Source organism: Pedobacter sp. 22163 (genome assembly GCF_052045595.1).
Classification (GTDB): domain Bacteria; phylum Bacteroidota; class Bacteroidia; order Sphingobacteriales; family Sphingobacteriaceae; genus Pedobacter.
This window is the reverse complement of record NZ_JBQEPM010000009.1, coordinates 1-57,671: the sequence shown is the minus strand read 5'-3', so window position 1 is coordinate 57,671 and position 57,671 is coordinate 1. Positions and strand designations below refer to the sequence as shown.

The 57,671-nt window shown below is 39.2% G+C and carries 49 protein-coding genes (1 of these 49 running past the window's edge); 25 read left to right on the top strand and 24 right to left on the bottom strand.

Annotated elements, in window-relative coordinates:
• Positions 1-320, top strand: partial view of a DUF47 domain-containing protein gene (locus ACTJKN_RS21335; RefSeq protein ID WP_029274248.1) — the final stretch only. It extends 322 nt beyond the left edge of the window; the window shows 320 of its 642 coding nt (coding positions 323-642); its start codon lies beyond the left edge, outside the window; the stop codon is at positions 318-320.
• A gap of 12 nt (positions 321-332) precedes the next feature.
• The gene (locus tag ACTJKN_RS21330) at positions 333-1,343 is read left to right on the top strand and encodes an anion permease (protein WP_440827754.1); all 1,011 of its coding nucleotides are present in this window, start codon (positions 333-335) and stop codon (positions 1,341-1,343) included.
• Between the two features lie 659 nt (positions 1,344-2,002).
• On the opposite strand, the gene ACTJKN_RS21325 is transcribed toward ACTJKN_RS21330, so the two are convergent.
• Both ACTJKN_RS21325 and ACTJKN_RS21320 read right to left on the bottom strand, forming a co-directional pair.
• Positions 2,003-3,316, bottom strand: a complete 1,314-nt coding sequence (locus ACTJKN_RS21325) for a carboxypeptidase-like regulatory domain-containing protein (RefSeq protein WP_440827753.1) — start codon at positions 3,314-3,316, stop codon at positions 2,003-2,005.
• Positions 3,309-3,887 (bottom strand): RNA polymerase sigma factor, encoded by a 579-nt coding sequence (locus ACTJKN_RS21320; protein WP_440827752.1) that lies wholly within the window; start codon positions 3,885-3,887, stop codon positions 3,309-3,311. The genes ACTJKN_RS21325 and ACTJKN_RS21320 overlap by 8 nt, the downstream gene beginning before the upstream one ends.
• A gap of 216 nt (positions 3,888-4,103) precedes the next feature.
• Here ACTJKN_RS21320 and ACTJKN_RS21315 point away from each other — a divergent pair, with 216 nt between their 5' ends.
• The 11 genes from ACTJKN_RS21315 (at position 4,104) to ACTJKN_RS21265 (ending at position 12,209) form a co-directional block, all read left to right on the top strand.
• Entirely contained in the window at positions 4,104-4,865 is a 762-nt protein-coding gene (locus ACTJKN_RS21315; RefSeq protein WP_440827751.1) for a DUF4197 domain-containing protein, read from the top strand.
• A 243-nt stretch (positions 4,866-5,108) separates the two neighbouring features.
• Positions 5,109-6,044, top strand: coding sequence for a hypothetical protein (locus tag ACTJKN_RS21310; protein ID WP_440827750.1), 936 nt, complete (start codon positions 5,109-5,111; stop codon positions 6,042-6,044).
• A gap of 10 nt (positions 6,045-6,054) precedes the next feature.
• Positions 6,055-6,990, top strand: a complete 936-nt coding sequence (locus ACTJKN_RS21305; RefSeq protein ID WP_440827749.1) for a ketopantoate reductase family protein — start codon at positions 6,055-6,057, stop codon at positions 6,988-6,990.
• Between the two features lie 112 nt (positions 6,991-7,102).
• Positions 7,103-7,654: an RNA polymerase sigma factor gene (locus ACTJKN_RS21300; protein ID WP_057933206.1), complete on the top strand. Its 552-nt coding sequence runs from the start codon at positions 7,103-7,105 to the stop codon at positions 7,652-7,654.
• 10 nt (positions 7,655-7,664) lie between these two features.
• Entirely contained in the window at positions 7,665-8,018 is a 354-nt protein-coding gene (locus tag ACTJKN_RS21295; protein WP_440827748.1) for a hypothetical protein, read from the top strand.
• 398 nt (positions 8,019-8,416) lie between these two features.
• On the top strand, positions 8,417-8,683 hold the full coding sequence (locus ACTJKN_RS21290) for a hypothetical protein (RefSeq protein ID WP_440827747.1): 267 nt from the start codon (positions 8,417-8,419) through the stop codon (positions 8,681-8,683).
• A 5-nt stretch (positions 8,684-8,688) separates the two neighbouring features.
• Complete coding sequence (locus ACTJKN_RS21285; protein WP_440827746.1) at positions 8,689-8,922, top strand: hypothetical protein; 234 nt, start codon at positions 8,689-8,691, stop codon at positions 8,920-8,922.
• 4 nt (positions 8,923-8,926) lie between these two features.
• Positions 8,927-9,319 (top strand): hypothetical protein, encoded by a 393-nt coding sequence (locus ACTJKN_RS21280; RefSeq protein ID WP_057933209.1) that lies wholly within the window; start codon positions 8,927-8,929, stop codon positions 9,317-9,319.
• A gap of 52 nt (positions 9,320-9,371) precedes the next feature.
• On the top strand, positions 9,372-9,824 hold the full coding sequence (locus tag ACTJKN_RS21275) for an Hsp20/alpha crystallin family protein (RefSeq protein ID WP_440827745.1): 453 nt from the start codon (positions 9,372-9,374) through the stop codon (positions 9,822-9,824).
• A 183-nt stretch (positions 9,825-10,007) separates the two neighbouring features.
• Entirely contained in the window at positions 10,008-11,228 is a 1,221-nt protein-coding gene (locus ACTJKN_RS21270; protein ID WP_440827744.1) for a DEAD/DEAH box helicase, read from the top strand.
• 69 nt (positions 11,229-11,297) lie between these two features.
• Entirely contained in the window at positions 11,298-12,209 is a 912-nt protein-coding gene (locus ACTJKN_RS21265) for an AEC family transporter (RefSeq protein WP_440827743.1), read from the top strand.
• 270 nt (positions 12,210-12,479) lie between these two features.
• On the opposite strand, the gene ACTJKN_RS21260 is transcribed toward ACTJKN_RS21265, so the two are convergent.
• A complete protein-coding gene (locus ACTJKN_RS21260) occupies positions 12,480-13,673 on the bottom strand; it encodes an aminopeptidase C (protein ID WP_440827742.1) in 1,194 nt (397 codons plus the stop codon).
• A gap of 112 nt (positions 13,674-13,785) precedes the next feature.
• Positions 13,786-15,213, bottom strand: a complete 1,428-nt coding sequence (locus ACTJKN_RS21255) for an L-serine ammonia-lyase (RefSeq protein ID WP_440827741.1) — start codon at positions 15,211-15,213, stop codon at positions 13,786-13,788.
• Between the two features lie 110 nt (positions 15,214-15,323).
• Between ACTJKN_RS21255 and ACTJKN_RS21250 the strand changes: the two genes are divergently transcribed.
• On the top strand, positions 15,324-15,815 hold the full coding sequence (locus ACTJKN_RS21250) for an RDD family protein (protein ID WP_440827740.1): 492 nt from the start codon (positions 15,324-15,326) through the stop codon (positions 15,813-15,815).
• On the opposite strand, the gene ACTJKN_RS21245 is transcribed toward ACTJKN_RS21250, so the two are convergent.
• The 12 genes from ACTJKN_RS21245 to ACTJKN_RS21190 all read right to left on the bottom strand — a co-directional run bounded on the left by ACTJKN_RS21245 (position 15,796) and on the right by ACTJKN_RS21190 (position 31,902).
• The gene (locus ACTJKN_RS21245) at positions 15,796-16,455 is read right to left on the bottom strand and encodes an MgtC/SapB family protein (protein WP_440827739.1); all 660 of its coding nucleotides are present in this window, start codon (positions 16,453-16,455) and stop codon (positions 15,796-15,798) included. The genes ACTJKN_RS21250 and ACTJKN_RS21245 overlap by 20 nt on opposite strands.
• A gap of 23 nt (positions 16,456-16,478) precedes the next feature.
• Positions 16,479-17,498, bottom strand: a complete 1,020-nt coding sequence (locus tag ACTJKN_RS21240) for a PorP/SprF family type IX secretion system membrane protein (RefSeq protein ID WP_440827914.1) — start codon at positions 17,496-17,498, stop codon at positions 16,479-16,481.
• Positions 17,498-23,428 (bottom strand): PKD domain-containing protein, encoded by a 5,931-nt coding sequence (locus ACTJKN_RS21235; RefSeq protein ID WP_440827738.1) that lies wholly within the window; start codon positions 23,426-23,428, stop codon positions 17,498-17,500. The genes ACTJKN_RS21240 and ACTJKN_RS21235 overlap by 1 nt, the downstream gene beginning before the upstream one ends.
• A 296-nt stretch (positions 23,429-23,724) precedes the next feature.
• Positions 23,725-25,359, bottom strand: a complete 1,635-nt coding sequence (gene groL, locus ACTJKN_RS21230) for a chaperonin GroEL (RefSeq protein ID WP_057933220.1) — start codon at positions 25,357-25,359, stop codon at positions 23,725-23,727.
• A 135-nt stretch (positions 25,360-25,494) separates the two neighbouring features.
• Positions 25,495-25,785, bottom strand: a complete 291-nt coding sequence (locus ACTJKN_RS21225) for a co-chaperone GroES (protein ID WP_010599229.1) — start codon at positions 25,783-25,785, stop codon at positions 25,495-25,497.
• 239 nt (positions 25,786-26,024) lie between these two features.
• On the bottom strand, positions 26,025-26,789 hold the full coding sequence (locus ACTJKN_RS21220; RefSeq protein ID WP_440827737.1) for a TIGR03915 family putative DNA repair protein: 765 nt from the start codon (positions 26,787-26,789) through the stop codon (positions 26,025-26,027).
• A 98-nt stretch (positions 26,790-26,887) separates the two neighbouring features.
• On the bottom strand, positions 26,888-28,144 hold the full coding sequence (locus ACTJKN_RS21215; RefSeq protein ID WP_440827736.1) for a putative DNA modification/repair radical SAM protein: 1,257 nt from the start codon (positions 28,142-28,144) through the stop codon (positions 26,888-26,890).
• A 93-nt stretch (positions 28,145-28,237) separates the two neighbouring features.
• Positions 28,238-28,765 (bottom strand): hypothetical protein, encoded by a 528-nt coding sequence (locus ACTJKN_RS21210; RefSeq protein ID WP_440827735.1) that lies wholly within the window; start codon positions 28,763-28,765, stop codon positions 28,238-28,240.
• A gap of 83 nt (positions 28,766-28,848) precedes the next feature.
• Positions 28,849-29,493, bottom strand: a complete 645-nt coding sequence (locus ACTJKN_RS21205) for an HD domain-containing protein (RefSeq protein ID WP_440827734.1) — start codon at positions 29,491-29,493, stop codon at positions 28,849-28,851.
• Positions 29,494-29,567: 74 nt separating this feature from the next.
• Entirely contained in the window at positions 29,568-29,849 is a 282-nt protein-coding gene (locus ACTJKN_RS21200) for a helix-turn-helix domain-containing protein (protein WP_029274217.1), read from the bottom strand.
• Between the two features lie 312 nt (positions 29,850-30,161).
• Entirely contained in the window at positions 30,162-30,656 is a 495-nt protein-coding gene (locus tag ACTJKN_RS21195; RefSeq protein WP_057933225.1) for a hypothetical protein, read from the bottom strand.
• 67 nt (positions 30,657-30,723) lie between these two features.
• Entirely contained in the window at positions 30,724-31,902 is a 1,179-nt protein-coding gene (locus ACTJKN_RS21190) for a THUMP domain-containing class I SAM-dependent RNA methyltransferase (protein WP_440827913.1), read from the bottom strand.
• A gap of 71 nt (positions 31,903-31,973) precedes the next feature.
• On the opposite strand from ACTJKN_RS21190, the gene ACTJKN_RS21185 reads away from it, so the two are divergent.
• The 3 genes from ACTJKN_RS21185 (at position 31,974) to ACTJKN_RS21175 (ending at position 35,307) form a co-directional block, all read left to right on the top strand.
• Entirely contained in the window at positions 31,974-32,339 is a 366-nt protein-coding gene (locus ACTJKN_RS21185) for a DUF3127 domain-containing protein (protein WP_029274214.1), read from the top strand.
• A 275-nt stretch (positions 32,340-32,614) separates the two neighbouring features.
• Positions 32,615-34,435 (top strand): sensor histidine kinase, encoded by a 1,821-nt coding sequence (locus ACTJKN_RS21180; protein ID WP_440827733.1) that lies wholly within the window; start codon positions 32,615-32,617, stop codon positions 34,433-34,435.
• A gap of 176 nt (positions 34,436-34,611) precedes the next feature.
• Entirely contained in the window at positions 34,612-35,307 is a 696-nt protein-coding gene (locus ACTJKN_RS21175) for a response regulator transcription factor (RefSeq protein WP_440827912.1), read from the top strand.
• A gap of 157 nt (positions 35,308-35,464) precedes the next feature.
• On the opposite strand, the gene ACTJKN_RS21170 is transcribed toward ACTJKN_RS21175, so the two are convergent.
• Both ACTJKN_RS21170 and mqnB read right to left on the bottom strand, forming a co-directional pair.
• On the bottom strand, positions 35,465-36,313 hold the full coding sequence (locus tag ACTJKN_RS21170; RefSeq protein WP_440827732.1) for a menaquinone biosynthesis family protein: 849 nt from the start codon (positions 36,311-36,313) through the stop codon (positions 35,465-35,467).
• A 118-nt stretch (positions 36,314-36,431) separates the two neighbouring features.
• Positions 36,432-37,055, bottom strand: a complete 624-nt coding sequence (gene mqnB, locus ACTJKN_RS21165) for a futalosine hydrolase (RefSeq protein WP_440827731.1) — start codon at positions 37,053-37,055, stop codon at positions 36,432-36,434.
• A 104-nt stretch (positions 37,056-37,159) separates the two neighbouring features.
• On the opposite strand from mqnB, the gene ACTJKN_RS21160 reads away from it, so the two are divergent.
• The 4 genes from ACTJKN_RS21160 to ACTJKN_RS21145 all read left to right on the top strand — a co-directional run bounded on the left by ACTJKN_RS21160 (position 37,160) and on the right by ACTJKN_RS21145 (position 43,009).
• Positions 37,160-37,570, top strand: coding sequence for a 6-pyruvoyl trahydropterin synthase family protein (locus ACTJKN_RS21160; RefSeq protein ID WP_029274209.1), 411 nt, complete (start codon positions 37,160-37,162; stop codon positions 37,568-37,570).
• A gap of 12 nt (positions 37,571-37,582) precedes the next feature.
• The gene (gene folE, locus ACTJKN_RS21155) at positions 37,583-38,218 is read left to right on the top strand and encodes a GTP cyclohydrolase I FolE (protein WP_426326990.1); all 636 of its coding nucleotides are present in this window, start codon (positions 37,583-37,585) and stop codon (positions 38,216-38,218) included.
• Positions 38,219-38,305: 87 nt separating this feature from the next.
• Positions 38,306-39,187, top strand: coding sequence for an ACP S-malonyltransferase (fabD, locus tag ACTJKN_RS21150; protein WP_440827730.1), 882 nt, complete (start codon positions 38,306-38,308; stop codon positions 39,185-39,187).
• A 90-nt stretch (positions 39,188-39,277) separates the two neighbouring features.
• The gene (locus tag ACTJKN_RS21145) at positions 39,278-43,009 is read left to right on the top strand and encodes an ATP-binding protein (RefSeq protein WP_440827729.1); all 3,732 of its coding nucleotides are present in this window, start codon (positions 39,278-39,280) and stop codon (positions 43,007-43,009) included.
• A 44-nt stretch (positions 43,010-43,053) separates the two neighbouring features.
• Here ACTJKN_RS21145 and ACTJKN_RS21140 read toward each other — a convergent pair whose 3' ends face one another.
• Positions 43,054-43,956 carry a hypothetical protein gene (locus tag ACTJKN_RS21140; RefSeq protein WP_440827728.1) on the bottom strand — a complete coding sequence of 301 codons (903 nt, stop codon included), beginning with the start codon at positions 43,954-43,956 and terminating at the stop codon, positions 43,054-43,056.
• Between the two features lie 206 nt (positions 43,957-44,162).
• Here ACTJKN_RS21140 and ACTJKN_RS21135 point away from each other — a divergent pair, with 206 nt between their 5' ends.
• The gene (locus tag ACTJKN_RS21135; RefSeq protein ID WP_440827727.1) at positions 44,163-45,707 is read left to right on the top strand and encodes a glycoside hydrolase family 10 protein; all 1,545 of its coding nucleotides are present in this window, start codon (positions 44,163-44,165) and stop codon (positions 45,705-45,707) included.
• Positions 45,708-45,713: 6 nt separating this feature from the next.
• On the opposite strand, the gene ACTJKN_RS21130 is transcribed toward ACTJKN_RS21135, so the two are convergent.
• The 4 genes from ACTJKN_RS21130 to nagB all read right to left on the bottom strand — a co-directional run bounded on the left by ACTJKN_RS21130 (position 45,714) and on the right by nagB (position 50,767).
• Positions 45,714-46,757: a LacI family DNA-binding transcriptional regulator gene (locus ACTJKN_RS21130; protein WP_440827726.1), complete on the bottom strand. Its 1,044-nt coding sequence runs from the start codon at positions 46,755-46,757 to the stop codon at positions 45,714-45,716.
• A gap of 16 nt (positions 46,758-46,773) precedes the next feature.
• The gene (locus ACTJKN_RS21125) at positions 46,774-47,934 is read right to left on the bottom strand and encodes an acyltransferase family protein (protein ID WP_440827725.1); all 1,161 of its coding nucleotides are present in this window, start codon (positions 47,932-47,934) and stop codon (positions 46,774-46,776) included.
• A gap of 188 nt (positions 47,935-48,122) precedes the next feature.
• Positions 48,123-48,638: a transposase gene (locus tag ACTJKN_RS21120; RefSeq protein WP_440827724.1), complete on the bottom strand. Its 516-nt coding sequence runs from the start codon at positions 48,636-48,638 to the stop codon at positions 48,123-48,125.
• Positions 48,639-48,841: 203 nt separating this feature from the next.
• Positions 48,842-50,767: a glucosamine-6-phosphate deaminase gene (gene nagB / locus ACTJKN_RS21115; protein WP_440827723.1), complete on the bottom strand. Its 1,926-nt coding sequence runs from the start codon at positions 50,765-50,767 to the stop codon at positions 48,842-48,844.
• A gap of 153 nt (positions 50,768-50,920) precedes the next feature.
• Between nagB and ACTJKN_RS21110 the strand changes: the two genes are divergently transcribed.
• From ACTJKN_RS21110 to ACTJKN_RS21100, 3 genes are all read left to right on the top strand, one after another.
• Positions 50,921-52,117 carry an anhydro-N-acetylmuramic acid kinase gene (locus tag ACTJKN_RS21110; protein ID WP_440827722.1) on the top strand — a complete coding sequence of 399 codons (1,197 nt, stop codon included), beginning with the start codon at positions 50,921-50,923 and terminating at the stop codon, positions 52,115-52,117.
• Positions 52,118-52,223: 106 nt separating this feature from the next.
• Positions 52,224-55,325, top strand: coding sequence for a SusC/RagA family TonB-linked outer membrane protein (locus ACTJKN_RS21105; protein ID WP_440827721.1), 3,102 nt, complete (start codon positions 52,224-52,226; stop codon positions 55,323-55,325).
• A gap of 28 nt (positions 55,326-55,353) precedes the next feature.
• Positions 55,354-56,664, top strand: coding sequence for a RagB/SusD family nutrient uptake outer membrane protein (locus tag ACTJKN_RS21100; RefSeq protein WP_440827720.1), 1,311 nt, complete (start codon positions 55,354-55,356; stop codon positions 56,662-56,664).
• Between the two features lie 203 nt (positions 56,665-56,867).
• On the opposite strand, the gene ACTJKN_RS21095 is transcribed toward ACTJKN_RS21100, so the two are convergent.
• The coding region (locus tag ACTJKN_RS21095; RefSeq protein ID WP_440827719.1) for a transposase at positions 56,868-57,671 on the bottom strand (804 nt) is incomplete at its 5' end.

Sequence of the window (57,671 nt, the reverse complement as noted above, 5' to 3'; positions counted from 1 at the left end):
ACATGAATACCATTAACGAGCCGATCGTTAAAATTGCCGAGCTTTTGGTAGAAATGTGTACTGATATTGATAAGGCAATTAAAGAATTACGCAGTTTCAAAAACATCCGTGTAATTGCCGATGCTTGTATCCGTATTAACAGTGGCGAAAACCAGGCTGATTATGTATTTACATTAGCGGTGGCCCGTTTATTCGAATACGAAACCAATGCGATTGAATTAATTAAACAAAAAGAGGTTTTACAAACGATAGAAAAAGCGACAGATAAGTGTGAGGATGTGGCGAATGTGCTTGAAACTATCTTGGTTAAAAACGCTTAATAAAAAACAAACATGGTAACTACCTTATTGGTTGTTGTTGTAATTCTGGCTATTGCTTTCGATTACATTAACGGCTTTCACGATGCCGCTAACTCGATTGCAACGGTTGTTTCTACAAAAGTTCTTACGCCTTTTCAGGCGGTTTTGTGGGCTGCGTTGTTCAATTTCGCTGCCTACTTTTATTTTACCGACCACAAAGTAGCCAATACAGTTGCTAAAACGGTAATCGAAAATTATATCACTTTAGAAGTTATCCTTGCAGGTTTAGTTGCTGCAATTATCTGGAACCTTTTAACCTGGTGGTATGGCATCCCTTCAAGTTCATCACACACTTTAATTGGCGGTTTTGCTGGTGCGGGTATGACACATGCTTTACTTACAGGCGCTAGTCCGCTTGATGCGGTAAATATGTCATATGTGATTAAAATTGTATCATTTATTGTGCTTGCACCTGTTATTGGTATGGTAATTTCTGTTGTAATCACATTAATTATTATCAATATATGCCGCTATGCAAAACCTGCAACAGCAGAGAAGTGGTTTAAACGCTTACAGTTGTTATCATCTGCAGCATTAAGTTTCTTTCACGGTGGTAACGATGCGCAAAAAGTTATGGGGATCATTGCAACAGCTTTAATCGCCTCTAAAGTTATTCCAAATTTCGAGGCGCTACCAGCTTGGGTACCTATTGCCTGTTATTCGGCCATATCATTAGGTACAATGAGTGGCGGTTGGAAAATTGTTAAAACCATGGGTTCTAAAATTACTAAAGTAACTGCACTTGAGGGGGTTGCTGCTGAAACGGCTGGTGCGGTAACATTAGGTATAACTGAGCATTTCGCAATTCCGGTTTCTACAACACATACCATCACAGGATCAATTGTTGGGGTGGGTTTGGTAAAAAGTGTTTCTGCAGTACGTTGGGGTGTAACCATTAACTTAATCTGGGCCTGGATTTTAACCATTCCGGTTTCGGCAACGTTGGCCGCTATTATTTATGCCGCTATTTATTACTTAAAATAAAAAACAAAATCCTTTAATATACTCAAGAGACCAAAGCTAATTGCCTTTGGTCTTTTTTGTTGGTGTTTGTTTTTTACCATAGATAGCATTTAGGCTTATGGTGTTTACCACAGAGGCCGCGGAGTTTTACACGGAGTAAACACCGAGCTTCTGGGCCTAATTTCATGTCTGCTGTGCTTTTTCTCAGTGGTTTTCTTCGACTACGCTACAATTGACGCTATTTTGCAGTTGCTTACTATAAGATATTTGCGGCACTACACATTTCCACCCCGCTAGGCCACAGCACCGTATCCCCGTTCCACTTAAATCCGGCCTAACAAATTTTTCGGATTCTGCTGCCCCAGCCACACCACTGACCTCTAAAGAAAAATTTTCAGCCGGCATTTTTTGTTTTTTCATATGCCTTTATGTTTTCAATGGCATTCAAGCTAGCTTTGCTGATCTTTTTGATGCCAAAAGGGAAGAGCCTTTCGGAGGCGGTGAGTCGAGGCAAGAATGAGCTCTGGGCGAAAAGGATATGCGTCATTCATATTGATTTTTATACAATGAATTATACCTCAGACTGACATGCGGCGGAATTTTTTAAAAAAATAGAAATTTATTAGGGAAATATTGGGTGCCTGAAACCTTTCGCCGAGCCTATAATAAATAGCTGAAGCTTAAAACTTAATGCTTATTTCGACTAAATCAGTTCCATTTTTAGGCAATACCCAATCCGGGCCTTCCTGAATCAGCCGTTTGGCTTCCGCATCGGCTTTTTTGTTCAGTGATTTAATAACGCTGATATTGGTTGGTCGTCCGTTACTTTTAACTTTGAAACTTAAAATCACAAATTGTTCGGGGCCTTTAGGGTTATAAAGTTTGTTGTTATTCTCTAAGTATTGACTATAGTTAATGGTAGAAACCGGAATAGGCTTCGTAATATCATCGGCCGATTTTCCATCCAGATTTTGTTCTGCATGCAGTGTAATTTTTGGTGCCGCAATATTTTCTTTCTTATGTCCGTTCGAACCTGTAATTAGGGCGATTTCGTTTAGCGATTTATTCCCACTTAAGGCATTTTTTATCGCGTTAGGATCTTGCAGGCCAGCTACAGGCAATTCTTTAAAGCCAATAGCATTAATCAATAAGTCCTTATCTTTTGCATTGCTATCGGCAGGTAAATAGAAATAACCTTTAGCATCAGTTGCGGTTACATTTTTAGAACCCGCTAACTTTACCACAGCACCCTGAACAGGTTGGCCATTGCTTTGGTCTACAACGTTGCCGCTAAACGCAATTTTACTTGAGCCTAATGCCGGAACAGGTGCTGCTGGCACTACAGATTCATTTTGTATACTTTGTTCTGCCTTTGCTTTATAAGCGGAGGCGCCGAAGCGCTCTGCTTTTGCGGCGCTAGCCCGATTATAATCTGAGGCAGCTTTTACCTCGGCCATTTGTTGCGCTGCCCGCTCTAATGCAGGTTTTGCTTTAGTGTTTTTCGCTAAATCACCTGTTTTTGCGGCTGTAATTGCCTTATCTACCAAAGTTGCCCTTGTTGAGTTTTGCGTAACCGTATCTTCTTTAGGTTTGGGTTGAACTGAAGCAATACTTGTTGTACTATCTAACTGAACCATCACACCACCCTGTTTATGTGCAGCAAGTTCTGCATTCCTGCGGTTAGTTTCACGCATAAAGAATAAAATGCTTACTGCAATAAATGCTACGGTTGCTGTTGCTGCAATACTTAACCTTTGTGTGGTAATGCCCCAAAGCTTGCGTTTTATAGGTTTTTCAGAAACACGGTCGTACAGTTGTTTTTGTAAAATAGAAAGTGTTTGCTTGCGTTTGGGCGATTGTTTCAGTCCCTCCAATGCTTCGGCAACAAAAGGATCTTCCAAAGCCTGTCTTTCTACGAAGTGCATAGCCTTAGCATCAAGTTTACCATCCAGGTAATCTTCCAGAACATCAATATCTAACCAATCGTTATTCACTACTGTTTTTCTCTATACAAATCTTCAAATTCCGCTTACCATTTTGGATATAACTCTTAACTTTAAGCATGTCGTAGCCCGTAATATCGGCTACTTCTTTGTAGCATTTTTCTTGTAAATAAAATAAATCTACGCTTTTTCGCTGTTCTTCCGGCAAAGTTTCCATACACTTTTCCATAATGGTAAGCTGCGTTTCTTTTGTGTTGTCTATATCTAGATGCACAAATTCGCTATTTTCCACAAAAGTATCGTCTAATGAGACATTATTTTGCTTGGCCGATTTACGTAGTGCCATTAAACAATGGTTCCGTGTTAAAACATGAAGCCAGCTTTTAAAATTCTGTACCTCATGTATTTTCAGTTTCGTTACCAGTTCTTCAAAAATCTGCATTACCGCATCCTTGCTTTGCTCTTCATCTTTGAAGTAGTTTAAGCAAACCCCGAACACCAAATGCATATATTTATTGTAAAGCGTACCCAACGCGTCTAAATCGCCTGTATTTTTATACTGGGCAATGAGTTTGGCGTCGTCTTGCTGGGCGTTCCCAGATGTGTTTTTTATAAACCTCAAAAAAATGGCAGCTATTTCGAATTATCTTTCAAGTATAAAAAATATTTCTGAGTGATGGCACATAAACTAATTTTTTAGGAAGGGAAGGGCCTAAATATTTTACGTTGTTCCTTATCTTTTTAAGTGGTTTAACATTGTTGCATGTGCAAAGGCTTATCTTTGAGGGTAAATAAGAATTATGGCAGTTGTTTTGCTAAACATGATTAAACACACAAAATGAAAAAGATCAATATTTTATCGGCATCACTGGCCATGCTGGTATTTGCAAGCCTAAATGTTAGTGCACAGATTAAACTGAGCGATATATTTAAAAAAGTAACCGAAAAACAGGGCACTACCACAACTGCTACCGGAACGCCGTCTACTTTTGAAATAGGACAGGGGATTAAGGAAGCGCTACAAATTGGTGTTTCTGCAGGTGCCGACAGACTTTCGCTTAAAGATGGCTTTTTAGGCAATTTAGCCGTTAAAATTTTGATGCCTCCTGAAGCACAAAAGGTTGAAAAAACATTACGTGGCATAGGCTTGAACAAACTTTGCGATAATGTGATTGTAAGCCTAAACCGTGCCGCAGAAGATGCTGCTACCGAAGCAAAGCCGATTTTTATCTCAGCCATTAAACAAATGACATTAACCGATGCGACTAATATTCTATTGGGTAACAAAGACGCAGCTACCGAATACTTTAAAAAGGTAACTACTTCTCAGCTGATGCAAAAATTTAGCCCAATTGTAACCACAAGTTTAAATAAGGTAAATGCCACCAAATATTATAGCGACTTAACTACACAATACAATCGCCTGCCTTTGGTTAAGCCTGTAAATACTAACTTAACCGAATACGTTACACAAAAAGCGATAGATGGTTTATTTGTTGAAGTCGCGAAGGAAGAGCTCAAAATTAGGGGAAACTTAAGCTCAAGAAGTACAACCCTGTTGCAAAAAGTATTCGGTTACGCGGATAAGAAAAAGATTTAATCTGTTTGATTGTGGTTCGTGAGACACGAACCACGGCAGAAAGAAATCAATTGCCTCGGCCTTCTTCCTTGGTCTGTGTCCTCACAGACTGAATTAGATTTAAGTATAGGTATTGATTTTGGCTCGTGGAGACAGGAACCAGAGCGAAGGATAAAATCGATCAACAAAGTTTGTATTAAGTAAAATATAGCTTCTGCTTCCCTTCAAAAACCGCAGACACAAAAACTATTTGTAAAATTGTACATGACGAAAATCAGCACCACATTAGTTTCTATTTTAATTCCCTGCGTTGCATTGATTATATCCTGCAATAGCAATAAATCCGAGGCAGAAAATGCGAAAGCCGTTTTAGATACGGTTTCTTTAAGCAGTAAAAATTTCGCGTTAGCCTATCAGGATGGAGATAAAATTGTAGCCACGAGTATCGACACCATGAAACAGATTTCGTTCGGCGGTGCTACCGATCCGGCTATTTCTCCTGATGGAAATAAACTGGCCTATACCCTGAGCGATTCGGTCGGGAACAGATCCATTTGGATTGCCGACATGGAAAACAAAAGCCAGGGTAAATTACAGGTAAATAGCAATAATTATTATCAGGCCATATGGTCGCCTGATGGAGGTACAATCGCTTTCAATATTTTTAACAGTAAGAATTTATGGAAGATAGGTGTAATTAAAACTGATAACTCGGGATATGTGATGCTTGATAGTGCATCTAAAATAAATGTTTATTCGCCAACCTGGAAAAATGAAAAGGAAATCATCGGACAGGATCTTACCAAACTTTACACCTTTGACCGTACCGGAAAGTTAATCGATACTAAATTGATAGCCGATTTGATTGGGAAAGAATTTTCCACTGCGAGTAGCAACCGTTTCTTTTATACAAAAGACGGGGCAAAACTGATTTTTAATGCAGGAAATTCAGATATTTTAGATGGATTAACTGGACCAAGCGAAGCAGTTTATGTTTTAGATCTGGCCAGTAAAAAAGTGACACGTATTTCGCCAAAAGGTATAAATGTTCCTTATGTTTTTCTTACAGCCGATGATCGGATTTTTTATAGCGGAGCTGAAAAACCCTTTACGCAGAGCAAAATATATGTTTCTGATTTAGATGGGAATATTAAAACGGTAGTGGATAAAGGAAACAACCCAACAGGTGCATTGAAATAATCTGTTTATTATGCCAAATAAAACAAGAATCGTTATTGTAGGAATTGGTGGGGTGGGTGGATATTTCGGGGGCTTACTGTCTAAGAAATACACCAGGGGAAATGATGTAGAAGTTGTTTTTGTTGCCCGTGGCGAACATTTAAAGGAGATCCAAAACAACGGTTTAACCGTAATAAAAGGGGGCGAAAATTTTATAACCAGGCCATATCTGGCTACTGATGATTACAATAAAATTGGTGTGGCCGATTATATCATAATCTGCACGAAAAGCTATGATTTAAAACAAACCATCGAAAAGTTGAAGCCCTTAATCAACCATAGCACGATATTATTGCCACTTTTAAATAGCGTTAGCGCAAGTGATGAAATTTTAGAAATTCTGCCCCATGCAAATGTTTTAAAAGGCTGTGCATTTATCGTTTCCAAAATTAAATCGCCAGGTATAATCGAAAATTCCGGAAATATTCAAAAGCTATCTTTTGGTATGGATGGACCAATAGGCGAAGCGGTTTTATATTTGAAAGATTTAATGCTTGATGCAGGAATCGATGTAACGGTTTCGGATAAAATCTCTACCGCCATCTGGGAAAAATTTATATTTATTTCTCCCACAGCTACTTCCACATCCTATTTCGACAGCACCATTGGAAAGGTACTGGAAGAAAATCCTGAAACTGTTCTGAAATTAATTGAAGAAGTGAAAAACCTTGCCCTGGCTAAAGGCGTAACCATTAGTGATGACATTTCGGGCAAAACATTAAATACGATGAAATCGATGCCCTACGAGGTTACCTCATCCATGCACCGCGATTATCTCAATCAGAAACCACAAACAGAAGTGGAGTCGTTAACAGGCTACATTGTACGCGAAGCTGAAAAACTTGGCATTGCTGCACCAACTTATCAAAAACTGTACGAAGGATTACTTAAAAAAGGGTCACTATAAGTCGCTAAAAATCAAGGTATTTTGATTTAAAATGGCGATTTTCTGAAAAAAATAAAGAAAATTTAAAGTAATATTGAGTTTCATCCGTTTACTGGGTTATTAGCAAAATTTAGTGCCAACAAACGAACCTCAAAATATCATCTCAACGGTTGCCAATTATGGTAAGCGCTTATTCAGTTTCATCCGTGGAAGGGTGAATACAGATGAGGATGCGGAAGATATTTTACAGGATGTTTGGTTTCAGCTCAGCAATCAACCCGAGGCAGGCGCCATCGAACAGATTAGTGGCTGGTTATATCGCGTGGCAAGAAATAAGATCACCGATAAATACCGTAAACAAAAAGAAGAATCGTTAGAAGATTTCACTTTCGAAGGTGAAGATGGCGAAATCAATTTTAAAGAAATTTTACTTGCCGAAGCTTACTCCCCAGAAGAAGAAAGTTTAAAGAAACTATTCTGGGATCAACTGTTTTTGGCCTTGGAAGAACTGCCGGAGAATCAGCGTTACGTGTTTGTTCAGAACGAATTGGAAGAGCGCACTTTTCAGGAACTGGCCGATGAAAGCGGAGAGAATATCAAAACATTAATATCAAGAAAGGGTTATGCTGTAAAACACCTGCGTAACCGTTTACAAAATTTATATCAGGAATTTATTAACTATTAAATTTGCAGACATGATGAATAGAAATTTTAATCGGCGCAAGAAATTTATTTTCTTTTTACCCGTAGCGGTGCTTATTGCAGCGGTATTGGGTTATGTGGTTATGTTTTTATGGAATTGGATTTTACCAGAGGTGGCACATGCAGGCAAACTTAATTATTGGCAAGCCCTCGGTTTACTTGTGCTGTGCAGGTTGCTTTTTGGGAACTTTAATAAAGGTGGCCATGCGGGGCATAATGGCTTCCGTGAACGTGCCCGGGGAATGCGTGCCAAATGGGATTCGATGAACGAAGAGGAGCGGGCAAAATTTAAGGAAGAATACAAACGGAGATGTGGCGGATGGCGCCACCATCGTAACAAGGAATGATTGGAAGCCTCGATTAAAATCGGGGCTTTTTTGTTTGATCTATTTCCCCGTTATTCTGAACATCTTGAAAGCCTCTCCGCAAATCATCATCTCCGTAGCAACACGGAGTGGAGAGATCTATCAAGACAGATTTCTCCATTTCGCTGCGGTCGAAATGACGATCTATTAGAAGATCCTTCGACTCCGCTCAGGATGACATAACAAAAGGATGATTAATCACTTAGAAAGATCCTTCACTGCGTTCAGGATGACAAAATCCATTAGAAATAAAAAAAAATTAAAATAATTTAAAGTAAAAATAAAGTTGCTCCGTCTTCCTATATAAATAACATAAAACAAAGATGTGTTAGTCAATTTGTTTAGGATGAATTGGTTACCGTAAAAAAAAAATATAGAGAATGAAAAAGATATTAAAAACCATAGGATTCGGGATTGTACTTGGTGCAGTCGCTTTCTTCATACCATTTGTGTTCAAATTTATATTGGCCATCATGCTGATTGGTTTTATGTTCAGGATTTTTACCGGTAGGCGTCGCCATTATTTCCATAGCCGCTTTAGCGGTTTCGAAAACATTTACAACCCAATTGTGCCGATTGATAACCAATGGTACAGGCCAACCGTACAAGGCAATGGAACAGTTAACAACATTAACGTAAATTATTAACCGCCATGAGAGCATTTAGAATATTATTGGCATTGGCTGTTGCTGCTGGAACTTTTTACAGCTTAAATGTACTGGCCGTTCAAAATGGATACCGAGATCGGTTAGATTTTAAAAACAGGTATTATCATGATGATTGCCAGCAAGAACATCATAGAAACCATAGTTACAGTCACCATAGCAGAAAAATGGATGATACCGTGATTAGTCTTGTTGATAGTGTAAACAAAGTAAATAGATAACGTTATGTCACAGGTACTTTTTTTAAGCGATCCATCTCAGGCAGATGTTAGTCCGATTTTGGGTATGGCAAACGAGCTGATTACCCGAGGGGAGAAGGTAACTTTCTTTAGCTCGGACGAATTTAAAGTTCCTATTGAACAAATCGGCGCTGACTTTAAAGCCTATAATCAAGAGCTGAATATTTTTCAAGGGAAAAAGGCGATTGATGAAGAAGAGAAACCTAAATCGGGATTGATCAGCGCGCTGCTTGAGCCAATGAAATTTATCGATGATATTTTGGTTCAGATAAGGGGGTTAAAATTTGATTACGCCGTTTTCTCGCCTTCATATCCCTATGCAAATATCATTACACAGCTATTGGGTATCCCTAAAACAGAGCAGGCGGCTTACAACTAATTGGCTTAAGCCGATAAATTAACAGCATAAATAACAATTAAAATTAAACAAAATGTACAACGAACATAGATGCCATTCGGGCAAGATGCATAGTCGCTTTGGCGCAGGAGAGGGAAGATTTGGAAGGCACTTTGGTGGTCCTTTCGGTCACCACAAACATGCCATGTTTAACCAGGGCTTTAGAAAGGTACCAGCTAATATAGAAGAAACAGAAACCAGCTTTATTATTGAGCTTTTTGCACCAGCTTTGGTTAAAGAAAATTTAAAGGTGGTTACCAAAGATGATGTATTAACCATTTCTTACCAAGCTAAAGAAGAAGCCGATTCGGCTAAAAAGTATAGCCGCAGAGAATATAGCAACGGCACTTTCGAAAGGGCTTTTGGCCTAAACGGAAAAGTTTTAGTGGAAAATATTTCAGCCAGTTACGCTGATGGAATTTTGAAGGTTACCCTACCTAAAAACCCTGAAACGAATACACCAGAAAAAGATATTCTGGTAGACTAAGTTTCGTCTATTATAATTTCCAAGCCCTGGTTGTTTATAGCAATCGGGGCTTTTTTGTTTTTATAGCTCCTAAGGCGTTACCGTATATGCCCTTTAAAATCATTTAATATATCGATATTAAAATGCGGTTTGTTATTAGCGGTATTTTAAGGTACTTTTGCTAAAAGACATAAACACAATAGATTGAATTTTAACGATTTTAATTTTAACCCCGATTTATACGAAGGCTTAATGGCCATGGGGTATAAAAGCGCTACTCCAATACAAGAACAAGCCATCCCGGTAATTTTAGATAATCATGATCTGATTGCCTGCGCTCAAACCGGTACAGGAAAAACGGCCAGCTACCTTTTACCTGTAATGGATAAAATTAGTAAAGCTGCCGATAGGCACAACAATACCTTGATATTGGCTCCAACACGCGAGCTCGCGCAACAGATTGATTTACAGGTTGAAGCATTAGCTTATTTTACCAATATCAGTTCCTTAGCTGTTTACGGCGGGGGAGATGGTATCGCTTACGAACAGCAAAAACGTTCTATGCGCAATGGTGTAGACATTATTATTGCCACTCCGGGCAGACTAATGGCACATTTATCTTCTGGTGTGTTAAAGCTCGAACATTTGCAGCATTTAATTTTAGATGAAGCAGATAGAATGTTGGATATGGGCTTTTACGACGACATTATCCGCATTATCAGCTACTTGCCAAAGAAAAGGCAAACACTTTTATTCTCGGCTACAATGGCGCCGAAAATAAGAACCATGGCGGGTAAGATCTTGCACGAACCGAAGCAGATTACCATTTCAATAGCTAAACCTGCTGAGGGGATCGATCAACAAGCTTATAACATTCACGACCAACAGAAACAGGCCTTATTAACCGATATTTTTAAAAGTGGGCAATACAAAAGCAGTATTATTTTCGTTTCAACCAAGGAAAAAGTAAAAGCTTTATATAAAACTTTTAAAGGATTGGGCATTAAAGCTGAAGCTTTTCACTCCGATTTAGGACAGAAAGAACGCGAAGATATTTTACTGGCTTTCAAAAATAGAAGATTGCCAATTTTAATCGGAACAGATGTGTTATCCCGCGGAATCGACGTAGAAGGAATCGACCTGGTAATCAATTATGATGTTCCTGGCGATCCGGCTGATTACGTACACCGTATTGGCCGTACGGCAAGAGCTGCAACCAAAGGAACGGCCATTACATTGGTTAACGGTAGAGATAAACGCAAGTTCGATAACATCGAAAAATTAATCGAGAAGGAAGTTCCCCGCATGCCACTGCCAGAAAGCATAGCTGCAATGGAAATTACGCATGTGGAGGAAAAACGGCCTCAACATAAGGGTAAGGAAAAGGTTTGGAACAAAAAGAAAAAACCAAAACCTTCGGTATAAATTATTTAAAACGCCATAAGTACATTTCTTATTGGCGTTTTTCTTTTATAAATTATCTTTACGCTAACAATGGCAAACTTCATTATTATAGGTTTATGCATTTTAGCCGGGATTCTTTTTAGAAAAAGCAAATCGCTTCCCAAAGATGCACACAAAGGCATTAATGCCTGGATTATCTATATCGCACTACCAGCAGTTTCTTTTAAATATCTGCCACACATTACCTGGACTAAAGATCTGTTCTTTCCTGTACTGGCACCAATTTGTGTCTGGCTATTCGGTTGGTTATTTATTACGCTGTATAGTTGCATCCGGAGTATTAGCAAATCCACCACTGGCGGGTTAAAACTAACCAGTTCTTTAAGTAATACTTCATTTATAGGGTTTCCTTTAATTGTGGCTTATTTTAGTGAAAAAGAACTGGCTGTCGCCATTATATGCGATCAGGTTACCTTTATGCTTTTATCTACCATTGGCATTATTGTAGCCATCCGCTCCTCGCAGAATCAAAAGTTAAGCCCGAAATTGGTGTTGAAGAAAGTCATGACCTTTCCGCCGCTTATAGGTTGTGTTTTGGCGCTGACTCTCCCACATTTTATTAACCTTTCTTCACTAGATCCATTATTCGAGAAACTAGCGGGTACAGTTGGTCCATTGGCATTGTTTTCAATAGGTTTACAACTAAAATTTGGGGGTTGGTTTAGCGAATTGAAACACATCAGCTTTGCTTTATTGTATAAACTGATTTTAGCGCCGTTGATAGTTTTGGTTACAGCACTTGTTTTAGGTATGGGTGGAATGATTACCAAAATAACGATTTTCGAAATGGCCATGCCAACACTGGTAACCGCTGGTGTGGTAGCCGATCAGTATAACCTTAATCCGAAGCTTTCTAATCTGGTGGTTGGAATCGGAATTTTATTGTGTTTTATCACCACGGGTTTATGGTGGTTGGTGTTAACTTATTCAGGGCTGGTTTAATGTTTACTTTTTTACCACAGAGCGTACACAGAGAGAAGGCACGGAGATCACAGAGGCTTGTATGTTTTAACCACAGATAAAAAGGATGGGCACAGATAGAACTTCAATTTAATTATGAGATGTCACCTTAGTGGAGTCAAAGGTCTACTTCACAAGTTGACTTTTATCTTCCATCACTTTGTGTCCCTCTGTGTAAAACTCAGTGAACTCCGTGGTTAACAAAAAAAGCCGCAAAATTTCTTCTGCGGCTCTTTGAATGATTAGGTTTAATTACAAAGCTAATTTTTTAGAAATTGCAGATGGAATACCTGCTTTGTTCAATAAAACTGCTGTTGTTTTATATTTTACGTAGTTTTTGGTTACGTATAAATATCCTTTATAATCGTTACTTGCTCCCCAAGAGTTTTTAACGATATAATATTCTTTACCTGTTTGATCTTTGGCTAAACCAACAATGTGCATACCGTGATCATCAGTAGTTTGGTAGTTGTCGAAAGCAAGCTGACGGTTCTCCTGCGTAATTTCCATCTCTGGCTGCGGACCGTTAAACATATCTGCTTTCTGTTTCATGGTCATATCAGCGAAAGGTGTTTGTGGGACGAAAGCAACACCGTTTTTCCAGCTGAAGTTTTTTTCGCTTACATCTGTAGCCCATGCAACAGTATAACCACCTTTTAAAGCGTTATCGATAATGTCAGTTAACTCGTTTACTTTAACGTTATAAACCTGATCGAAAGACCAGTTATCAGGTACCAATAAAGTAAATTTGCTATAGAAAGGATGGTCGTTGAACGATGAAAGTTCTACGTAGTTGTCGGCATTTAAACCCACCACTTCCTGAGCGAAAGTTTTTGGTGTGTATTTTTTGCCATTATAGGTAAAGTTTTCTGGTACTGTACCTAAATAAGCATCAATTACACCAGTATAAGCTTTTAACCAGTTAGGGGTTAACTCTCCATTTGCATTCTTTACAACAGCTTCTAAAATACCTTTTTCGATATCGCCAAGCTCTGCAGTTTTATTAATTTTAGTGCCATAATTTAATCCGGTATATACCTCTTGCGGAACTGCACCGTATTTTCTGTACATGTTGATTACATCGTGCAAAGCACCGCCATCGCCTAATGAAACTGCACCATGCATACGCACGTAATTTTTGCCTTTTTCTACATACGCGTTACGGGCTGAAAAAAGCTGAGATAACGTTACAGGCTGTTTACCAGCTTTAATCATTTCTGATTCTAAAAATGAGTTGGTAGAATAGCTCCAGCAAGTACCTGAAGATCCTTGATTCTGAACTGGCGTATTGGCCAGGTTAATCACTTCAGTAAATTTAAAAGAAGAAGCACTGTTTTCGCTTTGGTTGTTTTTTAAAGAATTAACGAGATTGTCTTGCGCATAAGTCGTCGATATAGATAACGACAAAGCCAAACCAATCACACTGATTTTTGTGTAGTTGATCATTTTTTTATGAATAATTAATAAAGTCAGCGAATGTAAAAATACTTGTTGATTTGGCGCCAGAAAATTTGTAATAAATCGATAACGTCGGTCATTTTATTGCAACAATGTTGAATTAACATTCTGGCAAACTGATTGGAATATTGGTTGCTAATCCTCCGTCAGATGTTTCTTTGTACTTGGCATTCATATCGAGGGCGGTTTCCCACATGGTATTTACTACTGCATCCAAACTAACTTTTGCCTTATCAGGATTGCTTTGTAAGGCTAACTGGCTGGCTGTAATGGCTTTAATGGCGCCCATCGTGTTTCTCTCGATACAAGGGATCTGTACCAAACCGCCAATCGGATCGCAGGTTAAACCCAAATGGTGTTCCATGGCAATTTCTGCTGCCATTAAAACCTGTCTTTGCGAGCCGCCTAAACACTCGGTTAGCGCTGCTGCAGCCATGGCCGAGGAAACGCCAATTTCGGCCTGACATCCGCCCATAGCGGCTGATATTGTTGCCCCTTTTTTGAAAATACTGCCTATTTCTGAAGCACAGGCAATAAACTGGATGATTTTTTCTTCGCTGTAACCATCGCAAAAGGTAATTAAATATTGTAACACAGCTGGAATTACACCTGCGGCACCATTGGTCGGGGCGGTTACCACACGACCAAAAGATGCGTTTTCTTCATTAACAGCCAGCGCGAAACAGCTTACCCAGTCTAAAGTATAATTAAAGCCATTTCCACCTTTTCTAATGGCTGCTACCCAGCTATTATAATCCGAATATTCACTTTTATCAATTAATCGTTTATTTAGCGGAAATGCCCTTCGCGCCACATTTAAACCGCCTGGCAAAAAACCTGTGGTATGACAGCCGCGATAAATACAATCGCGCATAACCGCAAAATGCTGCAGGATGCCTTTTTTGGTCTCTGCTTCAGTGCGCCAGGCCAGTTCGTTCTCCATTACGATTTCGCTAACCTTTAAACCGGTAGATAAGCACCAGTGTAAAAGATCTTTTGCTTTTTCTACAGGAAAGGGAAGGTCTACCTGTGGTTTTTTACTATTGTCTTCGCCTTCTTTAACTACAAAACCGCCACCAATAGAGTAATAGGTTTCTGAAAATGCTTTTCCATCTTTTAAAAATGCCTGAAAAGTAACCGCATTTGGGTGAAAGGGCAAACTTTCGGCAAAAAGAAAAAGCAGGTCGTTATCGTAATCAAAATCAAGAATTAAATGACCAGCAAGATTTAATTTCTTATCTCTTTGGATGCTTTCGAAAGTAGGAGTAACGGCGTCTACATCAAAAGTTACCGGATCAGCTCCGGTTAAACCGAGTAGAATAGCTACATCAGTTCCATGGCCTTTACCTGTTTTGGCAAGCGAACCATAAAGCAATATTTTTATACCCTCAATTTCATCAATCAAATTGTTTTGGGCAAGCGAAGCTGTAAACTGTTGTGCGGCCCGCCATGGACCTAAGGTATGTGAACTGGATGGGCCGATGCCTATTTTAAAAATATCGAAAACTGAAATCTGTTCCTTGATCATTATGAATATAGTTACACAAAGCTATGATTGTTTTATGATTTTGGATAAATTAATTTTGGTCCATGGTGAAAATATTTTACCTTAGAAAGATCTAATTTAAAGGCTCTAAAATGGACTTCAACAACAATTATCAAGAAATTGATTTAGAATACTGTCGGGCAACTACAGGAAAGAGATTTACGAATTATCTTATCGATTTAGTTGTTTTTTACATTATCACATTTGGCATTGCAATTATTCTCGGAATTATTAAGCCTGAACTTTTAGATAGTTTTGATGGATTATCAGGCCGTTTGATTTCCTTATTACTTTACGGTATTGTAATGTTTATAACAGAAGCAATGTCTAACGGAAGATCAATTGGAAAGTTAATTACAGGAACAAGAGCTGTAAATCCTGATGGTAGCGACATTACTTTTCAAAAAGCATTTATCCGAAATATTATAAGAGCTATCCCGTTCAATGCTTTTAGTGCATTGGGTAATCCTTGTGCACCATGGCACGACATCTGGTCGGATACAATAGTGATCGAAGAGAAAAAATTAGCCTTACAAACTCAAAAAATAAATTTATTCGACTCGGTTAAAAATCAAACTCTATAATATCATCATCCTTAAGCATACGGTCTACAAATTTCTGATGGTTTTTGGGCGTACCCGTTGCTGTCCAGTTTCCGGTGATAATATTGTCTACCAATTGGTGTTTCCCGCGCTGGGGCTTGAGTTTACTTTCGAGAAAAACGTCTTCATAACTCTCAACATTGCCATGTGTATGCTGTCTTTTAACAATGCGGTAAAGCCTTTTGGTAAAACGGCGGTCGCCAATCTCTTCTAAAAAGGGGAAAATAATCAGCGCCAATAAAACCACAATGGTTACCCCTATAGCCTGTTCGTAATAGCCTGAGCCTATGGCCATTCCAATTGCAGCAACAATCCAGATGATACAGGCCGTAGTTAGCCCTTTAACGCGGTTTTCTTCCTTGAAAATTACCCCAGCGCCTAAAAACCCGATCCCTGTAACAATGTTCGAGGCAATGCGGTCTTGACTGGTTGGACCGATTTTGATGGACAGGATGGTAAATAGGGTCGCACCCAAACCAATCATCATCATGGTTTTGAGTCCAGCAGATTTACTTCTGTACTCGCGTTCTGCTCCGATTATGCCACAAAGCAGGGTAGCCAATAGAAATTTATTGATTTCACTTTGTGTAATGAAATGGTTTTGGTCTATGATCTCGTTCATCGCCTTGAATTATCAAAGGCAAATTAATAAAAATCGTAACATCTTAGGCCATTTGCCCTGCCACCATTCGAACTATTTGGAAAATATTTTTCATAACCCACACCAATTTCGGATGTTCCGCCAGTATTGCTGTAGTTGATTTTAGAGGTTGTAGCATCGTGACTGATGCCTAACCTGAATTTTTCGCCGTTTGTTCTGCGGTTAAAAATATCGAAGATTACAGAAAAAACAATCGCATCATTTCCATTCGAATTGCCATCATTGCGGTACCATATACCTGCGTTTATGCCCGCATATTTATATTGCATCCCCGCACTGAACGATTTTACATTGCCCTGTTTGTAGGCAACAATAGATGGGATGAGGTAATTCCCATCGCGATCGTACTCATCTGGTACCAAGGTTAACTTGTAGCTTAAATTACCTGAGATACGCATCGGTAATTTGGCCTGAAAACCTGATAAGGATTCATCCGGACGGTTAAGGTGATGCACTGCTAATCCCATCATAAACTTCCCCACTACCAGGTTGGCACCTGCATTGGAATCGAAATAATACCGGCTATCTACACTTGGTCTTTCGGCGCCAGAAATGCTACCGGGAATATACCCTGTATTGATATCGATCTGATCCCCAAACACAAGTTTATCCCAGTTTAGCTTTTGGTTGGTAATGCCTCCCTGCAAGCCAAACGATAAGGCAAAATCGTCTCCACCGATGATATAGGAATAGCTCAGGGCAATATTGTTCTTTACCAGGTAGGCTGTACCCTCGCTGCTTCGGTTAAAAATTATGCCAATGCCGCTATTTAATCTCCGTAGATTGAGGTCGCCAGAAGCACTCATGTACGAAAAATCACTTGCTAAACCCGTCCATTGGTTGCGGTATAAGGCATTAAGCCTAATGTCGCCTTCAAACTGACCTGTTAAAGCCGGATTTAAATAAATCGGCGCATTGTAAAACTGCGAATAAATGTGGTCTTGCGCCGAAATCATTAACGGCAACACTAACGCAAGCCAAAATAATATTATCCCTCTCCTCATCATCTTATTAAATATATTACACCCGTTTTCTTTGGAGGAGATGAATCGTAAGTCATCCCTTTCCAATCACTGCCATTGATAAATTTTATATCTACTTTCCAGTAATAAACACCTTGCGGTTGTTCCTGTCCTTTATAAGTGCCGTCCCAGCCCTCCAGCGGTGCGCTGTCATCTAATTTGGTCGTTTCCCAAAGTAACTGTCCCCATTTGTTAAAAACAGACATTTGCCACTCTTTTATGCCGCGGCCTTTTGCTTTAAAGATTTTAATCTCGTTTTTCGCGCTTGCGGGCATAAATGAATTGGGTATATTTAAGTAACCTGGTACACCAATAATCCTTACCGATTGGAAAGTAGTGGAAGAGCAGCCTTCTTTGTTCAGCACTTTCAGGGTTACATTATAAGTACCTTCGTTGGCATAGGTATGGTTTGGATTTTGCAGGGTTGACTGCGACCCGTCACCAAAAGTCCATTCCCAGCTTACGGCATCGGTACTGATATCCTTAAAGGCAAATGAATAGTTGGGAATGGATACTTCATTGCCTGGAGTAACGGTAAAAGTTGCTTGGGGAGGTGGCGCAACATGGATAAAATCGGCTATGGTAATGCTGTTTGTACAGCCAAGTGCATTGGTTGCTGTTAAGGTAACGGTATAATTTTTCCCCGGACCATTAAAAGTGTGCGTAGGCTCTATAGCGTTGGATGTTGGAGAACCATCTCCAAAATCCCAGACATAACCTATTGCACCAGTACTAGCATTTTTAAACTTTACGGTAATACCATCACAGCCACTTGTCTTATCTGATGTGAAACTCACAGAAGGTTGTGGCAAAACTTCAACAGTTTCTATTGTTGAAGCATTAGAACAGTTGTTTGATGCGTATAAGGTTATGGTATATTTCCCGGGTTGGGTGAATGTATGCGATATAGTTTCTGGTGCAGTATGGGTTACTGTAGTGCTTCCATCGCCAAAATCGTAAACAAAAGTGCTGGCACCTTTGGTATTGTTAAAGAAATCGACTTTTAAAGGTGCACAACCTTTAAGTTGGTTGCTGTTTACTACCAATTCTGGAGTAATGTCGTTAGGTGAAACGCGGATAGAATATTGAGATTCATTGCTTCCACATTCATTGGTTGCGGTCATTTTTACAACATAATCTCTCACAGCCAGAGTGGTATAAGTATGGCTTACACTATTTTTATCGGTAACAGTTAAAGGTGCTGAACCATCACCAAAATCATAGGTATAGCTGGTATAATTTCCAGGTGAAGTATTGCTAAAGGTAACAGGCAGAGGGGAGCAGCCTGTTGTTTTATCAGGAGAAAAAACAGAAACCGGTTTTGCTTTTACTAATACGGTTGAGGTTTGCGTGGTGGTGCCGCACGTGGTAGTTGCCTTTAAAGTAACGGTATAAGTAAGATCTTTTCCTGTTGGGTCTGGCTGGTAGGTAACCGCTGGCGGTTGAGCTAAATTTGAAGTGGTGCCGTTTCCGAAATCCCAGTTAAAGGTCGCTGCTGTTAGTGAATTGGAAGTATTGCTAAAAACAACGTTTAAAGGTCCGCAGTCAGATGTTGCATTTTGTGTATAGGCGGCTGTTACATTTTGTATTGTGCTAAAAGTATGACTGGTTTCATCGTTATTACAGCCCAGGCTGCTAGTTACGACCAATTTGATAGCAACACTTTCGTTATCTGTTGCAATGGTATAGCCAGGAAAGGTAATTCCTGTGCCAATCTGTACGCCATTGGCAAACCAGGTGTAAATATTGTTGCGGTCTGTATAAGGTGTAGCCGATATATTGGTTGGCGTTAAAACAAATGGCGAACAACCTTTATCTGTATTAAAAATTAATTCTGCCTTAGCATGTGGATTAACCGTTATCTTAATCTGGTTGCTTAAATTGTTACTGCAAGCGCCGCTGGCTACCGATCGACGGTAATAAATGCTTACGGTTGGTATTGGCGGTGTAAAGCTTATACTATTTGCGCCCAATACATCGCTCCAGGCTGTTCCATTTAAACTCGATTGCCATTGGTACACATAGGTTCCGCTACCACCGCTAGGTGTAGTACCCGTTAAAGCCGCTGCAGGTGCGCCGATACAGATGTTTTGATCGGTAGCAATGGTATTGTTGGTTAGGCCTGGCAAAACGGTAATCTGTAACGAATTACTAATTGAAGTACAGATGGTGCTGTTCACTAATCTTCTGAAATAGGTTGAAGCGCTTACAATTAGGCTTAAATCTTTGTTGATGGCTGAAGGAATATTGCTCCAGGTATTTCCGTCGGCACTGCTCTGCCATTGGTAGGCGAATGTTCCTGTTCCGCCGGTTGGTGTATCGCCTGTAATGGTGATGCTTTGGCCGGCACAAACTGGTGCTGACGATGGTCCAATATTATTGGTAACAGGTGAGTAATAGGTAACCGTTACATCATCTACAGATGGCGGGCAGCCGTTAAAACCAGAAATGGTCCATCTGAAGGTATAAGTTTGCCCCGGTACTAGACCAGTAACTGGGGTGTTGTAAAGTGTAGGGTCGGTTATGTTAATGCCGGCTTGTGCTGATGTTAAAGTCCATACACCGCTGTTGGGTGAAGGGTTGTTGCCATTTAATGTAATGCCATTTCCACTGCACAAGTTTTGATCTGCGCCTGCATTTGCTGCAACGGTGCCCGGATTTACCGTGATTGTGCTTACGGTTGATATGGCTTCTGCACAGCTACCACTTTGCACTATTGCACGATATTGTGTGCTTATAGTGAGGTTAGAAAACACATAAGGATTTGTTGTTGAGGTAATTGTAGACCAGTTAACCCCGTTGTCAATAGATCTTTCCCAACGGATAATGTTTCCAACCTGCCCTGTTAAATTAATGTTTCCACCATTTGCACCCGCACATACATTTACGTCGCCAGTGGTTGTGCCACCAATACTGAGCGGGTTAACGGTGATTTGAACATCATCGCTGGATGTAGAACAGTTGGTGTCGCTTATTGTCCATCTAAAGGTATAAGTATTTCCTGGCTGTAAACCAGCAATTGTTGTATTGCCCTGCGTGTCATCAGCAAAAGTTACAGCTGTTGGCGCAGTAACGATTGTCCACTTGCCTGTGCCAACTGTTGGTGTATTTCCTTTTAAGATGTAAGCGCTGGCGTTGCAGATCGCTTCATCCGGGCCTGCATTTGGCAGTGTTGCGCTTGGCAAAACGGTAATGGTAATGCTGGCTGGTGTACCTGGGCAACCATTTGTAGATACAGGCGTAATGGTGTAGGTTACTGTACCTGCGGTGGTGCCGGAGTTGGTTAAAATATCGTTGATCTGTGTTCCTGCCGACGCTAATGCTCTATTGCTATTTCCAGTTATTGCTCCGGTTATTACGCTGGTGTAAGTATAGTTTACACCTGTTAGGTTTGTTGTTAAGGTTATGGCCGATGAAGTGGCATTACAGATGATTGCACTGGATGCAGTTGGTGTTACAATAGGGTTAGGTTTGATGGTAACCACTAAATTAAATGGCGTTCCGTCGCAGCCATCAAAATGGGGCGTGATGAGATAATTTACGCTTGCATCGGCATTAACATCGGTATTGGTGAGGATATCGTTAATGGGGCCGCTTCCGTTGGAGGTGTAGCCAGTTGCAGTTCCAGTCGCTGTCCAGGTATAGGTTACGCCCGCTACTGCAGAAGTTGGGGTGTATGCAACACTATTACCTGTACAAATGGTTTTAGCTGCTGCGCTCGTTAAACTGATGTTGGGTTTTATTTTAAGAATAATATCGTCGTCGATCTGGTTACAGGGGGCGGCTAGTGCGGTGGTAACCCTTAACCGTAAAGTAACTGTACCCGCTGTTTTTTCGGCGGCGGTTGGCGTGTAGGTTGCGTTTAAATCGTTTCTGCTGGGTGTAAATGTTCCTAATCCGCCAATCCAGGTTTGGGTTGAGGTGGCACCTGTTATGGTTCCGTTAAGCGTAAAACTGAGGTCGTTAAAACAAATGCTTTGGTCAGTACCTGCACTAATTACGGGAGCGGTGCTGAAAGTTAGGATTTGGGTATCTTCGGCCGTTCCACAATTATTTTTATGGACAACCTTTATCGTATACGTGTCATAGCTATCGAATTTTATCGATGGATATTTAGAGTTGGCGCTTGTGCCACCCGTAAAGCTATAGGTACCAGATCCTGATGGTGAAACTGTCCAGGTATAGCTATCGGGTAAATCTTTTGTGGTACCTGTTATTAAGGTTTGGGTTGGCCCTGTTGTGGTATTGTTAAAATCGTAAGTAGCGAGATTACATAGCGTGATATCGGGCGATAGTGTAGCTACCGGACTTTCATTTACCACAACAGTTTGTGGCTGACTTGTAACTATACCACAAGATGGCGTAGTAATATTTAAGGTGATGGTGTAAGTACCTGGATTAGTGAAATTGAACTCAGGTTCTTTACTTGTTGCACTTGTGCCTCCTGTAAAACCAACCGCAGGAGAAACTGACCAAAAGTAACTGTTGGCTGCATCACAGATATTATCTAAAACTGATAGATCAGAAGCTTTTAATGTTGTTCCTGCACAGATTGGATTTGATGGTAAACTAAATGCTGGCTTTGGCGGATCCTGAATACAAATTTTGTTATTGGCCGGATCGGCATCGCAATCGGTCGAAAGATTTTTGGAAGTTAATGTAACCGTATGTTCTCCATGGGTAGGGAAGCTGTATACAAAATTGTATGATTTTGGCTTGTCAGATTCTATGATTACACCATCCACATACCAGTTATAAGTAATGTTATTTGGGGTACAGCCTGGCGTATTGGTAGTTGGGTTTTCACCCAAAACAGATGTGTTAACAAATGTGATCTTCGCATTGGTACAGCCTGGTGTATTATATGCGAACGAGTTTATCGGTTTTACGACCACCTTTGCTGAAGAAGAAACTGGTGTACCCATGGTATTGCAGAAAGCATTGGATACGCGGATGGAAACGTCAAAGGCATTATAAATAGTACCGGCGCTCGATGTAGAAACACTTCCACAAGATGATCTGTCATAAAGATGCGTTACCTTCCCGCCATTAGCAATAATTTCGCAAAGGGTGTGTGTGGTTGTAGCTTGATCACCCCACGTGATGGTGTAAATATCTCCCGGAAAATTGTTTTGAATGCCCGAACCCGAGGAAACATCTACATTAAAAGTAAAATTAGCCGTAGGTAAACATAGTGCCGTATTTCCGGTGTTGGCAAAGGCTGTTATCGCTTTATTATTTATGAGTAGATAGGCCTTGGTCGCCACCGAACCATCTGGCATCACGGCTTTGGTATAAATGGTATAATGTGTCTGTTGAGCAGTAAAAGGTTGTATTGCAGTAGGGAAATTGATTAAAGTTGGTCCCCCGCCATTTACTTCGTCTGTTATGCTCGCGGTAACCGTACTATTTGCTGTAGATGCATTTGTAAGGAAGAAAGAATTATTGGCCTTACTGGTGCAGGTACCAAAAGTTTCATCATTTGCCGCATTTAACAATGTTGATGTTAATTTTGCTTCAACAGCAGTTCCTGCCTTAACCTCAAAAGGGGTAGAAGGGTTACTTGCTGTGGCCGGAGTGGTAGTTTTTACCCGAACGCGATAGCCTGTGCCGGGCGTAAGGGTTGCAGGAAGCCTACCGTTTATATAAGTGCTATAGAAGCCTGTGTAACTGCCAATAAGTGTTTCTGTTGTGAAACTTCCATTTTGATCTGATAAATAGAGCTGAAATTGATTTCCCTGTGAGATGCAGCTTGTTGGTACTGTAAAAGGAACGGCAATGGTACTGCCCGGTGTATACGGTCCTGAGTCTACTGTGCCAATGGTTACTTGTGCGAAAACATTTGACGTGAACAAAAATGCCCCAAAAAACAGGACAAAAGAAAGCCATTTCCTTTTACAACGAATCTTCATAAATCTCTAACACTAGGGAATGATTTTATTGCGTTCTGGAAGCTTTGTTAGTGAACCTTGCTTTAATCCAATCTCAGAGATGAGTATTAGACCTAAGACGCGTCAATAAATATTCGTTTGCAAAGAACGTGTTTTTAGAACTACGCTTATAAAACTTTACACCAACGTTAACTAAATGAATGGGTTATAGAATGGTTAAAGTTTCATTTTGGCCGTAAAAAGGCATAAAAAAACCCCCAAGGCGTTATGCCTTGGGGGTGTATTTTTACACGAAATCGTTTCGTTGCAGAATGGTATTACATCATACCACCCATACCACCGCCGCCCATTGGAGGCATTGGAGCACCACCTTCTTCAGGTTCGTCTGCTAAAACAACTTCAGTAGTTAATAACATTGCTGCAATAGACGCTGCATTTTCTAACGCTACACGGCTTACTTTAGTCGGATCGATAACACCAGCACCAATTAAGTTTTCGTAAACATCAGTACGTGCATTGTAACCGAAATCAGCTTTACCTTCTTTAACTTTTTGAACTACAATAGAACCTTCAATACCTGCGTTTTCGCAAATCTGACGTAATGGTTCTTCGATAGCACGACGGATGATCTGGATACCAGTGTTTTCATCTTCGTTAGCACCTTTTAGGTTAGCTAATGCTTCAACCGCACGGATAAAAGCAACACCACCACCAGCAACAATACCTTCTTCTACAGCCGCACGGGTTGCATGTAAAGCATCATCAACACGGTCTTTTTTCTCTTTCATTTCAACTTCACTAGCTGCACCTACATAAAGAACGGCAACACCGCCAGCTAATTTAGCCAAACGCTCCTGTAATTTTTCTTTATCGTAATCAGATGTAGTCGTTTCAATCTGAGATTTGATTTGGCTAACACGCGATTTAATATCATCTGAGTTACCTGCACCGTTAATTACAGTTGTATTGTCTTTATCAACAACAACTTTCTCAGCAGAACCTAAGTAGGTTAAATCAGCATTTTCTAATTTGTAACCTCTTTCTTCTGATACCACAATACCACCAGTTAAGATCGCGATGTCTTCTAACATTGCTTTTCTTCTGTCACCAAAACCTGGAGCTTTAACAGCAACAACTTTTAACGAACCACGGATTTTGTTAACTACCAATGTTGCTAAAGCTTCGCCATCTAAATCTTCAGAAATGATAACCAATGGTTTGCCGGTTTGAACAGTTTTTTCTAAAACCGGTAACAATTCTTTCATGTTACTGATTTTTTTGTCGTAGATTAAAATGTAAGGATTTTCTAATTCAGCTTCCATTTTATCTGCATTGGTAACAAAATACGGAGATAAATAACCCCTGTCAAATTGCATACCTTCAACTGTTTTAACTTCAGTTTCAGTACCTTTTGCTTCTTCAACAGTAATTACACCATCTTTACCAACTTTGCTCATTGCCTCAGCAATTAACGAACCGATAACTTCGTCGTTGTTAGCTGAGATAGAGGCTACTTGTTTAATTTTGTTATTATCATCACCAACCGCTTGTGATTGAGATTTTAAGTTTTCTACAACAGCAGCAACCGCTTTGTCAATACCGCGTTTTAAATCCATTGGGTTTGCACCGGCAGCAACGTTTTTAATACCTGTAGTAATAATTGCCTGAGCCAATACAGTTGCAGTAGTAGTACCATCACCAGCAATATCAGCTGTTTTTGAAGCTACTTCTTTAACCATTTGAGCGCCCATGTTCTCAACGGCATCTTTCAATTCGATTTCTTTTGCAACCGTAACACCATCTTTAGTGATGGCTGGTGAACCGAATTTTTTATCGATAATTACGTTACGTCCTTTTGGACCTAAAGTTACTTTTACTGCATTTGCTAGAATATCAACACCTCTTTTCAGGGCGTCACGAGCTTCTACGTTATATTTTACTTGTTTTGACATTATTTTTAAATTTTGAATGATTGTATGATAGAATGATTGAGTTTTTTGCTTTTTTCATTCTAACATTATTATTTTATTTGTTGATTTATGCTGAATTCACCTCATTTGAGGTATTCAGTCATTCACTCATTAATATTACCCAACAACAGCGTAAATATCAGTTTCGCGCATAATTAGGTAATCTTTACCTTCGTAAGGGAATTCGGTACCACCGTATTTACCATAAATTACAACATCGCCAACTTTTACACTCGCTTTTTTACCTTCAGCATCTTCTTCAGAAACAGAAACTACAGTTCCTTTAGATGGTTTTTCTTTTGCAGTATCAGGGATATACAAACCTGATGCAGTTTTCTCTTCTGCCGCAGCCGGTTCAACTATTACTCTGTTCGAACTGCCAGCAATTGGTTTAAGGTTTAACGCCATAACTTTTATTATTTTTTTATTTTGATTTGAGTTTTTAACTAAGCTTACAATTAACACTTTTTATGCCAAGAGGTTTAGCGGGACAAATTTTCACCAAACTGTCAAACTTTTTACGCTAATTGAGAATGTGGGTGTCAGCATGGCAGTAAGTTTTAGTTTTTTAGCCAGATTTATTGCATGTATATTCAGAGTTGACAACTTACGAACCAGTATGCTATTAATTTGTCAACTCTTGTTAGCTAAATTGGAACTTTCTCCGTTAAATATTTCCAATACCTTTTGGGTACATGCTGCAAATGCAGTTTGGTGTTTTTCCGGGCTACAATGTTGGCACTTTTAAAATAATCTTTCCAAAGGGTGGCGTACAGTGCCTCACGCTCGTCCATTAAAACTGGCGCAAGATTTTGCTTATCTGTACCGTTGCTAAAGCTGATTGTAATTTCTTCAACGCTTGTTAAATTATAATATAAGCCATATTTGCGCTTTAAATCGTAAATTACCCAAGGCTGATCGGCATAACGGTTTTTAAAATGATTGGATATTAAAGGCAGTACATTAAAATCAGGATCTATATTAGCATAAAATATCCCATCACCAGTTTTTTGAAAACGGATAAATGCTTCCATTCTGTGTTTTTCCCTTTCTACACTTTTGGCATATTTAGCCAGTGCAATTACGTGCGGATTGCCATAATTACTTTCTGCACCCAATTGATTTTGAAAAATGTATACGGTAAACTGAAAGAGGTGGTTGTAAGCCTCGGGTATTTCTGATAAGTAGGAGCAATAGTATTTACGCTGCCAATCCTTTTTGAGTTTCTTTTGCAGCCCTGCCCAAACCCGATCTGCTTTTTCTGCGTTGGTGCTAACTGTAAAACTTTCTGCAAAAGCTTCAGGCTGAAAAATTGAAGTAGATTTTAGCGCAACTTTTCCAGGCTTACGTTCAAACCATTCGAAAACAGCGGTTAATAAACCTTGAAAAGTGCCATCGAAAATGTAGGTCATTGGGTTTTATTTTAGTCCGTCATTCCCGCGAAGGCGGGAATCTTAATGCCGTAGCTTTGAGATTCCCAATCAAGTTGGGAATGACGATCGTAGCGTTTTTAAAACAAAATCATCTGGTTGCTATCTGTTTTTAAATATTTGCTCTGGCTTTCGGCCAAAATAAAAGCTTTAATCTGTGTACCCTGATAATCTTTTAGCTGATAGGGGCTATCCAGGCAAACAATAAAGTGTTTGGCCCGGTTATAAGCTACGCCGATTTTTTTTAATTGGTCAATCCTGAGCTTTCCGAACTTTCTGGCCTGCACAATTTTTTGGGCCGACATTACACCGATACCTGGTATCCGGAGAATCATTTTATAATCAGCTGTATTAATATCTACAGGGAAATGCTGCATATTTCTAATCGCCCAGCTTAATTTTGGATCGATATCAATATCAAGGTTTGGGTTGGCATCGTTTAAAATTTCCTGCACTTTAAAGCCGTAAAACCGCATTAACCAATCGGTTTGATACAACCTGTTTTCTCTCAGCAATGGTGGTTGTGTACCAAGTATAGGCATCCTGGTGTCATTGCTAATGGGTACATAACCAGAATAATAAACTCTTTTTAGCGAAAAATTTTTGTAAAAGGTATTCGCGGTGTACATAATATCTTTGTCGCTTTCTGGCGTGGCGCCAATAACCATTTGGGTGCTTTGTCCTGCAGGTACAAATGTCGGCACGTGTTTGATCAGTTTTTTATCGGCAGTAAACTGGCTAATCTGCTGTTGTACAAAAGCCAAAGGTTTAATTACTTCGGTGTGATTTTTCTCGGGAGCCAAAAGCTTCAATCCGGCTTCAGTTGGCATTTCTAAATTAATGCTCATCCGGTCGGCATATAAGCCGGCTTCCTTAATCAGTTCATCGCTGGCACCTGGAATGGTTTTTAAATGGATATAGCCGTTGTAATTCTGTTCCAAACGGAGTTTTTTAACGACTAACAATAGCCTTTCCATGGTAAAATCGGCATTTTTGAAAATTCCTGAGCTTAAAAACAAGCCTTCAATATAGTTGCGGCGATAAAAATTCATAGTCAGTTCTACCACTTCATCTACGGTAAAGGCCGCACGTTTTACATCGTTGCTTTTTCGCGAAACGCAGAATAAACAATCATAGATGCAATGGTTAGTCAGGAGGATTTTTAAAAGCGAAACACACCGGCCATCTTCAGTGTAGGTATGGCAAATGCCAGATGTATGGCTATCGCCAAGGCCTTTATTGGTGTTTTTTCTCGTGCCGCCGCTTGATGAACAAGAAACATCATATTTAGCGGCGTCAGCAAGAATATTTAATTTTTCACGAATTCGGTCGAACATAGGAATATATTTACTAACAAAGATAGTTTAATAACTAAAAATATTAGCAAATAGATTTGTATAACCTATTCTATTTTGGAATAATAATGTTAATTAAAAGCTGCTCGAAGGGTTAAGCCTTCTGCTTATTGGCAATTGATGCGCAATATTATAACTTTCCTGATAGTATTGCAGTTCAGAAAAGAAGCGGTCGGCTTCTATTTCGTGGTTTTTAAGCGGACTAAAGTTGGCCACGAAATCCGGATCTTTAAATTCAATCTGATAAAAGTAACCTCCATTGTGGTTATCGAACATCTCGGTTACGCTGGTTACGTTTTCCCATCCGGAAAAGAACTCAGTTCTCCGGTATAAAAACGAAGTGCTTTTTAATTTAAAGCTTATACCTTTTTCGCTGATTAAAATTTTACTATGTACAAAAATCTGCGTTTTGGTAATCCATAATAAAAGAAGTGCCATTAAAATAATCGATAGTGAAACAGATATCAAAGTGGACGTTTCGGAAAGCGATGAAGGTAAACTAAAAAGACAATACAACATTAAGGAAATGAAGAATACAGGAATGCCAACCATCGCGATTAACAAAACACTATTTTTATGGTATTTTAGTTTATAAGGATGCATGAGGATTAATTTTTGTAAAGTTAAGTCCTAATGCATGGTTTCGGAATACTTACTATTAGGTATTTTTAATGGCTTGTTGTTAATTATTTGCCATCCCACTCTTTATAAAAGTGTTCCAGGTACAGGAGCATAAAATTGTGCCTCTCTATAGCTATTGCTTTCCCTGCTTCAGTATTCATCATGTCTTTCAACAACAGCAGTTTTTCGTAAAAATGGTTAATGGTAGGCGCAGTGGTATTTTTATAACTTTCTTTAGTGAGGTGTTCTTCGGGTAAAACAGCCGGATCGTAAAGTACCCTGTTTTTGAATCCGCCATAGGTAAATGCTCTTGCAATCCCAATAGCCCCGATGGCGTCTAAACGATCTGCATCCTGTACAATTTGCATTTCTTTTGAGGTGAAACCTGTGCCATCAAAACTATTTTTGAACGACATGTTCTTGATAATCAGTTTAACATGGGCAATAACTTCAGCATCAACAGCTATCGACGCTAAAAATGAAGCAGCTATATCCGGTCCCAGTTCTTCATCACCATTATTAAATTTAGGATCAGCAATATCATGCAACAATGCAGCAAAGGCTACTACAAGTTCATCGCCATTTTCTTGTTGATTAATGGTTTGAGCGGTTTTAAAAACACGCTCAATATGAAACCAATCGTGCCCTGCCTCGGCATTAGCTAGTGTTTTCTGAACAAAATCGATAGTTTTTTGAATGGTAGCCTGCATAATTCTAAATTTGTTCCAAAGGTATTGGAATTATTTGCAGGGTAAAAAAAATGATATCAACAGCGCCTGGGGTATTAACTCGCCGCCGCTGTTCTGTTCTCATCATCAGCAATAATTTTAATTAAATCATTGTGGTTAAGGGTTAACAAATGAGATACTTCAACCTCCAAAATCGCTGCAATTTGGAACAAACGATCGATCGTTAATTTACTATAACCGAGCTCAATTTTGCTATAGGCATTTTGAGATATTTTCAATTTCGCTGCCAGATAATCCTGAGTATAGTCTCTGTATTCTCTAATTTTTCTGATATTCCCGGCAACATTCTTTGTCTTTAAAGCCAATACATCTTCCATAAAAGGGGGATAAATTTTTTTAATGTTTATTTCATTATGTACGAAGCTTTAACCGCAACAGTTTTTAAAAATATTAATTTTAGCACTATTGGGAATTACGCAAAACGGATTAATGAACTAATTGTTACAACAAAAAAATAACCTAAATGTTTAAGTGCTCTGTTTTTGGTTGATAATCAGGTTTTTGTGGTGAGTATATGCTTTAGATAAAAGGAGTGATATGATACATTTAGAACATTGTTGCGTTATGTAGCTCAAATCAACAAGAGAAAGGGTGGGAGGTAAGAAAATGTATAAAATAATTATTAAGGGTTAATATAGCCCCCAGTCATCTTCAAATTCGTCTTTTTCGAAATATTTAACCCATTCGATAAAGAGCAGACGAAATTTTTCAATTTCGTCTAAAACAATGTCTTTATATTCTGGTGTGCAGATTTCGAACATATCTGCTGCTCTCACCTGGGTTTCTAATTCACGGCAATTGGTTCGGATAATAGAGGCATTTTCCATTCTTAAAATATACATATCTGCGCCTTCTGCCCCAACAATTTTAGGACATAACATGAGGGCATTCTGCATAATTAAGTTAGCGGTCATTTCGGCCATCTCTCCTTCCAGTGTTTCGCAGAACAGGGCAGCATATTTATATACGGCTCTTGCCTGGTTGTAAAGGCTTTTAGCCCTGGTCACTTTTAGTCTGACCTTTTCTGCATCAACACTTGATAGATTTTCTTCATCCTCATCATCTCGGCCAAATCGGCTAAAATGCTCCCATTCGGGCATATGGTCCATGTCATCAAATTCCATATTCTTCAAAATTTTTTACGTTATGGTACGTAAGAGAGCGTAATATATTAATTTTCAATGAAAAAGACTAGGCCTCAATTAACGGTGCTCTGCGAGAGCCGTCATATAATTCATACTCTAGTAAACGGCAGTCTAATTTACCATTATAAAACTCAACTTTTTTAGTAGCTTTTAATCCAATTTTCTTTGCAAGATCAGGATTCCCAGTAAAAATATATCCAGAATAGCCCTTGCATTTCGTTTTCATAAAATCGCCCATACGTTTATAGGTCAATTCTAACTTGCTGTGCACCCCTAAACGCTCACCATACTCAGGGTTAAAAACAACAACACCTTTGCCATCTTCAGGAACCGGTGTTAACTCAAAATCGCAAACTTCGAATTCAATTAAGGTATCAACGCCAGCAGTTTTAGCATTTCTACGGGTTACTTCAACTGCATCTTCCGAAAGATCGGAAGCTACGATTTTAAGGTCGACATTTTTAATTACCTGGTCTTTTAAAATTCTACGCTCAGCGAAAAAATCTTCTTCGTTGTAGCCTAAAATGTGCATAAAACCATAATTCATGCGGTATAATCCAGGGGCACGGTTGGTTGCAATCAGCGCTGCTTCGATAGCCAAGGTTCCTGAACCGCACATTGGGTTAATAAATGGCGATTTCTTATCCCAGTTTGTTGCTAAAATAACACCAGCAGCCAGAGCTTCTAACATAGGCGCTTTGCCAGGTATTTTACGGTAACCGTGTTTGGCAAGGGTTTCGCCTGAAGTATCCATAAAAACATCGGCATCTGCATCTTTCCAGTATAAATGCACTACTGCTTTATTTGCATCAGATCCAGAGTTAGGGCGGATGCCTTTTTTCTCTTTCATGCGGTCTACTATTGCATCCTTTACTTTTAAATTTGCGAAAAGTGGTGTGGTAATATTTGGGTTATCAACATTTGAGGTTACCGAGAAATAACCCGAAAAATCAATCAGTTCTTCCCACTCAATGGCTGCAATTTCATTGTATAAATCATCAGGTGTAATGGCCTTGAAACTTTTAATGGCGTAGAGAATCTGACTGGCACAGCGCAAGTTCAAATTTAGCTTTATACACTCTGTAAGGGTAATATTGAGCTCAACACCCGTAGCGAAAGATCTCTCTATGGTGTAACCTAGAGCCGTAACTTCATCTTGTAAATAGGGCGAAAGGCGCTTGTTGCAGGTAATGATTACCTTGCTTTTATTGTGGAAAACTTGCATCATAATATATGCGAAGTTATCAATAAAATTATAGAGATTTGATGTTTATAGTACATTAAGTAGTATTAGATATGGAAATTAAAGGAAAAGTACACGAAGTAGGTGCCACACAACAAGTAAGTGAAACGTTTAAAAAGCGTGATTTAATAATAGAATACGCAGAAAATCCAACATACCCAGAATATATCCGTTTTGAGGCTTTACAAGATAAAACTGCATTATTAGATACATTTAAAGCAGGCGATGAGGTTGAAGTTTTCTTTAATTTACGTGGTCGCCCTTGGACAGATAAAGCAGGTAAAACATCATATTTTAACAGTTTGGTTATTTGGCGTATAAATGCAGTTGCAGCAGGTGCTCCAGCAGCTACACCAGCTTATGCAGCTCCGGTTGATGTAAGCAATGCACCAGGTGAAGATGATGATTTGCCTTTCTAAATAAAGAATCTTTTTTAAGCAAACAATTTTGAACCATGCCGAGGCTTTAGTCTCGGCATTTTTTTTGCCCCCGCATCAGAATACTAAGTTCCTCCATCGCTTAGACTTCCGAAGTGTACCCGGCCCCGTGCTTCCGAAAACTTCGGAAGTCTTCTCAGCGCTGTTAAAATATGTTAAAAACAAACACTTCACTTAGCTAATCAGTATTTTTGGTATCTGTTTAGATTTAAGAAGATTATGCTCCGGTTTTTTTAATTTTAAAACCAATCTAGTTCATGAAGAAAAAGAGTTTTTGGTTAATTACCGTTTTAATGACGGTGGCTTTGCTTGGTGTTTTTGTAATGCAGCTGTATTACATCAGGGAATCGTATAAACTAAAATCTCAGCTTTTTGATGAGCAGGTAAACCAAACGCTAACATCGGTAGTAAATAAACTACAGCGCAGAAATGTTGCCGATCACTTAAACCGGAAAGATGCTGAAAATAAACTGAAGCAGTTACAAGACTCCAGACAACGGGCATTAGACATTAAGGATTTACGGCAACAATATGTACAAGAAGCAGAGCTGCGACAAGCCGAGAGGGAAAATCAGATCGAAAGTTACCTAAACCAACAAGATAGTATTATCCGCGTATCTTACCGGGCGCCCAATGTAATCTCTGAAAGGGAATATACGTCGTTGAGTTCGAAAAACGGCGACAAACTAGATTTGCAGATGGATGCGATTATTGATATCAAGAGCCTTATTTTAAAAGGTTATAGCATGCGCTCAAAGCCTTTTACAGCGCCACCAAAAACCTTCGAATTTAAAAGCCTGCAAAGTTTACCCGATACATTAAGGTATTTGGTTTTTGATCCCAGAGATGGCACTCCTGGTTTTGCAAATGTTCCAAAGATCCCTAACGATTTACAGAAAAAATTTCAACGTGAAGATGAGATTGAGCGGAAAAAATTAGAGCTTAAAATTGCAGCATTGGGCAAAGACACTTTTTCATATACCCGATCGAGTGTAGTTGAGGATGTATCTAAAGAACTTCAGGAAACCAATGTGCCGATCTATAAACGCATTAATTTTAATTCGTTAGGCGTTTTATTAAAACAAGAACTCCTTGCCAATAATATTACACTAGAACCGTCTTACCGGATTTCATTAGCCAGAAAAGATTCGACCATTTATATGACGGCATCTAACATTAAAGGAGAATTTTTACCCGAAAATACCTATAAAACACCTTTGTTTGGAAACGATATCTTTCGCGATCCCGGGATGCTTTTCGTTAGTTTTCCGAATAAAAATTCGGCAATTATTTCTAACCTAAGTGCAACGCTCGCCTCATCTATTGGCCTGTTACTGGTACTTGTTTTTATTTTCTCGTATACCCTTTATGCTATTTTAAAGCAGAAAAAACTTTCGGAGATGAAAACAGATTTTATCAATAACATGACGCATGAGTTTAAAACCCCCGTGGCTACTATCATGATTGCGAGTGAAGCTTTGAAAGATCCGGAGGTGACAGCAGATAAGACCAGATTAAAACGCCTGGCAGGGATTATTTATGATGAAAATGTTCGTTTAGGTAATCATATCGAACGTGTTTTAAGTATTGCCCGCTTAGAAAAAGGTGAGCTTAAAATGGAGAACACCGAAGTAGATGTGAACGATTTGATTGTGATTGTGCTGGATAGCATGGAATTGCAATTACAGAAAAGGAATGCCATTATCAATGTGCATACCGATGCAGAACATGCGGTTGTATACGGTGATGAGCTGCATCTGTCTAATGTAATTTATAACCTTATTGATAATGCAAATAAATACAGTAGCGATACACCAGAAATAACCATTACTACCCGCAATACAGGTAAAAATTTAATTATCGAAATAGCGGATAAAGGCATTGGAATGACCAAGGAGCAGTCTAAACGGATTTTCGACCAGTTTTATAGGGTGCCAACAGGTAATTTACACGATGTTAAAGGCTTTGGTTTAGGTTTAAATTATGTTCAGGATATAATTAAAAAATTGAATGGAACCGTTAAGGTAAGTAGCGAAAAAGATAGAGGGACCACGTTCGAAATATCTTTACCTTTATAAACAGTTGAACATCGGTACAAAGGCTTGCTTTATCGATACATTAAAATAGAACAGGTTTAATTTAGCTAAAATAGTGGAGTATTAATTTAATCTACAACATAAATTAAACCGTTATGCATATTCAGAATCAAACTTTCAGTGTGGCCAGTGCTACACATGTGAATAAAAACAAGAAAATGAAAAAAATACTTCTGGTAGAAGACGACCCAAATTTAGGTTTATTGTTACAAGACTATTTGCAGCTAAAAGGCAAGTTTGATGTAGTATTATGCACCGATGGTGAGGATGGATTGAGAACATTTAATAAGCAGAACTTCGATTTATGTATTCTGGATGTGATGATGCCTAAAAAAGATGGCTTTACCCTGGGTAAAGATATTAGGAAGGTAAACACACAGGTACCCATTATTTTTGCAACGGCTAAAACCATGCTGGAAGATAAATCTGCTGCTTATGATTTAGGTGGTGATGATTATATTACCAAACCTTTCCGTATTGAAGAGCTTTTACTACGTATCAATGCAATGTTTAAGCGGGTGGCCAATAAAACAGATAACAACGATGAGGCTACCGAAACGCAGTTTTCTATCGGTCAATATCATTTCGATTATACCACCCAGATTATTACCGATAACGATCACCAGCAAAAACTTTCTACCAAAGAAGCTGAGCTGTTGCGTTTATTGTGCTTGAAAAAGAATACCGTTTTAACCCGCGAAGAGGCATTGCTAAGTATCTGGCATGATGATAATTACTTTAACGGACGGAGTATGGACGTGTTTTTGAGTAAGTTGCGTAAGTATCTCAGGGCCGATCCGACGGTAGAAATTATTAACGTACACGGAAAAGGTTATAAGTTGTTGGTGAGTTAAATTAACTAGACCAATCGTCCTCCTGAACTTGTTTCAGGATCTAATTCAACGAGTTATAAGAAAGATGCTGACCACGTAAGTAGCTACAAGGCAATTGAAATACTATTTCTACTTGTAAAACAAGTCCTGCATGACTTATGGCAGTAAAAAAATGTAGTTAAATATATAAATCCTCCTGAATGGCAGGGATTATATTCCGCTCTTGAGCAAGTTTAAATAAAGTATCAACTGCTTTACGGCCTTCTTCGCCGAGGTTTATGCTATATTTGTTCACATATAATTCGATGTGTTTGTACATCACACTTTCTTCCATGGCCTGAGCATGCTGGCGGATAAAATCGATCCCCGATTTTGGATGTGCGAAGGCAAACTCTACCGACTGACGGATTAAGCGGTTTACTTTTAACTGCACCTCGCGGTCTAAATTACGGTTGATTACGATGCCGCCCAATGGAATGGCGCAGCCTGTTAGTTTTTCCCAGTAATCGCCTAAATCAACAATTTTGGTTAAACCTTTATCCTGATAGGTAAACCTGTTTTCGTGAATAATCAATCCTAAATCAATCTGCCCGCTAAGTAAAGCCGATTCAATCTCTGAAAAAACAAGCTCCTGTTTGTTTTGTAAATGAGGATAAGCAATTCCCAGCAAAAAATTAGCGGTGGTGTATTTTCCTGGGATTCCAACCCTTAGTTTAGAGTCTGGCGTTTGCAGTTCAGCGTCATTTTCTCCATCGAAATGATTCTTACTGATTAATAACGGCCCAACACCAAAACCCAGGGCACTCCCAGCGTCGAGTAAAGCATATTGGTTGGCCACATAGGCAAAAGCATGGAAACTTAACTTGGTAATATCTAATTCGCCCTTAAGTGCCTTTTGGTTTAACGTTTCTACATCATCATAAGATACCTCAAATTCTAATCCTTCTGTATCAATTTTATGGTGAATTAGCGCATCGAAAACAAATGTATCGTTAGGGCAGGGAGAAAATCCAAGTGTAAGTTTCATCTATTTATTTTTTTGTTTTCAGTTGTTAGATGGGGCCTCTGACAATTAAAATAACTATTTTAATTGTGTCGGGTTCATAAATCAAAATTAAGTACTATGGTAAACTAATCAGTCATAATCAGTTCATTTCTCCAACAAAAGCAATGGCCCAATCGTTTAAGTTTTTAATGGCCAAACCAATTTTCCAATTGTCTTTATTTCTCGGTTCTACATAATTAGATATACTTCTAATCTGTAAACAATCTATATTTAACTGTTTGCTGGCATAAAAAACAGCCGCCCCCTCCATGCTTTCGGTCGTTGGGTTTAACCTCTTGATTAGGTTTTTAATGCTTTTTTCGCTTCCCGTTACACAGTTCATGGTTATCCCTTTTGCTACAGGTAGCCGAACGCTTCTGCTTGTTTTCGAGGTGTAATAGTTCTCACCAAAACCTAAATCGCTTATGGTTAAAAATTCGTCTCCATTTTCGGCACCCAGTTCGGCAAAAGTATCCTCGGTAATATTTAATACCGTACCTAAAGCTATATTCCGATCGAAGCTTCCGGCGATGCCGAAATTTACCACAAGACTGTATTTAGATGAAAGATGTTTGCCCAGGGCAAAGGCTGTTGCTACCATTCCAACACCTGTAATCAGCAAATCGAAATTTTTACTTTCTACAAAATCTCCATCAGGCAAATTAAAATGTTGATAAAAGAAAGTGAGTTCGGCTTTTGTAGCAGCAACAACTAAAGTTTTCATAACGTAAAGTTAGCAGATTGTTTTCATTTAAGTTTATGTAAGCTTTGGTCTTTAGTCTTTAAGCTTGAACCTTTATCCGTATATTTGCATTTTATTTTATAGTAATGATTTACATAACGAGAAAAGCATCCTTTAACGCGGCGCACAAATTGGCCCGTACCGATTGGGATGATGATAAAAACAATGAAGTTTATGGTAAATGTGCCAACCCCAACTGGCATGGCCATAACTATTGGTTATATGTTACAGTTAAAGGCGAAGTGAATCCGGAAACAGGTTTTCTTGTTGATTTAAAATGGCTGAAAGATGTAATGAATGACTATGTGGTAGATAAGGTTGACCATAAAAACTTGAATCTTGATGTAGATTTTATGAAAGGCAAGTTGGCTTCAACAGAAAATCTGGCCATAGAAATCTGGAAACAATTATGGGCGCCGATTGCAGAGAGCGGTGCAGTTTTACATTGCGTAAAAATCTACGAGACCGAAAATAATTTTGTTGAATACTTTGGTTAAAAACCCCAATTAATGAGCGATAAAGACGTATTGAAAGGCGAATCGAGAGACGGTTATGTAAAAATAGACCGTTACAACGAAGATAAAATTGAAGCTGTAGCTACACATTATAAAGATATTCTTGGCCAGTTGGGCGAAAATCCGGAACGCGAGGGTTTACTAAAAACACCTGAGCGCGTGGCTAAGGCGCTGCAATATTTAACACATGGTTATGATTTAAAGCCAGATGAGATTCTGAAGGGTGCAATGTTTGAAGAGGATTATAGCCAAATGGTTGTGGTAAAAGATATTGAAGTGTATTCGATGTGCGAACACCATATGCTGCCATTCTTCGGTAAAGCACATATTGCTTATATTCCTAACGGGCACATTGTTGGTTTAAGTAAAATCCCACGCGTAGTTGATGCTTTTGCCCGCCGTTTACAGGTACAGGAACGTTTAACGAACGAAATTAGAGATTGTATTCAAAATACCCTTAGCCCAATGGGTGTTGCGGTAGTGATAGAATGCAGGCACTTATGCATGTCTATGCGTGGTGTGCAAAAGCAAAATTCGGTGACCACAACATCAGCCTTTACGGGTACTTTTTTAAGTAACGATAAAACAAGAGCTGAGTTTTTAAGGTTAATTACCGCAAGTTTAGATTAATAGTATCAGGTAGAAAGTAATAGGTATCAAGATAGGGCAATAGATAAAAACGCTAGCCGCCAAACGCGATACGCCAAACTAATTATAATGAGAGCATATATTTTTCCCGGACAGGGAGCACAGTTTGTAGGTATGGGTAAAGATCTTTATGAGCACCCAAAAGCTGCAGTATTATTTGAACAGGCCAATGAAATTATCGGTTTCCGCATTAGCGATATTATGTTTAGCGGAACAGATGAAGAGCTTAAACAAACCAATGTAACCCAACCGGCAATCTTTTTGCATTCGGTTATTTTAGCCAAAGTATTGGGCGATGATTTTAAACCTGATATGGTTGCAGGCCATTCTTTAGGCGAATTTTCGGCATTAGTGGCCGCAAGTGCACTGAGCTTTGAAGATGGATTAAAACTGGTTATTGCCCGTGCAAATGCCATGCAAAAAGCATGCGAGGCACAACCATCAACCATGGCCGCTATTTTAGGTTTAGCTGATGATGTAGTTGAAAAAATCTGTGCAGAAATCGATGCTGTGGTAGTGCCAGCAAATTATAACTGCCCTGGGCAATTGGTAATTTCTGGCAGCATAGAAGGGATTGATCTGGCTTGTGCTAAACTAACAGAAGCAGGTGCTAAGAGAGCTTTAAAGTTAAATGTAGGCGGTGCATTCCATTCTCCTTTAATGGAACCTGCAAAAATTGAATTACAGGCAGCTATAGAGGCCACGCTTATTGCTGCACCAGTTTGTCCGGTTTACCAAAATGTTGATGCAAGGCCATATACCGACCCAACTGAAATTAAAGGCAATTTAATTAAACAATTAACGGGTGCTGTACGTTGGACACAGACAGTAGGGAACATGCTTGCCGATGGTGCAACTGAATTTGTAGAAGTTGGCCCAGGTAATGTGTTACAGGGATTGGTTAAAAAGGTAAGCCGCGAAGTACAAACAAGTAGTGCTGCCATAGCTTAATTTATTCAAAATCGAATATTAGTGCCAACGCCATAAACTCAGCTGTTTATGGCGTTGTTTTTTATCAATATTTAATATCTTTATCCGTAGATGAAAATGAGCTTTGGTGTAAAAATAAGATTTCTATTGCTTGTTTTGGGCTGTTGCCTCATTGCAACTTCTATTTCATTAAGTCGGTTTACAACCAAAAGTGAACTTCTGGAGCACGATGCGCAAGAGATTCAGCAGAACCTTTTGATCAAAGAAAAAGCGGTAAAAAGCTTTTTGGCCGATAAAGATCAGGTTACCAAGGCCAAACAGTTTCATCTCAGCCCACAAAATGCGATAGATTTTATCAATACCTATCGTAAAAACAACGGCATAAACCTGCTCACCTATCAAAATAACCAACTTAAGTTTTGGAGTACCTATAAAGTTGCAGAAATAGATCCAACTACAATAAAAGAGGGTAGTTCGGTCTTGTTTTTTTATAACGGCTGGTATGAGGTGATTAAAAGTACCCAGGGTAATTTTAGCTTTATTTTCTTGATTGGCATTCAATCTCAATATCCTTTTAAAGAAACTAAGTATTTTAAAAATGATATCGATCCAATTTTATCAAATACCAAAATATTAACGTTTGCGTCTTTTACCGATAAGGATGTGTATGTAATAAAAAGTTTGGATAATAAGTTTTTATTCGGACTTAAAGTTAAACCAGGATATGCAGAAACCCATTATTCAGGCATACAATTATGGTTATTTGTTGCCGGCATGTTGTGCATCTGCATGTTTTTTAATTCTTTGAGTTCGTTTATTGCCAGGCGTGGACACATTGCATGGGGTACTTTTTTGTTATTGTTTTTCTTCCTGGCCTTTCGGTTAACAGATTTATATTACGGTTGGTTTAACCACAGGTTTACCTTAGATCTATTTGATCCGAAAATATATGCCGATAATTTCCTGATGCCTTCGTTGGGCGACTTTCTGTTAAATGTAATTGCACTCACCTGGCTACTCCTGTTTATGTATAACCATAAGGAACAATATAAGTTTCCGGGATGGGTTAAGCGGAGCAAAATAATTGGAGTTATTATTCAGGCTGGATTAATGGTATTGATTGGTCGGATAGTTTGGGATACCGATGACATTTTCTTCGGATTGATTTTTAACTCAAAAATTAATTTTGATATCGTTAATATTCTCAAACTCAGTGGAACCAGCTGGGTAGGGATTGTAATTTTGTGTCTGGCTTGGTTTCAGATTTACCTGATAACCGCTGTTTCTGCAACAGTAAGCAGCCAATTAAATGTAAGCAATAAAGAGCGGTTGATTATTTTTTTAGTTGGCTTTGCAAGTGTTTTTATCTACAAGCTAGTGGCAGATTTTAATGCGTTTTTTATCGTTTTTGCCCTTGTACTATTTATCGTGGCACGGGCTGTTTATTTAAAAGAAAAGAACTTTTCAATCGGCATGTTTGCCATTGTGTTTTTCTGCCTCGCCTTTAATACTTCTATTAAATACACCAAGTATAAAGATATTAAGGAAAGAAGTTTGCGCGAGCCTTTGGCCAGAAAAGTGCAATCGTCAGAAGATCCGAATGCCATTATTGCTTTAGGGACTTTGGGTAATGAAATTGTTAAAGATAATTTTCTGACAAGCTATTTTACTCAAAACCGAAAAGGCAGTTATGCAGTGCTCAAAAATCACATCAAAGATTATTTGGATGGCTATTTAAACCGCTATGATTATCAGATCTATCCGTACGATAGATTGGGTACTGCAATAGAAAATGCTGATACACCACCGATTGATAAATATAAAAAGCTGGTCGAGGCCGGCTCTGTTAAAATTGATGGATCTAACTTTTTTTATCAGGTTAACAATACATTTGGTTATCAGGATTACTTTGGTATCATCTCCGTTGTAGATAATGGCAGTTTATTAGGTACACTCATTATCGAACTCCGCTCGAAGCCGTATAATTACAATAATCGGCTACCCGATCTCTTAGGTGATCAAAAATTGATCAGAGACGAAGATTTTAAGGGTTATTCTATTGCCTTGTATAGCAATAATAAATTGCTTAATCAATCTGGAAATTATACATATCCTTTAGATGGTAGCATCTTTAAGGGTAAAAAAGATGATTTTATAACCAGTAATGATAATGAACTTCATTACAGCCATTTAATTTATAAACCTACTGATAGCAAAATGGTTGTAATCAGCAAAGAGAAGGTAGATTATGTAGAACGTTTGGCAGCACTATCGTTTTTCTTTCTGATATTTATCATCTTCTCCTTGTTACTTTATGGATTAATATGGCTAATCAAAAACCTTGATGATGATAAGGTTGGCTGGTTTAGTATCAATAGATCTTTAATGATCAATGCCAATAAAATTTTGTACAAAACCAGAATCCAGGTATCAATCGTATTGGCCGTTGTGGCAACGCTGGTAATTGTAGGTTGGGGAACTTATTATTACATGAACAATGAGTACCGTGGACAGCAGGATGCTATATTAAAGGATAAAATAAGGAAGATTCAACAAAATTTTGAAAAGCAGATTTTTAGTAATGGCATAATTGCAAACGATGAGAATGCAGCCGCAGATTTTAACAATTTTGCTGATATCAATAACGCGGATCTGAACCTATACGATCTGAGCGGTAACCTGATCATGACCACTTATCCAAAACTCTATAATTATAAAATTATCGGTAAAAAGATGGGGCCATCTGCCTTTGCTTCTTTAGGAGGCTTGCATCGATCAGAATTTATAAATACTGAAGAAAAGATAGGCAACTTAACTTACGCTGCGGCATATGCCCCCATCAGGAACGCACAGAACAAAACAATTGCTTATATCGGCCTGCCAAATTACTCTACCGAAGAAGAATATACAGATAAACTGGCTCTTTTTGTAAGTAACCTGATTAATCTCTATGCCCTGGTATTTGTGGCTATTGGAGTATTGGCTGTATTTTTGGCCAATCAAATTACCAGCCCCTTAACTTTTATTCAGGACAGTATTAGTAAGACGAAAATAGGGCAAAAGAACGAGCCCATCGTGTGGCGTAGGCATGATGAGATCGGCTCTTTAATTAAGGAGTATAACCACATGATTGCGGCCTTAGAAGATAGTGCGATTAAGCTCGCCAGATCGGAACGGGAGAGTGCCTGGCGCGAAATGGCGAAACAGGTTGCCCACGAAATCAAAAACCCGTTAACGCCTTTAAAATTAGGTGTTCAGCTGTTAGAGAAATCGTGGAGAGAAAAAGATCCAAACTTCGAACTGAAGTTTAATAAGTTTAGCAAATCGTTTATAGAACAGATTGATAGCCTTTCGAAAATTGCTTCTGAGTTTTCTAATTTTGCCAAAATGCCCGATACCAATCTGGAGCGCCTTTCTTTACTGCCGATTATTGACCAGGCGAGAGAAGTATTTAAAAGCACGGAAAATGTAACCATTGATGTGCTTAACAAGACTGAGAAGAACATCGAAATCATGGCCGATCACGATCAGCTTTTAAGAACATTTAACAACCTGCTTAAAAATGCAATAGAAGCTATTGATGAGGAAACTTTGTGTTGCATCACCATCATTATATATGTAGATGCAAAAAATGCATATATCGAAATCAAAGATAATGGAAAAGGCATTCCGCCAGCCCTGCACGATAAAATATTTGTACCGAACTTCACTACAAAAACATCAGGTACAGGTTTAGGCTTAGCCTTTGTTAAGCAGGCGGTAGAAAATGCGGGCGGTTCGGTTAAGTTTACCTCGATAAGCGGCTTAGGAACAACGTTCTACTTAAACTTTCCGTTAGCTTAAATTAAAAATAATAGGAAGTGATTTGGTTAATCAGAAGGTGGGGCTTATCTCAGTTCCACTTGAGCCTTGCCCATGGTATTGCCATCAGCATATAAAATTACGGTATATATGCCTTTTATAAATGGTTTAGGGTTTGCCCAGTCGATAACATAGGTGCTGTCATCGTTATTGTAGTTAATAAAAATAGAGTGGCTGAACTGCATATCCTGCCCATCAGCCTCAAAATGGTTTCCCTCGTCTGCAAGCAGATTCCCAGCCGGATCGAATACCCGAAGATAAATGTTGTGATGTCCTTTTTCTGCCAATTGGTTAGGTACAACATTAAAGCGCACGCTTAACTTCTCGGCGGTAGATGATTTGGTTACTTCGACTTTTTTGCCACTTGATTTTGTTCTGAAGGCAATAATTTCGGCAGATTGAAGCTTTAATGCCGCAGCAGTTTTAACTTTCGCATTTAGATTAGCGTTTTCATTCTCTAAGTTCGATGCCTTACTGCTAATGTTTCTTAGGGTATTCTGTAAACTATCGCGGCTGTTTTTTAGGAAAATATTGTCTTTCTGCAGCTGAATAATCTGATCATTGTAGTTTTTTACAAATGTTTTCAGTTCATTAATCTGTGCATTGGCTTTGTCGAGTTCGCCCTGGGTAATCTGATTTTTTTCTAAAGCTGCTTTAAGTTCTTCGATTTTTACCCGGGCAAGTTTCTGCTCTTCAACAAGCTTCTCGTTTAAATCCAGGTTCAATGCATTAACCTTATCCAGCTCAACCTCAATCTTTTCTACCTCGAGCCGAAGTTTATCCTTCTCTGTGCTAACTGTAACAAATCTTTCACTTTGCTTTCGATCTTTAAAAAACAAGTAAGCATTTGTGCCAATTAAAGCTGCAATAACGATGACCAGGAAGTAAATTTTGTTTCTATCACCCTTATTAATCTTTTGTGGTTCCATTTTTAATAACGCTGTATCTTCTGTAAATTAATATACTTTTGTTCTCCATAGGTAAATGGGGGTACACAATTAATTTTAGCAGGGCGTAAATTAATTTTTTTAAAAACTTATAAGAGTTTTTGAAAAAAATCGTTTACTTGCTAATGTTCATTTGTATTCAAATTAACACAAACACACAGCCTGAATAAAAAAATAAGACAGAAATAATGCTTAAAAACTTCCTATACGCACTTTTATCTTTAACTGTAGTACCTTATATATTAAATGCACAACCTTTATCAAAAATTGCACCAAAAAGGGAGTTTAGAGGCGTTTGGGTAGCTACTGTTACCAATATAGACTGGCCGTCGAAGCCAGGTTTAAGCATTGATCAACAAAAGCAGGAACTGATTGGTATTTTAGAAAGACATAAAAGTCAGGGAATGAATGCAATTATTTTGCAGGTTAGACCAGCAGCTGATGCTTTTTACGCAAAATCAAGAGAGCCCTGGAGCCAATGGTTAATGGGTAAACAAGGTTTGGCACCTGCACCTGGTTACGACCCTTTAGCCTTTGCCATTAAAGAAGCCCATTTCAGGGGAATGGAACTTCATGCCTGGTTTAATCCTTATAGGGCCAGTATGAGTAGCTCAGCTGTTTTAAGCGAAAACCATGCTTATCGTAAACACCCTGATTGGTTTTTTACCTATGGTGGCAAAAAACAGTTTGATCCGGGTATCCCAGATGTAAGGGAATATATTGTTCAGGTAATTTTAGATGTAGTAAAAGGATACGATATTGATGGAATTCACTTCGACGATTATTTTTACCCTTATAAAGTAGAGGGGCAAACGATTAACGATGGCAATACTTTTTACAAATACCCCAATAATTTTTCAGATATAAAAGACTGGAGGCGCAACAACGTTGATCTGCTCATCAAGCAGCTGGATGATAGTATCCACCACTATAAAAAATGGGTAAAGTTTGGCATTAGTCCTTTTGGCATCTGGAAAAATAAAAATGAAGATCCCGAAGGTTCTGCTACCAGCGGCTTATCCAATTATGCAGAACTTTTTGCCGATAGCCGTAAATGGGTTAGAGAAGGTTGGGTAGATTACATCAACCCTCAGATTTATTTTACGTTCACCAGAAGAGTAGCTCCCTATGGCGTTTTGGTCGACTGGTGGAGCAATAATACCTTTGGTAGGCATGTTTATATCGGACAGGGTGCTTATCTGGTAAATTCGAGGGCAGAAGCAGCATGGAAAAACTTAAGTGAAATACCAAATCAGATTAGATACATAAGAAATAACAACCGAATTCAGGGGAGCGTGTTTTTTAGTTCAAAATCATTAAGTACAGTTGCTAAATCTGTAGGCGACTCTTTAAAGAACGATCTTTATAAATACCCTGCTCTGCCACCGCAAATGCCATGGCTGGATGAAGTGCCGCCAAACGAGCCCCAGGCATTAACGGCTGATGCCCTAAAAGATGGGGTGCATTTAAAATGGCAGCTTCCGGTAAAGGCAAAAGATGGAGAAACGGCCTCGGGATTTGTAATTTACAGGTTTAACGAAGGAGAAAAAATTTCGGTACTCGACCCTAAGTACATTGTTAAAATAAGCTTTGAAGATTACCTTTCATATATTGATACCAGTGTAGAAAGTGGAAAGCGGTATAGCTACCTTGTAACTGCGCTAGACCGATTAAAAAATGAAAGTGAACCGAGTGGGCCGGTTGGTGTCGAAGTTCCTTTAGCGAAGGAATAATAAGCGCTATTTATCTTTCTTGTTGGTCGATTCTCTTTCTACAACAGCCGGATCGAGCACAATATGCTCCATGTTGGCGTATGGGCTTTCCTGATTAATCATTTTCAGAAACATTTTAGCACATTCTTTGCCCATTTGCGGTGCATGCTGATCAATTGTTGATAGGTTGGGAGTAATGTAAGCGGAGAATGCTTCATTGGCGAAACCAATTACACCAATTTCAGGGGGTGTTTCATCAATCTCTTTAAGCTTTTTAATTACACCTAAGGCGGTAAAATCGTCACCAGCAATAATAGCATCAGGTTTGTTCCTGCTGCGCATTAGCTTGCCAGCGCCAAACCGGCCATCTTTAATAGATAAACCGCCAAAAATAATATGTTCTTCCATCAGCGGAAGGTTATGGTCTGCTAAGGCTGCTTTGTAGCCTTCTAAGCGATCGTTAAATATTTTAATCTGGTGAACGGTGGTTACAAATGCAATTTTTTTATAACCCTGATCGATTAAATGTTTCGTGGCTATATAACCTGCCTTAAAATCATCAAGTGTAATGGTAGGGACCTTTAGTTCCAGATCTACACGGTCGAATAAGATAAGTGGTTTATTTTGCTTAATAATTTCGGCAAAGTGCGAAACATCTTTTGTTTCTAAAGACATGGAGGCCATAATGCCATCTACCTGCGCCTCTAGTAAAGTTCTTACGCCGTTTATTTCGTTCTCTACAGATTCGTTGGATTGGTAGATAATAACACGGTAACCGCTGTCTTTCAGCCCGTCTTCTATGCAATGGATAATAGATGCGAAGAAATGTGCCTGTACACTTGGTACAATTACACCAATAATATGGGTTTTGCCAGATTTTAATGCAGAGGCGAGTTTATTTGGGCTATAGTTTAATTTTTTAGCCATTTCAACAACAGCCTTTCTGGTGGCGTCACTTATTGCCGGAAAGCCACTAAGTGCCCTCGAAACTGTTGATACGGTAATATCAAGCTCCTTGGCTATATCGTATATGGTGGTTTTCTTTTTCAATTGCAGAATGGGGGCGATCAATTATAGCGTAAATTTACTAAACCTTAATAATAATGTTCTTTTTATACATAAAATATAATAACATATAAAAACCGAGCACATAGGTTATTGCCCAAACTAAGGAAGCATTTATGGGGCTAAAAAACGGAGTGTAACAAGTTTCATAAAAGCGCACCAATAATCCTGTTTTTGTACCATCGGGTTTGGTAATTTGGATCAGGTTTAATATCCGCGGCATTAAGCCTGCTAAGAAAAAGACTGTTATGGCATTTACACCATAAACAACAAAAGGTGTGGTAAATTTTTTGTAACCCTGAACATCGATAATCCAGTAACAAAGTGCCAGTCCTATTGACGCCAATCCACCAGCATAGAGTACATAAGAACTTGTCCAAAGGGCTTTGTTGATCGGGAATTGTAAATCCCAAAGTAAGCCTAAAATAACAGCGGTTATACCTGTAGTAAATAACCAGGCTACCTTTGTTGCATTGTCTACATCTTTTCTGCGCATCCAAACGCCAACCAGAATGCCAAATAAGCAGGTTCCTACTGCTGGTAATGTGCTCAGAACCCCTTCCGGATCCCAGGTTTTGGATGAGGCCCAGGTATGTGCTTCGGTTAAAATCCCGCGGTCGATCCAGGCAGCTAAATTCGTTTCTTTTTCCAGGTTGGGGTAGCCTACTCCCGGTACAGGAATAAATGTCATTAATGCCCAGTAAAGGGCAAGGATTACGATTAAGATTTTGAATATGGCTTTGTTCGGTACTTTGATGAAAATGATACTGCTAATGATAAAAACGATGCCTATTCTTTGTAAAACGCCTAAAAGACGAACCGTTTGAAAAGCCTCCCAAATCGATCTGCCGTCTATTACGGCACTGATAATTTTCCCGAAAATAGCCAAAAAGAAACCGAGTAAATAAAGGATAATACCACGTTTAATGGCTTTTATGATAGTTTTTTGATGTGTAGGCGGATCTGTTTTGCTACTGCTCATGGCAAATGCAATGGATACACCAACAATCCATAAGAAGAACGGGAAAATTAAATCGGTGGGTGTACATCCATTCCATTCCGCGTGCGCTAAAGGCGCGTAAATATGTCCCCAGCTGCCCGGATTGTTCACTAAGATCATTGCGGCTACGGTTAATCCCCTGAAAAAATCGAGAGATAACAATCGTTGTTTAGGTTCGGTCATGATTAGCTTGTTTGGGTTCAGCAAACTAATTTAGAGTATTGTTTTTAGAATGAGAAATTACTTATGAAGTTTAGTAAGGCATGGTGCGCTTGGGAAACTTCGTAAGTCTATGGAGATGTCTAGAAAAACTTCCGAAGTCTTGCAGCGCTCGGCCATCAAGACTTCGGAAGTTGGGCCAAAGCGAAAACTCACTTCCCGTTAATCTTATGATTAGTTATAAAGCCTGCTAAATCACCAAACCATTCTAAGACTTCGGACTTACAGATTGAACTTGCTTCGTCTGATAAATATGAACTGAAAGAAGAATACTTATAATCTTCCATTTTTTTTACCAATCCTGAAGCTAATGGGTTTTGGTGTATGTAAATAATGATCCGGGTATAGTAGGCCTCAGAATCAACCTTCTTCGATTTATACCGTCCTTGCCATAAACTTCCAACCCTGTTATAGCTTTGGTTTATTGCCTTGGTATAAGAAATAAGCATGTTTTTAATTCCCTTTTCATAATTCAACCCATCATTTACCCTGATAAAAAAATGAAAATGGTTTGGCATTAAACAATAAGCAAATACATCAACTGAGAGCGAGACATAATTTTTAAATTGCCTTAAAAAGAAAATATAATTTCCATCTTCAAAAAAGATTTTACCCTTATTGTTTCCCCTGTTGTAAATGTGGTAGCAGCAGCCTTCCTCTATTTTCATATTCTAATTGATTAAATAATTAATTAGGGATGGACTAATTGAGGAAGAAGTTAAATATTTTTTTGAGAATCGAGGATGAAGCGTGTTAAAAGTTTAGCTATGAAAAGTTTATTGGACAGAAACCGAAGGTTTAATGTCTTTTGTTAAAGACCTGCGAAGTCTTGCAAGGCTCTTGCCCTTTGAGACTTCGCAGGTGAAAAAAATTAATCCACAAATTTCCAGCGTACAAAAGCTTCCATTGCTTCATATTCTGCAAGTCCAAGTTCGTCGTAGGCTTTTGCAGTATCACGGTTACGGTCTTCGGCACGCTGCCAGAACTCTCTTGAATCGTCACCAGGGAAAACCGCCCTGTCTTTTTGGCTCTGATGTTTGAAAATCGCATATTTTTTACGCTCAAGTTCCTGCGGAGAAATTGGAACTGCCATTTCGATTTCATATGTTTCAAATTCGTGCCATGCGCCGCGGTACATCCACAACCAACAATCTTGTGCCCAGGCTTCGGTTTTGCGTAAACGTTTTAATGCTTCTAAAATAATTCTGAAACAAACAATGTGTGTGCCATGTGGGTCTTCAAAATCGCCCGCTGCATAAACCTGTTGAGGCTTAACTTTTTGCAAAAGTTCAATAGTAAGTTCGATATCAGCATCCGTTACCGGGTTTTTCTGAACCTTGCCGCTTTCGTAAAAAGGAAGCGCCTGAAAATGGATATGGTCATCTTCAAGGCCGCAATATCTTGCACCGGCAATTGCCTCGCCCTTTCTGATCAGTCCTTTAACTGTTTGGATCTCTGGCGTATCTATCTGGTTTGGTTGTTTCTGCTCAATAAAGCTCCTCATTTTGTTGTAGAGATCCTTCAAATGTGTATTATCCATACCCATTTTCTCTGTAAAATCTACATTGAACTCGACAAAGCGAAGCGCATCATCATCCCAAACCGCAGTATTACCTGAGGTTTGGTAAGCTACGTGTACATCATGTCCCTGGTCAACCAGACGTAGAAAAGTACCCCCCATCGAAATCACATCATCATCAGGGTGCGGTGAGAAAATAATTACTCTCTTTTTAGCAGGCTCTGCTCTTTCCGGACGCTGAGAATCATCAGCATTCGGCTTACCGCCCGGCCAACCTGTAATGGTGTGCTGTAATTTATTAAAGATATGGATATTGATATTGTACACTGGTCCTTTTTCAGTAGCCAGTTGCGCCATACCATTGTTGTTGTAATCGTCTTCGGTTAACTTTAAGATCGGTTTTTTCAAGGTATTGGCCAGCCAGATCACCGCTTTACGGATCAATGCATCTGTCCAAACGCAATCTTTAACCAGCCATGGTGTGTCAAAACGGGTCAGTTCTGAAGCGGCAGGTGCATCAAGGATAAACTCCACATGATCAGAAAGCTGTAGGTATGTTGCCGGAACATCGCCTGAAATTTCGCCTTCAACTGCTTTTTTGATAATCGAAGCCTTTTTACGGCTCCAGGCCATTAATATAATTTCCCTAGCTTTGAAAATCGTACCGATACCCATGGTAATGGCCTTAGTTGGTACAAAGGTTTTTCCACCGAAATCGCGTGCGGCATCACGGCGGGTAAGGTCATCTAAAGTAACTAAGCGGGTGCCAGAATTTGGTGCAGATCCCGGCTCGTTAAATCCGATGTGACCTGTACGGCCAATACCTAAAATCTGGATATCAAGACCACCAAGATCACCTATTTTCTTTTCATATTCTAAGCAGAACGCAGGAATGTCTTCCAGTGCAAGCGTACCATCAGGGATGTGAACATTCTTCTTATCAATATCGATATGATTGAAAAGGTTTTCGTTCATAAACGTAACATAACTTTGTGCCGCAGTTGGCGCCATCGGATAATATTCATCCAGGTTGAAAGTAATTACGTTTTTAAAACTCAAGCCCTCTTCTTTGTGCAGTCTAACCAATTCGGCATAAACTGCAATTGGGGTAACACCTGTTGCTAAGCCCAGTACTGCAGGTGTGTTGCTTGCTTGTTTAGATTTAATGAGCTCGGCAATGCGGTGTGCAACATTAATTGAAGCAATTTTTGGATTTTCGAACACGCTTACCGGTAATTTCTCGAAACGTGTCTCCTCCAGTAGATTTAATCTAGCCATTTTTTTTATATGGATTTTAATGTACGGAGCAGTAAATATAGAGAGTTATGCCCAATTTGTAACAAAGGATATTTACTTTTATTGCAAGTATTTATATAAAATTCGATTAAAGGGGCAGACAAACGTTTGATCTTTTTAAGATAAAAAGCCAATATGAACACACTGATTGAAAAGTTGTATTCGAAAGCAGGAAAATCGGAACGCTTAATTATAGGATTGATGAGTGGTACATCAATGGACGGACTGGATATTGCGCTTTGTTTGGTAAAGGGAAGCGGTGCTGATACGGATATCCGGATTTTAAAATTTAAAACAGGCGATTATACCGATGATTTTAGGGCTAAAATAAAAGCCGTTTTTTCAAAAAAAGAGGTCGACTTACAGTTAGTGTGCCTGATGAACGAGCATATTGCAAATACCCATGCGTTACTCATAAACGAGGCGTTAAAAGAGTGGGGTTATCAAAATGAGGCTATCGATTTTATTGCCAGTCACGGCCAAACCATTTTTCATGCGCCTAAATCTCTGCATCAACTAGCCGATTATCCCAATGGTACATTACAAATAGGTGATGGTGATCATATTGCGCTAAAGACCGGGATTATTACACTGTCTGACTTTAGACAAAAACACTTGGCCGCTGGCGGCGAAGGTGCTCCCTTAGCAGTTTATGGCGACTATTTAATATTTTCGAAAGCAGGAGAAGATCGGGTAATGTTAAATATAGGCGGCATAGCAAATTTCACCTATTTGCCGGGCAGTACCGATGCCAGTGAAATTTTTTCGACGGATGTTGGCCCTGGAAATACTTTGATGGACCAGTATATGCAGAAACATTTTAATCAATTTTATGATAAAAACGCAGCTGTTGCCTTGGCAGGCGAATCTAATCCCCGTCTATTGTCTGCGTTGTTAAACTGCAGTTTTTTTGACCTGGATTTTCCTAAAACCACAGGGCCGGAATTGTTTAATCTGGAGTATCTAATCAGCGCACAAGAACAGTCTTCAACAACTGGTCTAAGTGCAGCCGATATAATGGCTACCTTATGTCATTTTTCTGCAGAAACCATTACTAATGCGATTAAACGTTGTTTTGGTGAAGATGCTAAAGCACAGGTTTTTATGAGTGGTGGAGGAATGCATAACCCCTTGCTCGTACAACTTCTTAAAAGCAAGCTACCTTTTTGCAAATTCCTAACCACTGAGGATTTAAATATTAATCCTGACGCTAAGGAAGCTGTTTTGTTTGCCGTTTTAGCCAACGAAACACTCTGTGGCAAACCGATAAACTTTGGTGATAGGCAAGGCGTGCCTTCGGTTTGCATGGGTAAAATCAGTTTACCAGCTTAGGTAAGCACAATTTTGTAAATCAGTTTGTGCAGGTTAAAAATTTGGATTGTGCGGTATTTTGTTAAATTTGTTTTAACACTAATCTTCTAACACAAAACCAAATTTTATGGAAAAAAGTTACCTAAAATGGTCACCAGGATTCTTCGCAATTTTGTTGATCCCATTTCTGCTGCTCCTATTTACAGGAGTAGCAAAGGCACAAAACAAACGGTATACTATAAGCGGTAAGGTTACCGATGCTGCAAATAACAGCCCTGTTCCAGGTGCGGTTGTCAAAATTCTTAATACTAGCCTGGCGACAAGTACGGGTTCGAATGGAACATATACGTTTTCGGTTGATTTGCCTCCAGGTAAGTATCAGGTTCAGGTTTCTTTTATTGGATATAAATCAAATACTGAATCTGTAACGCTCGGCGATAATGCCACAGCTCAGGTAAACAGTTCCTTAAGCGGCGATGCTGTGGGGCTCGATGAGGTAATTGTTACGGGTACCTCTCAAGGGACTACCCGTAAACAGCTCGGTAGCTATGTGAGTACCGTAAAAGGTGATGATTTAAACAAGGCGCCTAGTGGAAATGCGCTGGCTTCATTACAAGGTAAAACGCCGGGTGCACAAATCAGCCAAAATTCTGGCGACCCAGCTGGTGGAATTTCTGTGCGTTTAAGAGGGGTGAGCTCGGTTAACTCATCATCAGAACCACTTTACATCATTGATGGAGTAATTGTAAACAATTCTACAACCAGAGTAACCAATACATCAGCCAATTATGATGGCGGAAACTTTGTTGGAAGTATTGGGCAAAACCGGATGGTGGATATTAGTCCGGCAGATATTGATCATATTGAGGTTTTGAATGGCGCAGCAGCAGCAGCCATTTATGGCTCAAGGGCAAATGCAGGCGTAATCCAAATTTTTACTAAGAGAGGTAAAACGGGGGAACCTCAAGTGAGCTTTAGCACAAGTTTAACCATTAGTGAGCTGCGTAAGCAAATTGAAGTAAACCAGTCGCCGGTTAGGTTTGGAGATAATGCAAACTCTGTAACGCAAGATGTCATTCAAACAGTTCCACCTACTCCTGGTGCCATCCCTGTATTACAAACTGCAACAACTCCTGTTACCAGATATAACTATCAAGATTATATTTTCCACACGGGCGTGGGTACAGATAACTCCGTTTCTGTTTCTGGTGGAAACGATAATACCAAGTTTTACACTTCGGCAGGTTATTTTTCTAATCAGGGGATTATTAAAAATACTGACTTCAGAAGAATGAACTTTAGAGCAAATCTGGATCAAAAAATTAATAACTGGGCAAAGATGACAGCTGGGTTTAACTATGTGCATAGCGATGCAAATGAAAAACCAGATGGTAATTCATTCTTTTCACCAATGAACTCTGTAACCATTATTGGCAACTTTCACGATATTTTTGCAAGAGATATATTGGGCAATTTAAAAGCCGTTGGAGAACGCGGTCGTGTTAATCCGGTTTCTGTTATTGAAGATATTAAGCAGCGCCAGTTTACCAATCGTATTATTGCAAATCTAGGTTTAAAACTCAATCCTGTAAAAAACCTGACTATCGATTATACCATGGGGGTTGATAATTCCATTCAAAACGGAACAACATTTATTCCCCCTTTTACTTATAATGTGAGTACAGGTTTTTATGGTGGTGGAGCTAGTTTAGACCCATCATTAAATGGTTATGCCAGTGCGGCAAATGCAACAACTACACTGTTTAATAATGAATTAAATTTCACCTATGATGCTAAAATATCTGACTTATTAAGTTCAACAACGCAATTAGGTGGGTCTTATCAGTATCAGAAAGATTTGTTTAGTTTGTTAAATGGCAGGGGGCTGGCACCACTTATTCAAACGGTTAATGGGGCGAGTACGATACTGCCCAATAATGATAACCGCTCAGAATTCTCAATAAGCGGGGCCTATGTACAACAGAATTTTAAATATAAAGACCATCTTTTTGTTACGGGAGCAATCAGGGTCGATCAATCAACTGTTTTTGGTGAAGGCAACGGAACACAGTTTTATCCAAAAGCAAATGTAAGTTATGTGTTGTCATCTGCTAATTATTGGAAGGATCTTGGTGTTTCATCTTGGTGGAATGCATTTAAACTTCGGGCAGCTTATGGCGAATCGGGTAATTTAACCGGCATTGGTGCTTACGATCGTTTTAACGTGTATCTACCTAGTGCCTTAAACAGCAAAACATCACTGGCATCCAGTAGCACACTTGCGAATACTGATGTTAAACCAGAGCGCCAAAAAGAATTGGAATTAGGTACAGATATGTCGTTTTTTAATAACCGTTTGGGCCTAACATTTAGCTGGTACAATAAAAGCGTTAAAGATTTATTATTGGGAGTGGTAATTGCTCCAACTACAGGATATTCCAGCCTTTTAGATAATATTGGCGGATCACTTAAAAACAAAGGGATAGAGCTCATGCTTACAGGGGTACCATTAAAAACCCAAGATTTTACCTGGACATCAACACTAATCTACAACAGAAATAGAAATAAAATTGTAGGTTCAGGTGCACAGAGATTAATTTCAACCAATGCTGGCGCACCTGTTTCTATCACTGATGGTTATCCGGTAGGTGTTTTTTATGGGACATATTTTGAGCGGACAGCAAGTGGAGATATTGCAACAAACGCTGCTGGTATTCCTTTAACCGCGGGTCAAGCCAGTGGTAATGTTTTGCGTAAAGTAATTGGTGATCCAAATCCAGATTATACAGGGTCTTTTGTGAACGATTTTACCTATAAAAAATTAAGTCTGCACATTCAGCTCGATGCGGTACAAGGAGGAGATGTTTGGAACGCCGATTGGAGAACCCGTCAAGGCGTAGGTAATGGCAAGGTTGCCGAAGCAGAGCAGCTTGGTCAATTGCCTAGGGGTTATGTGGCTGGTGCATACAATGTAGAAGAATGGCGTATTGATGATGGATCTTTTGTGAAATTGAGAGAGATTTCTTTGAGCTATAATATTGGTCAAGTTAAATTTATTAAAAATTTAACTGTTAATCTTAGTGGAAGGAATCTGATTTCGTGGGATAATTACAAAGGCTACGATCCTGAGCTGAACGCTGGTGGTCAATCCACAATTTTGAGAAATATCGATTTCGGCTCTGTGCCTATTCCACGCACTTTTTCTTTCGGTTTACAAGCTAAGTTCTAATTTATTGGAAAAAATAAATCATATTAAGATGAAAAATTCAAGATCAAAATATATTCGCTACACATTTTTCCTTGCAATGGCCGCCCTTTCACTGGCTGCTTGTAAAAAGGAATATTTAAATCCTAACGGTGCTGTAGCTGATGATGTGCTCCTTTCTGCAAGAGGTTTGACCGGGATTACGGTTGGTCTTCAGAAAAATTTCTCCACAACCAGGGCAGGGCTCCTGTATGCAGCAATTACTGTTAATGGCATTACTACTAACGAATTAATTTCTGTTAATACAGGAAATACCAATGAAGACCGGCTGATGACGGGAGGGGTGCAGGTAGATGGTACAAATTCGGTATTGCTAAATGTTTGGACCAGTTCAAATAAAATCATTTTTGATGCAGATAATGTGATCAATAATGCCGCTAATCTTGCCGATAAAGGTTTGGCTTCAGGCTTAATTGCACATGCCAGTATTTTTAAAGCCTTGGCATTGGGTAATTTGTCGGAGTTTTGGGAAAAAGTTCCAAACGGAACTGGGCAGAACGTAACGTTTATTACAAGGACAGATGGTTTTAACAAAGCTATTGCAACTATTGATAATGCTTTGGCCTTAATTGCGGCAAATCCAATTAGCACCTCGTTTTTGAGCAATATCCCCACGGGAGTAGATATCCCGAATACGCTCAATGCTTTAAAGGCTCGTTATGCGTTGTTTGTCGGCAATTATGCCCTTGCCTTAAGCAGTGCCAATGCTGTTGATTTAACTAAAAGGTCGGCGCTAACTTATGACGCGCAAAATCTTAATCCCCTTTTTGAGATTGCTACCTCTACCAATAATGTAATTCAGCCAAAAAATATAAATTTAGGGCAAACTGGTGCTAATATCCCAGATGCAGGCGATGCGAGGATTCCATTTTATACAGCAATTAGCACTACAGTGCGCATTAATGGTTTTGGTGCGGCTAGCTTAACGCCAATCCCAGTTTATCTGCCTGGTGAAATGACTTTAATTAAAGCGGAGGCTTATGCCCGCCAGGCTACTCCTGACCTAGCTTCATCATTAACTGAGCTAAATAAGGTAGTAACACGTTCTGCAACAGGAAATGTGCTCGATGCTAATTATGGAATGGGCGCAGCATTGCCGGCACTAACTGGTCCTTATACACAGCAACAGCTTTTAGATCTGATTTACAAACACCGTTGTATTGAGCTCTTCATGTCTGGGCTAAAACTTGAGGATATGAGAAGATTTAATCAGCCTTTAGCTGACCGCAGGCGTAATTTTTTCCCTTATCCTTTCGCAGAAAGAGATAACAATACCAATACCCCTGCAGATCCTACTTTCTAGCAGATATAAAAAAGTCCCGGTTTTTGTGAGGCACTGAAAAAGTCTTCCATTTATGAGTCGGCTTAAAAAACGACCAAGTAAAACATGTTTTTACTTGGTCGTTTTTTTTATTTACCAAAAATCACATCTGTACAGATTGAATGTTCATCGTACGATTTGCAGGAACGAGTTATTAATATGGGTGTTTTTATGCAATTTTGAGATTAACTGATCAGTTTTAGTATTCTTTTCAAGTTCACTGTAAATATTGCTAATGCCCCTTGCATTTCCATATTCTCTATTCCATAGGAAGTTGCGCGATTATATCCGTGGACGTTCTTAAGCTCACTGTTCTTTGCTTCGATTTTATATCGTTCCTTTATTTTCTCCTTATAATATTCCGTTTCCTGAAAAGCCATCTGCTCTTTGTGGAGGTCGGATTTTATGGATACCGAATAGCTCTTGGTTTTAGCTCCGGGTTTGTAGCAGTTTTCTCTCAAGGGGCAGACCTTACACTTCTCAACGTCAAAATAATAGGTGTTCACTTGATTTGTACCGACCCCTGTCTTACCCTGTCGGTGCTTTTTTATGGCCAAATGCCCAGCTGGACACACGAACATATCCGCGTCCTTGTTGTAATTAAACAGGTTTTCATCTTTTCTACATCCTTGGGTGATGGTAGTGTTCAACTTGGCAACGATCTTGATGCCCTGCCCAATCGCTAACGCTAAGTTCTCCTTTCCTGTATAAGCCGAATCCCCGATAACTGTATCTACCTCAATTCCATTCTGCTGGCTGATTTCCAAAAGCTTTGGTAGTTCCGGGCCATCGCCTTTTTCTCCGGAGGTTACCACAGCGGCAGTAATGATACGTTCCTCAGTCATAGCAAGGTGGGATTTGTAGCCAAAGAAACTGCTGTCTGCTGTCTTGTGTCCGATCTTGGCATCCATGTCCTTGGAGAGCGTATAATGCTCCTGGGTATCCTCAACCGTTTCTTTTAACAGGTTTAATTTCTCTTTAACCGCAGG

Coding starts and splice junctions, on each gene's coding strand:
- ACTJKN_RS21330 (WP_440827754.1), top strand. CDS start 333: ATGGTAACTACCTTATTGGTTGTTGTTGTAATTCTGGCTATTGCTTTC.
- ACTJKN_RS21315 (WP_440827751.1), top strand. CDS start 4,104: ATGAAAAAGATCAATATTTTATCGGCATCACTGGCCATGCTGGTATTT.
- ACTJKN_RS21310 (WP_440827750.1), top strand. CDS start 5,109: ATGACGAAAATCAGCACCACATTAGTTTCTATTTTAATTCCCTGCGTT.
- ACTJKN_RS21305 (WP_440827749.1), top strand. CDS start 6,055: ATGCCAAATAAAACAAGAATCGTTATTGTAGGAATTGGTGGGGTGGGT.
- ACTJKN_RS21295 (WP_440827748.1), top strand. CDS start 7,665: ATGATGAATAGAAATTTTAATCGGCGCAAGAAATTTATTTTCTTTTTA.
- ACTJKN_RS21290 (WP_440827747.1), top strand. CDS start 8,417: ATGAAAAAGATATTAAAAACCATAGGATTCGGGATTGTACTTGGTGCA.
- ACTJKN_RS21285 (WP_440827746.1), top strand. CDS start 8,689: ATGAGAGCATTTAGAATATTATTGGCATTGGCTGTTGCTGCTGGAACT.
- ACTJKN_RS21280 (WP_057933209.1), top strand. CDS start 8,927: ATGTCACAGGTACTTTTTTTAAGCGATCCATCTCAGGCAGATGTTAGT.
- ACTJKN_RS21275 (WP_440827745.1), top strand. CDS start 9,372: ATGTACAACGAACATAGATGCCATTCGGGCAAGATGCATAGTCGCTTT.
- ACTJKN_RS21265 (WP_440827743.1), top strand. CDS start 11,298: ATGGCAAACTTCATTATTATAGGTTTATGCATTTTAGCCGGGATTCTT.
- ACTJKN_RS21260 (WP_440827742.1), bottom strand. CDS start 13,673: ATGATCAACTACACAAAAATCAGTGTGATTGGTTTGGCTTTGTCGTTA.
- ACTJKN_RS21255 (WP_440827741.1), bottom strand. CDS start 15,213: ATGATCAAGGAACAGATTTCAGTTTTCGATATTTTTAAAATAGGCATC.
- ACTJKN_RS21250 (WP_440827740.1), top strand. CDS start 15,324: ATGGACTTCAACAACAATTATCAAGAAATTGATTTAGAATACTGTCGG.
- ACTJKN_RS21245 (WP_440827739.1), bottom strand. CDS start 16,455: ATGAACGAGATCATAGACCAAAACCATTTCATTACACAAAGTGAAATC.
- ACTJKN_RS21240 (WP_440827914.1), bottom strand. CDS start 17,498: ATGAGGAGAGGGATAATATTATTTTGGCTTGCGTTAGTGTTGCCGTTA.
- ACTJKN_RS21235 (WP_440827738.1), bottom strand. CDS start 23,428: ATGAAGATTCGTTGTAAAAGGAAATGGCTTTCTTTTGTCCTGTTTTTT.
- groL (WP_057933220.1), bottom strand. CDS start 25,359: ATGTCAAAACAAGTAAAATATAACGTAGAAGCTCGTGACGCCCTGAAA.
- ACTJKN_RS21225 (WP_010599229.1), bottom strand. CDS start 25,785: ATGGCGTTAAACCTTAAACCAATTGCTGGCAGTTCGAACAGAGTAATA.
- ACTJKN_RS21220 (WP_440827737.1), bottom strand. CDS start 26,789: ATGACCTACATTTTCGATGGCACTTTTCAAGGTTTATTAACCGCTGTT.
- ACTJKN_RS21215 (WP_440827736.1), bottom strand. CDS start 28,144: ATGTTCGACCGAATTCGTGAAAAATTAAATATTCTTGCTGACGCCGCT.
- ACTJKN_RS21210 (WP_440827735.1), bottom strand. CDS start 28,765: ATGCATCCTTATAAACTAAAATACCATAAAAATAGTGTTTTGTTAATC.
- ACTJKN_RS21205 (WP_440827734.1), bottom strand. CDS start 29,493: ATGCAGGCTACCATTCAAAAAACTATCGATTTTGTTCAGAAAACACTA.
- ACTJKN_RS21200 (WP_029274217.1), bottom strand. CDS start 29,849: ATGGAAGATGTATTGGCTTTAAAGACAAAGAATGTTGCCGGGAATATC.
- ACTJKN_RS21195 (WP_057933225.1), bottom strand. CDS start 30,656: ATGGAATTTGATGACATGGACCATATGCCCGAATGGGAGCATTTTAGC.
- ACTJKN_RS21190 (WP_440827913.1), bottom strand. CDS start 31,902: ATGCAAGTTTTCCACAATAAAAGCAAGGTAATCATTACCTGCAACAAG.
- ACTJKN_RS21185 (WP_029274214.1), top strand. CDS start 31,974: ATGGAAATTAAAGGAAAAGTACACGAAGTAGGTGCCACACAACAAGTA.
- ACTJKN_RS21180 (WP_440827733.1), top strand. CDS start 32,615: ATGAAGAAAAAGAGTTTTTGGTTAATTACCGTTTTAATGACGGTGGCT.
- ACTJKN_RS21175 (WP_440827912.1), top strand. CDS start 34,612: ATGAAAAAAATACTTCTGGTAGAAGACGACCCAAATTTAGGTTTATTG.
- ACTJKN_RS21170 (WP_440827732.1), bottom strand. CDS start 36,313: ATGAAACTTACACTTGGATTTTCTCCCTGCCCTAACGATACATTTGTT.
- mqnB (WP_440827731.1), bottom strand. CDS start 37,055: ATGAAAACTTTAGTTGTTGCTGCTACAAAAGCCGAACTCACTTTCTTT.
- ACTJKN_RS21160 (WP_029274209.1), top strand. CDS start 37,160: ATGATTTACATAACGAGAAAAGCATCCTTTAACGCGGCGCACAAATTG.
- folE (WP_426326990.1), top strand. CDS start 37,583: ATGAGCGATAAAGACGTATTGAAAGGCGAATCGAGAGACGGTTATGTA.
- fabD (WP_440827730.1), top strand. CDS start 38,306: ATGAGAGCATATATTTTTCCCGGACAGGGAGCACAGTTTGTAGGTATG.
- ACTJKN_RS21145 (WP_440827729.1), top strand. CDS start 39,278: ATGAAAATGAGCTTTGGTGTAAAAATAAGATTTCTATTGCTTGTTTTG.
- ACTJKN_RS21140 (WP_440827728.1), bottom strand. CDS start 43,956: ATGGAACCACAAAAGATTAATAAGGGTGATAGAAACAAAATTTACTTC.
- ACTJKN_RS21135 (WP_440827727.1), top strand. CDS start 44,163: ATGCTTAAAAACTTCCTATACGCACTTTTATCTTTAACTGTAGTACCT.
- ACTJKN_RS21125 (WP_440827725.1), bottom strand. CDS start 47,934: ATGACCGAACCTAAACAACGATTGTTATCTCTCGATTTTTTCAGGGGA.
- ACTJKN_RS21120 (WP_440827724.1), bottom strand. CDS start 48,638: ATGAAAATAGAGGAAGGCTGCTGCTACCACATTTACAACAGGGGAAAC.
- nagB (WP_440827723.1), bottom strand. CDS start 50,767: ATGGCTAGATTAAATCTACTGGAGGAGACACGTTTCGAGAAATTACCG.
- ACTJKN_RS21110 (WP_440827722.1), top strand. CDS start 50,921: ATGAACACACTGATTGAAAAGTTGTATTCGAAAGCAGGAAAATCGGAA.
- ACTJKN_RS21105 (WP_440827721.1), top strand. CDS start 52,224: ATGGAAAAAAGTTACCTAAAATGGTCACCAGGATTCTTCGCAATTTTG.
- ACTJKN_RS21100 (WP_440827720.1), top strand. CDS start 55,354: ATGAAAAATTCAAGATCAAAATATATTCGCTACACATTTTTCCTTGCA.